Genomic DNA, 57,671 nt, shown 5'->3' on the forward strand with positions numbered 1-57,671 from the left:
GGCCGCATCGTGGCCAAGGGCTTGTTCAACGACCCGAGCAAGGTCGAGTACGTGGTGCAGTCTTCCGACGCACGTATTCCCAACCTGCTGACCGACAAGGTCGACATGAGCTGCCAGTTCATCACCGTCACCGCCAGCCGTGCGCAGCAGGTGGCCTTCACCCTGCCGTATTACCGCGAAGGCGTGGGCCTGCTGCTGCCGAACAACAGCAAGTACAAGGAAATCGAAGACCTGCAGGCGGCCGGCGATGGTGTCACCGTGGCCGTGTTGCAGAACGTGTATGCCGAAGAATTGGTCCACCAGGCGCTGCCCAAGGCCAAGGTTGACCAGTACGACAGCGTCGACCTGATGTACCAGGCCGTGAACTCCGGTCGCGCCGATGCCGCCGCCACCGATCAGTCGTCGGTCAAATACCTGATGGTGCAAAACCCCGGCCGCTACCGCAGCCCGGCCTATGCCTGGAGCCCGCAGACTTACGCGTGTGCGGTCAAGCGTGGCGACCAGGACTGGCTGAACTTCGTCAATACCGCGCTGCATGAAGCCATGACCGGCGTTGAATTTCCCGCCTACAAGGCGTCGTTCAAGCAATGGTTCGGCGTGGACCTGCCAGAGCCGGCGATTGGTTTTCCTGTGGAATTCAAGTGATCCAGAACAATCGGGGCGTGCTTGACGGCGCCCCACTCAGGTACTGCCGACCATGAACTATCAGTTGAACTTTGCCGCCGTATGGCGTGATTTCGACACCTTGCTGGCGGGGCTCGGCCTGGGCCTGCAGTTGGCCTTGCTGTCGATCGCCATCGGCTGCGTGATCGGCCTGCTGATGGCGTTTGCCATGCTGTCCAGGCACCGGGCGTTGCGTGTGTTCGCTTCGGTGTATGTGACGGTGGTGCGCAATACGCCGATCCTGGTGCTGATCCTGTTGATCTATTTTGCCTTGCCGTCGCTGGGGATCCGCCTGGATAAAATTCCCTCGTTCATCATCACCTTGTCGCTGTACGCCGGGGCTTATCTGACCGAAGTGTTCCGCGCCGGGCTGTTGAACATTCCCAAGGGCTTGCGCGAAGCCGGGTTGGCGATCGGCCTGGGGGAGTGGCGTATTCGCGCGTATATCACCGTGCCGGTGATGCTGCGCAACGTGCTGCCGGCGCTGTCGAACAACTTTATCTCGCTGTTCAAGGACACCTCGCTGGCCGCTGCGATTGCAGTGCCGGAGCTGACCTATTACGCCCGCAAGATCAACGTCGAAAGCTACCGGGTGATCGAAACCTGGCTGGTGACGACGGCGCTCTACGTGGCCGCCTGTTACCTCATTGCCATGCTGCTCCGTTACCTGGAGCAGCGTCTGGCGATCCGTCGTTAAGGAGGGTTTTCCATGTACGAATCCCCTAGCTGGCTGCATGAACTGTGGATCGCCCGGGAGACGCTGTGGGCCGGGTTCCAGACCAGTCTCTATTGCTCGGCGCTGGCGATTATCTTCGGCACCCTGATCGGTATCTTCGCCGGGCTGGTGCTGACCTACGGCAAGTTCTGGATGCGTGCGCCGTTTCGCCTGTATGTCGACCTGATTCGTGGCACGCCGGTATTCGTGCTGGTATTGGCGTGTTTCTACATGCTGCCGGCGCTCGGTTGGCAAATCAGCGCGTTCCAGGCCGGCGCGGTCGGGCTCACGCTGTTCTGTGGCTCCCATGTCGCGGAAATCGTGCGCGGTGCGCTGCAGGCCATCCCCCGTGGGCAACTGGAAGCGGGCAAGGCAATTGGCCTGACGTTCTACCAGTCCCTGGGCTACGTGCTGTTGCCCCAGGCGCTGCGGCAGATCCTGCCGACCTGGGTTAACTCCTCCACGGAAATCGTCAAGGCCTCGACCTTGCTCTCGGTGATCGGCGTGGCCGAGCTGCTGCTGAGCACCCAGCAAGTCATTGCGCGCACCTTCATGACCCTGGAGTTCTACCTGTTCGCAGGCTTCATGTTCTTTGTCATCAACTACGCCATCGAGTTATTCGGGCGCTACATTGAAAAGCGGGTGGCCTTGCCATGAATCAACCTCAAACAATCGAACCGTTGCTGAACATTCGTGGCCTGCGCAAGCAATACGGGGACGTTGAAGTGCTCAAGGGCGTCGACCTGAGCCTGCAGCGTGGCAACGTGGTGACCTTGATCGGTTCCAGTGGCTCGGGCAAGACCACCCTGTTGCGTTGCGTCAACCTGCTGGAAGAATTCCAGGGCGGGCAGATTACCCTGGATGGCGCGTCCATCGGCTACAGCGACGTGGCCGGCAAGCGCGTGCGTCACCCCGAGCGGGTGATCGCCCAGCACCGCGCCATGACCGGCATGGCGTTTCAGCAGTTCAACCTGTTCCCGCATCTGACCGCCTTGCAGAACGTGACCCTGGGTTTGTTGAAAGTTAAGAAAATGCCTAAGGACGAGGCCGTGTCGCTCGCGGAAAAATGGCTCGACCGTGTGGGACTTCTGGAACGTCGCAATCACTTCCCCGGCCAGTTGTCCGGTGGCCAGCAACAGCGCGTGGCGATTGCCCGGGCCATTGCCATGAACCCCAGCCTGATGCTGTTCGACGAAGTCACCTCGGCCCTCGACCCGGAGCTGGTGGGCGAAGTGCTCAGCGTAATCAAGGGATTGGCGGAGGAGGGCATGACCATGTTGCTGGTCACCCACGAAATGCGCTTTGCCTATGAGGTCTCGGACAAGATCGTCTTCATGAACCAGGGTCGCATCGAAGAGCAGGGCTCGTCGAAGGACATCTTCGAGCGACCGCAGTCACCGCGTCTGGCGGAATTTCTCAAGAGCATTCGTTTTTAATCAGGAGCTATTTTATGAGCATTACTCGTTACGGTACCGGCAGCACCGCCGGTGGCGGCCAGCCGCGTCCTTTCGCCCGTGCGGTGGAAGCCGATGGTTGGTTGTATGTGTCGGGCCAGGTGCCGGCGGTGGACGGTGAAATCATCAATGGCGGCATCATCGAACAAACCCGCCAGACGATGCGCAACGTAGTGGCGATTCTGGAAGAGGCCGGCTACGAATTGAAAGACGTGGTGCGCGTCGGCGTATGGCTGGAAGACCCACGGGATTTCTGGAGTTTCAACAAAGTCTTCGGCGAATACTTCACCCCGGAACACGCCCCGGCGCGCGCCTGTGTGCAGGCCAACATGATGGTGGACTGCAAGGTGGAGATCGATTGCGTGGCCTACAAGAAAAAAGGCTAAATTGCCCCACTCTTGAAGCCACAATGGATCAAATGTGGAAGGGGGCTTGCCCCCGATAGCGGTGTATCAGCAACAAATGTACCTACTGGCACACCGCCATCGGGGGCAAGCCCCCTCCCACAGGGGATCACTGTGCAGCACACACCTTGTCAGGACTTAACACTGCCATGACCGAAGACACCATCAAACGCCGCGCCAAGGGCCTGGACCGTGCGTTCGATATCCTCGATTTTCTCAAGGAAATCGGCCAGCCACTGCGCCCGAATGATATCGCCAGCGGCATCGGCAGCCCCAAGTCCACGGTCTACGAACTGGTCGCCTCGCTGCTCGAGCGGCGCATCCTGGAAACCGTGGGCAAGGACGGTCACGTCTACCTCGGACGCCAGTTGTACTTCCTAGGCCAGGCGCACCTGCGCCACTTCGACCTGACCCGCGAGGCCGACCACGCCTTGCAGGAGATCGTCAGCCAGACCCACGAAACCGCGCAGATGTGCCTGCTCAACGGGCGCAAGTACACGGTGGCGCTGATGCGCGAAGGCCAGCGGCATTTTCGTATTTCCTCGGATATCGGCGAAAACGCGCCGATCCCCTGGACCGCCTCCGGGCGCCTGCTGCTCGGGCATTTGAGCGACCAGCAGATCATCGACCTGATTGACCCCGACGATTTCATCCTGCCGGATGGCTTGCGCCTGCCCCTGGAGACCTTCCTGGCGCAGATCCGCCAGGCCACCCTCGACGGGTTCTTTTCCTTCGACAGCGTGGCCGACACCTTCACCCACTGCTTTGCCGCCCCGGTGCGCGACGCGCAGGGCGTCAGCATTGCGACGCTGTGCATCGTCGCCCCGCGGGCCGATGCGAGCAAAAACTATCACGACTATCGCCGGGTGCTGATCGACAGCGCCAACAACCTGGCCCGGCGCATCAACGAGTAGGAATTTCCCATGTCTGCCTTCAATGCCGTTGAAAAAGGCGCCGCCGCCGTTGGCGCTCACCTGGTCCGCGATGTCAGCCTGCCGGCCCTGGTGCTGCACCGCGAGGCCCTGGAACACAACATTCGCTGGATGCAGCAATTCGTCAGTGACAGCGGCGCGCAGTTGGCGCCACACGGCAAGACCAGCATGATGCCGGCGCTGTTTCAGCGTCAGCTCGCCCAGGGCGCCTGGGGCATTACCCTGGCCACTGCGGTGCAGACCCGCGCCGCCTACGCCGGCGGGGTGCGCCGTGTGCTGATGGCCAACCAACTGGTTGGCGCGCCGAACATGGCGCTGATCGCCGACCTGCTGGCCGACCCGGATTTCGATTTTCACTGCATGGTCGACCATCCGGACAACGTTGCCGACCTCGGCCTGTTCTTCGCCGCCCGTGGCCTGCGCCTGAACGTGATGATCGAATACGGCGTGGTCGGTGGCCGTTGCGGTTGCCGCAGCGAGCAGCAAGTTCGCGAGCTGGCAGAGGCGATCAAGGCCCAGCCGGCCCTGGCCCTTACCGGTATTGAAGGATATGAAGGTGTGATCCATGGCGATCAGGCGATCAGCGGCATTCGCGCGTTCGCGGCCAGCCTGGTGCGCCAGGCGGTAGACCTGCAAGACAACGGCTATTTCGACCTGCCCACGCCAATCGTGACGGCGTCGGGTTCGGCCTGGTATGACCTGATTGCCGAATCGTTCGAGGCGCAGAATGCCGCCGGCCGCTTCCTCAGCGTCCTGCGCCCCGGCAGCTACGTGGCCCACGACCATGGCATCTACAAAGACGCGCAATGCTGTGTGCTTGACCGTCGCAGCGACCTCAACGAAGGCCTGCGCCCGGCGCTGGAAGTCTGGGCCCATGTGCAATCGTTGCCGGAACCGGGCTTTGCGGTGATCGCCCTGGGCAAGCGCGACGTAGCCTACGATGCCGGTCTGCCGGTGCCGCTCAAGCGCTACAGGGCCGGAGTTTTACCGGCCGAGGGCGATGATGTGAGCGCGTGCCAGGTGACCGCCGTGATGGACCAACACGCGTTCATGACCGTGGCGCCGGGGGTTGAACTGCGCATTGGCGACATCATTTCGTTTGGTACTTCCCATCCATGCCTGACCTTCGATAAGTGGCAGGTGGGTTGCCTGGTGGATGAGCAACTGCGGGTGGTCGAGTCACTGCATACCTGCTTCTAGACCGAGTCGCGCCTATCGGGGGCAAGCCCCCTCCCACAGGGGAATGCATTCCAAATGTGGGAGGGGGCTTGCCCCGATGAGTCCATCAGCCCCACCGAGACAGCAGCCATGACCACTAAACCGCGCATCGCCCTGATCGGCGAATGCATGATCGAACTGCAACACCGCGCCGACGGCAGCCTGCACCAGAGCTTCGGCGGCGACACCCTGAACGCGGCGGTGTACCTGCGCCGCGAGCTGGGCGATCTTGGCACTGTCGATTACGTCACCGCCCTGGGCGATGACAGTTTCAGCGATGCCATGTGCCAACAGTGGGCTGATGAAGGCCTCGGACTGGGCATGGTCCAGCGCCTGGCCGGGCGTTTGCCGGGTTTGTATTGCATCCAGACCGACGCCAACGGCGAGCGCAAATTCCTCTACTGGCGCAACGAAGCGGCTGTGCGCGACTGTTTTACCACGCCGGCCGCCGAGCCGATCCTGGCAGCCCTGCCGGGCTATGACTGGGTGTATTTCAGCGGCATCACCCTGGCGGTGCTGGGGGAAATCGGGCGTGAGCGTTTACTCGAAAGTCTGATCGAAACCCGGCGTCGCGGCGGTAAGGTCGTATTCGACAACAACTACCGGCCGCGTCTGTGGGCGAACATCGAGGCGGCCCGCGCGGCGTATCACCGCGTGTTGGGCGAGGTGGATATCGCCTTGCTCACCGAGGACGACGAGCGCGCGTTGTTCGGTTATGCCGACAGCGAGCAGGTGTTTGCGGCCTACCCGATGATTGAGGAGGTGGTGCTCAAGCGCGGCGCGGATGACTGTTTGATCCGCTGCGCCGGCGAGCGCTTTGCTGTGCCGGCGTTGAAGGTGGAGAAGGTAGTGGACACCACGGCAGCGGGGGATTCGTTCAGTGCGGCGTATTTGGCCGGTCGGCTCAAGGGCGGTTCGCCGGAGCAGGCTGCTTTGGCCGGGCATCGGTTGGCGAGTCGTGTGATTCAGGTGCCGGGTGCTTTGATACCCAGGTGAATGGCCGCCTGCGGCGGATCGGGGGCAAGCTCCCTCCCACACTTTGATGTGTGAATACATTCAAATGTGGGAGGGGGCTTGCCCCCGATGGCGGTTGAAAGCCAACCCATCAATCCCGGTAAAACACCTGCACCAAGTGATAACCAAACTTGCTCTTGACCGGCCCATGCACCACCCGCAGCGGTTTCTTGAAGATCACCGCATCGATCGCCCCGACCATCTGCCCTGGCCGCACTTCACCCAGATCACCGCCGCGCTTGCCCGACGGGCAAGTGGAGTACTTCTTGGCCAGTACATCAAAGGCTTCGCCCTTGGCAATGCGCTGCTTGAGCTGTTCGGCTTCTTCGCTGGTTTTCACCAGGATATGACGGGCTTGGGCTTTCATCGATCTCTACCAGGTGTGCGACGGCGCGCGATTATGCCTGAACTCAGGCATCGACGCCGATCATGCTGCGGATTTTGGTCGCCAGCAGGTCAATGGAAAACGGCTTGGCCACCATGTCCATGCCGTGCTCCAGAAAGCCCTGGCGCTCGGCGGCTTTTTCGGCGTAGCCGGTCATGAACAGCACGCGCAGCCCCGGCCGGTGCTGGCGGGCGATTTCCGCCAGTTGCCGGCCGTTCATGCCCGGCAGGCCGACGTCGGTCACCAGCAGGTCGACGCGTAAATCCGATTCCAACAACGGCAGCGCCGTGCGCGCGTCCGCGGCCTGGTGCGCGGTGTAACCCAGTTCATCGAGCAGATTGACCACCAGCATGCGCACCGCCGGGTCGTCCTCGACCACCACCACCGCTTCGCCGGCCAGGGCCAGCGGCGCTTCGGCCAGGCTGGCGGGCAGGCTGCTTTCCAGCGCAGTGCCGTGCAGGCGCGGCAGGTACAGGCGCACGCAGGTGCCCTGGCCCGGTTCGCTCTGGATAGTCACGTGGCCCCCCGATTGCTGGGCAAAGCCGTAGATCATCGACAAGCCCAGGCCGGTGCCCTGTCCGATGGGTTTGGTGGTGAAAAACGGGTCGAAGGCTTTGGCGAGAATTTTCGGCGCCATGCCGCTGCCGTTGTCGCGCACGCCGAGCATCACGTAGTCGCCGGCCTTGACGGGCTCCAGGGTGGTGATATCGGTGCCGTCCAGATAGCTGTTGGCGGTTTCGATCAGCAGTTCACCGCCGTCGGGCATGGCGTCACGGGCATTGATTACCAGGTTGAGCAGCGCATTTTCCAGTTGGCTGGCGTCGGTGTTCACCGGCCAGATGTCTTTGCCAAGCTGCACGGTGAGCGTGATATGCGCGCCCTTGGTGCGGCGGAACAGATCTTCCAGGGACGCCACCAACTGGTTGGGATCGGTGGGGCGCTTGTCCAGCGACTGGCGCCGCGAGAACGCCAGCAGCCGGTGGGTTAGGGCGGCGGCGCGGTGGGCGGAGGCCACGGCGGCATCGGCAAAGCGGCCGATGTCTTCGCTGCGGCCGGCGGCAATGTAGCGTTGCATCAGGTCGAGGCTGCCGATGATGCCGGTGAGCATATTGTTGAAGTCGTGGGCGATACCGCCGGTGAGCTGGCCCACGGCTTCCATTTTCTGCGCGTGGCGCAGCGCGTCTTCAGCCCGCTCGCGCTCGAACATTTCGTTGTGCAGGCGCTGGTTGGCCTCGGCCAGCGCCTGGGTGCGCTGGGCCACGCGCTCTTCGAGGTTTTCGTTGAGGTGGCGCAGGGCTTCTTCAGTGAGTTTGCGTTCGGTCTCGTCGATCACAAAGATATAGAAACCGTTCACCGAGCCGTCAGTGCTGAAGCGCGGCAGGTACTTCATCAAGGCATGGCGCGGCCGCCCGTCGCGATGCGGCGTGACGGTCATGAAGCTGCACGCCTTGCCGTTGAGCGCGGCGGCGATCTTGTCTTCGCGGCCGGCGTACACCTCGTCGCCCAGCACTTCACGGATGGTCTTGCCGTACAGCTCCTGGGGCGTTTTGCCGTACCAGTCGAGGTAAGCGCTGTTGTTCAGGCGAAAGCGCTGCTCGTGGTCGACGTAGCCGATCAGGACCGGCATGGCGTTGATGATCAGTTGCAGTTCGGTCTGGCTTTGACGCAGCGCCTGCTCGGTGTGCTTGCGCTCGGTGAGGTCCAGCGCGGCACCGAGGAAGCGGGCGGGGCGGCCTTGCGGGTCCTTGTAGCAGCGGCCACGGGCAAACACCCAGCGTACCTGGCCGTCGGCTTGCAGCAGGCGGTATTCCTCGGCGTATTCGGTGCCGAAAGTGATGCAATGCTTGATGCTGCGCGTGACCGTGCCACGGTCTTCGGGATGCACGCCGAGCAGGTAGGCGCTGATGGGCAGCAGGCCGGCGTCATTGGGGTCGACGCCGTGCAGGTAAGCGAAATGTGCGTCGGCGATAAACCGGTCTTCGCCGATGTCCCAGTCCCAGGTGCCTACCGCGTCGGTCGCCGCCAGGGCCAGTTGCAGTCGTTGCTCGGTGTTGTGCTGGGCCTTTAGGCTGTCTTCGGAGCGCTGTTGCAGTTCGAGGGCCTTGCTGCGCCGCTCGTTGGTTTCGATGGCCGTGACCAGGATGCCGGCTACGCGGCCGCTTTCATCGCGCACCGGGCTGTAGGTCAGGTCAAGCCAGATCTCGGTGTCGCGCTGGTCGCGCTGCAGCACGAAACGCTGCTCGCTGAAGGTGCGCACCTGGCCGCTGAGCACCGCGTCGTAGACCGGCGCGGCGAAGCTTTGCAGCTCCGGCCAGGTCGCATGCACCGGCTGGCCCAGGGCGCCGGGGTGCTTGTTGCCAGCCAGGCGGGCGAAACCATCGTTATACAGCTGGGTGAGCTGCTCGCCCCAGAGCAGCAGCATCGGCATGGGCGAATGCACCACGATATCCACGGCGGTGCGCAGACTTTGCGGCCAATCATTGGCCTCACCGAGGGGGCTTTGCGCCCAGTCCAGCCGCTCGATCATTGCCGCGGCGTCGCTACCGGTGGATGTTCCATTCATGAAAAAGCCTTGCGTATCACGCTTTGAAAAATGACAACACCCATTATTTCAAGAGACAACGACGGGTGGCTACCTCAAAAAATAGCACGCATTGCCGGTTTTTCTGCAAAACGCCGTATCGGGGCTGAAACCTTTCATCTGTCACGCCAGCTCAGGGCGGTCGCGAAAGTGGTCGAGTGCCTCGGGATTGGCCAGCGCATCGGTGTTTTTCACCGGTTCCCCATGCACCACATTGCGCACTGCCAATTCGACGATCTTGCCGCTGATGGTGCGCGGGATATCGGCGACCGCGAGGATTTTCGCCGGTACGTGGCGCGGTGTGGTGTTGGTGCGGATCACCTGGCGGATCTGCTGCTCCAGCGCCTCATCCAACTGGACACCGTCAGCCAGGCGCACAAACAGCACCACGCGCACGTCGTCCTGCCAGCGCTGGCCGATGGCGAGGCTTTCCAGCACCTGCGGGACTTTTTCCACCTGGCGATAGATCTCGGCAGTGCCGATGCGCACGCCGCCAGGGTTGAGCACCGCATCGGAGCGGCCATGAATCAGCAGGCTGCCGTTGGGACGTTGCTCGGCGTAGTCGCCCTGGGCCCACACGCCGGGGAACTGGCTGAAATACGAGGCGCGCAACTTCTGCTGCTGCGGGTCGTTCCACAGCCCGATGGGCATGGCGGGAAAATGCCGGGTACACACCAATTCGCCTTTCTCGCCGACCAGTGGGCGGCCCTGCTCGTCCCACACTTCGATAGCCATCGCCAGGCTCTTGCACTGCATTTCGCCCCGGCGCACCGGCAACACCGGGTTACCAATCACGAAGCAGGAGACAATATCGGTGCCGCCGGACATCGACGACAGGCACAGCTCGGCCTTGATCTCGCGGTACACGTAGTCGTAGCTCTGGGGCGACAGCGGCGAGCCGGTGGAGATCAACCCTTTGAGGCTGCGCAAATCGTGGCTGAGGCGCGGTTGCAGCCCGGCCTTTTCCAGGGTGGCGAGAAACTTGGGGCTGGTGCCGAACACGCTGATGCGTTCGGCGTCGATCAGGTCGATCAAGCGTTGCGGGCCCGGATGAAACGGAGAACCGTCATACAGCACCGCCGTGGCTCCCAGGGCCAGCACCGACACCAGCCAGTTCCACATCATCCAGCCGCAGGTGGTGTAGTAGAACAGGCAGTCTTCACGGGACAGGTCGGCATGCAGGCCATGTTCCTTGAGATGGGTGAGCAGTACGCCGCCGGTGCCATGAATGATGCACTTGGGCACGCCGGTGGTGCCGCTGGAATAGAGGATATACAGCGGGTGATCGAACGGCACCGCGACGAACTCGGGCGTGCCGCCGGGTTGGTAGAAGTCGCTCCACAGTGCTACGCGTGCGGGCGTGCGGTAATCCGTGACCTGCGCCTGGGGGCGGGCATAGGGCACGATGATCAAGTGTTGCAGGGACGGCAGCCGTGCGAGGATTTCATTGAGCTTGGCGCTCTGGTCGAGGGTCTTGCCGGCGTAACGATAACCGGCGCAAGTGATCAGTACCTTGGGTTCGATCTGGCCAAAACGGTCGATCACGCCTTGGGTGCCGAAGTCCGGTGACGAGCACGACCAGATTGCCCCGAGGCTGGTGGTGGCAAGCATGCCGACCAGGGTTTGCCAGGTATTGGGCATGCACGCCGCCACACGGTCACCCACACCGACACCGGCCAAGCGCAGGCTGTTTTGCAGGCCGGCGACATGTTCGGCCAATTGCGCGTAGCTCAATTGTTCACGCTGGCCGTCTTCACTGATGGCAACCACCGCCGGGTGATCGTCGCGACGGCGCAGCAAGTGCTCGGCGAAGTTCAGGGTAGCACCGGGAAACCACTGGGCGCTGGGCATGTCGGCGCTCTCGATCAACGTGGCGCTGGGCGGGCTGCGAAATTGCACCTCGAAGAACGCCACGATCGCCCTCCAGAAGTCCGGGCGCTGGTCGATGCTCCACTGGTGCAGGGCGGGGTAGTCGCCCAACTGCAAGTGGTGGTGCGCATTGATGTAGCGGCGGAACTGGTCCATGCGCGTGTTGGCGATGCGTTCCGGGGAGGGTTGCCAGAGGATGTCGGACATTGCGGGGTCTCTCGTTCTTCCAAACAACAGAGTTCCAATGTGGGAGGGGGCTTGCCCCCGATGGCGGTGTTTCAGTTTGCACATTCATTGACTGACCCACCGCTATCGGGAGCAAGCCCCCTCCCACATTTTTGATCTCCAGTGTTTGGGGGTTACTGGGCCAACCAACCACCATCGATATTCCACGCCGCGCCACGCACCTGGCTACCGGCCTCACTGCACAAAAACAGCACCAGCTCACCCAGCTGCGGCGGCGTGACGAACTCCAGCGACGGTTGTTTCTCCGCCAGCAGATCATGCTGCGCCTGCTGCGGGCTCACCCCGTTGGCCGCGCGATCGTCGATCTGCTTCTGCACCAGCGGCGTCAGCACCCAACCCGGGCAAATCGCGTTGCACGTCACGTTGCTGGTTGCGGTTTCCAGGCCCACAACCTTGGTCAGGCCGATCACCCCATGCTTGGCCGCCACATAGGCCGCCTTGCCCACCGAGCCCACCTGGCCGTGCACCGAGGCGATATTGACGATGCGCCCCCAGCCTTTGGCCTTCATGCCCGGCAGGCTCAAGCGCGTGCTGTGGAACACCGATGACAGGTTGATGGCGATGATCGAGTCCCAGCGCTCCACCGGAAACTCTTCCACCGCCGCCACATGCTGGATGCCGGCGTTATTGACCAGTATGTCGACGCCGCCGAATTCACGCTCGGCATAGGCCAGCATTTCGGCGATCTGCGCCGGGTCGCTGACGTCTGCCGGGTGATGCCCGACCTTGCCGCCAAACGCCTGCACCTGGGCGATCACGCCGCTGGCATCGCCGAAGCCGTTGAGGATCAGGTTGGCGCCGGCCTTGGCCAGGCTCAGGGCGATGCCCAGGCCGATGCCGCTGGTGGAGCCGGTGACCAGGGCGGTCTTGCCGTTCAATGTCGTCATGAAAACCTCACACTATGCCGGTGGCGTAGAACGTACCGATCACCACGAACACCGCGAGGGTCTTGATGATCGTGATGCCGAAAATATCCTTGTAGGCTTCGCGGTGGGTCAGCCCGGTCACCGCCAGCAGCGTGATCACCGCGCCGTTGTGGGGCAGGGTGTCCATGCCGCCGCTGGCCATGGCCGCGACCCGATGCAGCACTTCAAGGGGGATATTGGCCGCATGGGCCGCTGAAATAAAGCTCTCGGACATGGCCGCCAGGGCGATGCTCATACCGCCGGATGCGGAGCCGGTGATCCCTGCCAGCAAGGTCACGGTAATCGCTTCGTTGACCAGCGGGTTGGGGATGCCCTTGAGCCAGTCCGCCAATACCAGGAACCCCGGCAGCGAGGCGATCACTGCACCGAACCCGTATTCGGAAGCGGTGTTCATCGCTGCCAGCAGCGCGCCGCTGACCGCACTTTTGCTGCCCTCGGCCAGCTTGCTTTTGATCGCCGAAAAACCGCACACCAATACCACGATAATCCCCACCAGCAACGCCGCCTGCACCGCCCAGATCGCGGTGAGCTTGGCGATTTCGGTGGTCACCGGGGCGCTCATGCCCGGCAGGCTGAGGCTGTGGGTCTTGCCGTACCACTGCGGGATCCAGTGGGTGAACAGCAGGTTCATCACCCCCACCAGAAGCAACGGCGACAGCGCGATCCAGGGGTTGGGCAGGGCCAGGTTCTCGGCGGTTTCCGGCTCGTTGCGCAGCTCGGTGCCGTAGCCTTCACCCGCGCGCTGGGCCTTGTTGCGCTGGCGCGACAGGTAGAGCATGCCGGCGCAGAACACGAAGATCGTACCGATCAGCCCCAACCACGGCGCCGCCCAGGCGGTGGTGTTGAAGAAGGTGCTGGGGATAATGTTCTGGATCTGCGGCGTGCCGGGCAGGGCGTCCATGGTGAACGAGAACGCACCGAGGGCGATGGTGGCCGGGATCAGGCGCTTGGGGATATTGCTCTGGCGGAACATCTCCGCGGCAAACGGGTACACCGCAAACACCACCACGAACAGTGACACGCCGCCGTAAGTGAGCAGGGCACAGACCAACACAATCACCAGCATCGCCTGGCGCGTGCCGAGCAAACGAATGGCGGCGGCGACGATGGAACGCGAGAACCCCGACAACTCGATCAGCTTGCCGAACACCGCACCGAGCAGGAACACCGGGAAATACAGCTTGATGAAACCGACCATTTTCTCCATGAACACCCCGGTGAAGGCCGGTGCGACAGCGGAAGGGTCAGTCAGCAGAACAGCGCCGAGGGCGGCGATCGGGGCAAACAGGATAACGCTATAGCCACGGTAGGCAGCCAGCATCAGCAGCGCCAGGGCTGCCAAGGCAATGATCACACTCATGGTGTGTCTCCAATTGTTATTTTTGTGGGTGAAACGCTGGAGAACGGCTATAGCGAGATGTGTGCCAGGTTTCTAACTTATTGAAATATAAAAATATTTAGCTGTTTCTTGGCGAGAGTTCCAGTCATTGTCTCAATTCAGAGACCGCCACCGATCAAATGTGGGAGGGGGCTTGCCCCCGATGGCGGTGGGTCAGCCAGCACAAACATTGACTGAACTATAGTTATCGGGGGCAAGCCCCCTCCCACATTAGACTGTCTTGAAAGTGAGAACGCTGTCTCTTTAGCGAGACTGAGTAAGGCCCAGAGCTAGCATTTTCTTGTACAGCGTCGACCGCCCCAGCCCCAATCGCTTGGCGGCCTCCACTACATTCCCTGCGCATGCTTGCAAGGCATCACCGATCAACTGCCGATCAAACCGCTCCCGCGCCGCCGCAAACGTCTCACCCTCGGCCGTGGCTACCGCACCACGCGCCACCGGCCTGAACGTGCCAATCGCCGCCCGAATCTCCCCGGCGTTCAACACCAGGTCATCACTCAACAACGCCGCCCGCTCAAGGACGTTGCGCAGCTCACGGATATTCCCCGGCCACGCATGCTGCGCTAACAGCGTCAGGGCTTCGCGGTCCAGTTCATGCTGGCTGCGCAGTTCTTCGAGGATCGCTTCGCTCAGCGCCGGAATATCTTCCAGCCGCTCACGCAGCGGCGGCACCTGGATCGGCAACACGTTCAGGCGGTAGTACAAGTCCGCACGGAACTCGCCACGCTTGATCGCCGCTTCCAGGTCCATGGATGTCGCCGCGATCACCCGCACATCGCTGTGCAGCATTTCGTTGGACCCCACCGGTTCGAATTCCTTTTCCTGCAGTACCCGCAATAACTTGCTTTGCAGCGGCAGCGGCATGTCGCCGATTTCATCGAGGAACAGCGTGCCACCCTGGGCGATCTGGAATTTGCCGGGACGGCCCTTGCGGTCGGCGCCGGTGAAGGCGCCCGGGGCGGTGCCGAAAAATTCAGCTTCGAGCAGGTCGTGGGGGATCGCCGCGCTGTTGATGCTGACGAACGCCTTGTGGGCTCGGGGCGAAGCACCATGGATGGCCTGGGCGAGCAATTCCTTGCCGGTGCCGGTTTCGCCGAGCAGTAGCACCGGCGATTCGGCGCTGGCACTGCGCCGCGCACGGCGCTTGACTTCAAGGCTGGCGGCGCTGGTGCCGATAAAGTGCGCGAAGTTGTATTTGCTTTGCCGCGAGCGCAACAGCGAACGCGTGGACGCCAGTTCCTGCTGCATGCTCAGGTAGCGCTCGATCAGCGGCGACAGGTTGCGCAGCTCATCGAACAGCGCAAAGCCAATCGCACCGATCACCGCGCCCGCATCGTCGTGGATCGGCAGGCGCATCACCACCAGCGGGCCCTTGGGCGTATCCTGGATATCCAGCAGAATCGGCCGGTCGTTGCGCACCACCTGGCGCAACAGGCTGTTGGAAATCACCTGCTCGCAGGGTTGGCCGATGGCCTGCTCGGCGCTCTTGAGGCCGAAACGCTTGGCGTAGCGCTCGTTCATCCAGACGATATTCGCATCACGGTCAACGATCACCGTGCCTTCGCTGGACTGCTCGATAATCTCGAACAGCGACTGAATGGCCAGGCCGCGAACGTGTTGGTAGTCCTTGAGGTTTTCGGTGGTGTTCATAGTCATAGCGCCGATTGATGGTCCAGCAGGTGAAGCGTGGCGAGGGAGCCCGCTCGCCACTATAAACGCGCTTCTACAAGGGGATGTGTGCGGCAGCCAACAGTTCCTTGGTGTAGGGATGCTGCGGCGCTTCGAACACGGCATGGCTGGGGCCGCGCTCTACCACTTTGCCGTCCTTGACCACGATCATATCGTGGGCCATTGCCCGCACCACCGCCAGGTCATGGCTGATGAACAGGTAGGTCAGGCCGTATTTCTCCTGCAGTTCGCGCAACAAGGCCACCACTTGTTTTTGCACCGTACGGTCCAGCGCCGAGGTCGGTTCATCCAGCAGCATCAACGCCGGCTTTAGCACCAGCGCCCGGGCGATAGCAATGCGCTGGCGCTGGCCACCGGAAAACTCATGGGGGTAACGGTGCCGGCTGGCAGGGTCCAGGCCGACGTCCTTGAGCACCTGGATCACCTGCGCTTCGCGCGCGTCGAGGCTGCACGGGGCGTGGACTTCCAGGCCCTCGCTGATGATCTGTTGCACCGACATGCGCGGGCTGAGGCTGCCATACGGGTCCTGGAACACCACCTGCATCTGCTTGCGCCATGGGCGCATCTGCCGGTGGTTGAGCGGGTCGAGGGCCTCGCCCTGGAAGCGGATGCTGCCGGTGGAATCGAGCAGGCGCAGGATCGCCTGGCCCAGGGTCGACTTGCCCGAGCCGGACTCCCCGACAATCCCCAGGGTCTTGCCGCGTTGCACACTGAGGCTGATACCGTCCACCGCCCGCAGGTAGCGCTTGGGTCGCAGCAGCCCGCCGCCGAGAGCAAACCGCACGCTCAGGTCGTTCACCTGCAATACGGTCTCGCGCTCTTCGCCGCACAACACTTCAGCCGAAGGCTCGGCGTCCAGCAGCAAGCGGCTGTAGGGGTGCTGTGGCGCGGCAAACAAGGCCTGGCAGTCGGCCTGCTCGACGATCTCGCCGGCGCGCATCACGCACACCCGCTGGGCAATGCTGCGCACCAGGTTGAGGTCATGGCTGATTAGCAGCAGTGACATGCCCAGGCGTTGCTGCAACGACTTGAGCAGCAGCAGGATCTTGCGCTGCACGGTCACGTCCAGCGCGGTGGTGGGTTCGTCGGCAATCAGCAGCTCCGGCTCGCAGGCCAGGGCCATGGCGATCATCACCCGCTGGCGCTGGCCTCCGGAGAGTTGATGGGGGTAGGCCTTGAGCCGCTCCTGGGGTTTCTGGATGCCGACCAGGTCGAGCAGCTCGAGGATACGCGCCTGCGCCGCCTTGCCGCCCAGGCCCTTGTGCAGCAGCAGGGTCTCGCCGATCTGCTTTTTGATCGTATGCAGCGGGTTCAGCGAGGTCATCGGCTCCTGGAAGATCATGGCAATACGGTTGCCGCGCAGCTTTTGCAGGGCCTTAGGCGACGCGCCCATCAGCTCCTGGCCGCGATACTTCACCGAGCCTGTGCTGAGCGTGCCGGCTTCGGGCAGCAGTTGCAGGATCGAATGAGCGGTCACCGACTTGCCCGAGCCCGACTCACCCACCAGCGCCAGGCACTCGCCGGGGCGCACGTCCAGGTTCACATTGCGCACCACGGTGTGGCCGCTGAACGCCACGCTGAGGTCACGGATTTCGATCAGGTTCATACGCAGTCACTCATGAGCGAGGGTCGAAGGCATCACGCAACGCCTCGCCGATAAACACCAGCAGCGACAGGATCAGCGCCAGGGTGAAAAACGCCGTCAGGCCCAGCCATGGGGCTTGCAGGTTCTGCTTGCCCTGGGCGATCAACTCGCCCAGCGACGCACTGCCGGCCGGCATGCCGAAGCCGAGGAAATCCAGGGCGCTCAAGGTCGAAATCGCCCCGGTCAGGATGAACGGTAAATAGCTCAAGGTGGCGGTCATGGCATTGGGCAGGATATGCCGGCCAATGATCTTGCCGTCGCCCAGGCCCAGGGCGCGCGCGGCCTTGACGTACTCCAGGTTGCGCCCGCGCAGGAACTCGGCGCGCACCACATCCACCAGCGCCAGCCAGGAAAACAGCGCCATGATGCCCAGCAACCACCAGAAATTCGGCTCGACAAAGCCTGACAGGATAATCAGCAGGTACAGCACCGGCAGGCCCGACCACACCTCCAGGATGCGTTGCCCCAGCAAGTCTACCCAGCCGCCGTAGTAACCCTGCAATGCCCCGGCGGCGATGCCGATGGCGGCGCTGATCGCGGTCAGCGCAAGGGCAAACAGGATCGACACCCGTGCGCCGAAGATCACCCGCGCCAGCACATCCCGCGATTGGTCATCGGTGCCCAGCCAATTCACCGTCGACGGCGGGCTGGGGGCAGGGCGGGCCAGCTCGTAGTTGGGTGTATCGTCGCTGAACGGGATCGGCGGGAACCACATCCAGCCGCCGTCCTGCTTTATCAGCTTCTGCACGTAGTCACTGCGGTAGTCGGCCTGGAACGGCAACTGCCCGCCGAACTGCTGTTCGGTGTAGCGCTTGAATACCGGGAAATACAGCTCGTGCTTGAAACTGAGCACCAGCGGCTTGTCGTTGGCGATCAACTCGCCACCCAGGGTCAGGATAAACAAACCAATAAATAGCCAAAGTGACCACCAACCGCGACGGTTCTTCTTGAAGCGCTCGAAACGCCGACGAGCCACGGGTGACAGATTGAGCATCAGGCGTTCCTCGCAGCGAAGTCGATACGCGGGTCCACCAGGGTGTAACAGAGGTCGCCGATGAGTTTTATCAAGAGGCCGAACAGGGTGAAGATAAACAACGAACCAAACACCACCGGGTAGTCCCGTGAGACAGCCGCCTCATAGCTCATGCGGCCCAGGCCGTCGAGGGAGAAGATCACTTCGATCAGCAGGGAACCGGCGAAGAATACGCTGATGAACGCTTGGGGAATCCCGGAAATCACCAGCAGCATCGCGTTGCGAAACACATGGCCGTACAGCACGCGGCGTTCGCTCAAGCCCTTGGCGCGCGCGGTGACCACGTACTGCCGGGTAATTTCGTTGAGGAACGAGTTTTTGGTGAGGATGGTCAAGGTGGCGAACCCGCCGATCACCAGTGCCGTGACCGGCAATACCAGGTGCCAGAAATAGTCGGCGATCTTGCCCACGGTGCTCAGTGTTTCGAAATTTTCCGACACCAACCCGCGCACTGGGAACCAGTTCAGCGACGTGCCGCCGGCAAACACCACGATCAGAAACATCGCAAACAGGAACGCCGGCATCGCATAGCCGATGACTATGGCGGTGCTGCTCCACACATCGAAGCTGCTGCCATGGCGCACCGCCTTGCGGATGCCCAAGGGAATCGACACCAGGTAAGTGATCAAGGTGGCCCACAGGCCGAGGGAAATGGTGACCGGCATCTTTTCCAGGATCAGGTCGATCACCGTCGAGCCGCGAAAGAAGCTGTTGCCGAAGTCCAGTTGGGCGTAGCTCTTGAGCATCAGCCACAGGCGTTCCGGTGCAGGCTTGTCGAAGCCGTATTGCTTTTCGATGTCCTTGATCAGCTTCGGGTCCAGGCCACGACTGGCCCGCGAGCCGCTGATACCTTCGCCTGCGCCGCCGCCCACACCACCGCCGCCGATGCCTTGCAAGTGGGCGATGGCTTGTTCCACCGGCCCTCCGGGCGCGGCCTGCACGATCACGAAATTCACCAGCAGGATGATCACCAGGGTCGGGATGATCAGCAGCAGGCGCCGCACGATATAGGCAAACATCAGCGCGCATCCCCGCGTTTTTTCAGCTCGGCTTGCATCTGCTCGTTGGTCAGTGGCGTCGGGCTGACTTCCCACCAGGTTTCCAGGGCTTCATCGTTTTTCGCCTCGATGGCTGGGCGGCCGAAGCGGTTCCACCACGCGGCGGAGGTGCCGGGCGGGTAATAGTTGGGAATCCACAGGTAGTTCCACTGCAGCACCCGGTCCAGTGCGTGCGCATAGGTGAGCATCTGTGCCTGGGTGTCGGCCTTGACCAGGCCCTTGATCAGGCGGTCGACGGCCGGGTCCTGGAGCGCCATGTAATTGTTGGCGCCCGGATCGAACGCGGCGGCGGAACCGAAGAAATTGTACAGCTCCATGCCCGGCGAGGTGGTGACCGGAAAACCGGTGACGATCATGTCGTAGTCCCGCGCCATCAAGCGGTTGACGTACTGGGAGGAGTCGATGCGGCGGATATTCAAGGTGATGCCGATCTGCGCCAAGTTGCGTTTGTACGGCAGCAGCAGACGTTCCAGGCCCGCCTGGGCGTTGAGGAAGGTGAACTCTAACGGCTCGCCCTCGGCGTTGACCAGCTTATCGCCTTCAGGCTTCCAGCCCGCTTCTTCCAGCAGGGCCAGGGCCTGCAACTGTTTGTCACGGATCATGCCGCTGCCATCGGTAACGGGCGCCTTGAATACCTGGGTGAACACCTCATCGGGAATCTGCCCGCGCAACGGTTCCAGGATCGCCAGTTCTTCCTGGGTCGGTAACTGGGTGGCGGCGAGCGGGCTGTTGGAGAAATAGCTCTGCTGGCGGATATACAGGTTGCGCATCATCTGCCGGTTGGCCCATTCGAAATCCCACAGCATGGCCAGGGCCTGGCGCACGCGGCGGTCCTTGAACATCGGGTTTTGCACATTGAAGACATAGCCCTGGGCCGGTTGCGGCATCTCCTTGGCCAAATGCGCGCGTTGCAGGCGGCCATCGTCAAGGGCCGGGCCGTTATAACCGGTGGAGTAGCCGGTGGCGGAAAACTCCCGATTGAAGTCGTAGGCACCGCCGCGCAGCACCTGGCGCGCCACTTCGGTGTCGCCGAAATACTCAAGGCTCAGGTGATCGAAGTTGTACAGGCCACGGCTGACCGGCAAGTCCTTGCCCCACCAATCGGGGTCGCGAGTAAAAGTGATGGTGTTGCCGGAGTCGATCTTGCTGACCTTGTACGGGCCACTGCCCAGTGGGGCTTCATAGCCGCCGCCGTTGGCGAAGTCGCGGCTCTTCCACCAATGTTCGGGGAACACCGGCAGGGTGGCGAGATCCAGGGGCAGGGTGCGGTTTTCATTGCTGGAAAAGTCGAAACGCACCTGGCGCTCGTTTTCGACTTCGACATGCTTGACGTCGGCGAACAGCGTGCGAAAACGCAGGCTGCCTTGGGTCATCAACAAGTCGAAGCTGTAGCGCACGTCTTCGGCGGTGATCGGTTTGCCGTCGGCAAATCGCGCCTTGGGATTGAGGTAGAACCGCAGCGACAGGCCGTCGTCGGCGCGTTCCATCTTCTGAGCGACCAGGCCGTAGACCGTGTAGGGCTCGTCCAGGGAGCGCTGGGCCAGAGGCGCATAAACCCAGCCATCGACCTGGGAGACACCGATGCCTTTATCGACATACGGCAATACGTGGTCAAAGCGCCCGATTTCCAGGGCGGAGCGGCGCAGGCTGCCGCCTTTGGGGGCATTGGGGTTGGCATAGTCGAAATGGCTGAAGCCGTCCGGGTACTTGGCCGGCTCGCCATACACCGTGAGGGACGCTTGTGGCGCCGCGATCACGGCGTTGCTGGTCAGGAACACGACCAGGGTGATGCTGAACAGTCTGGGAAAAGCCAATCGCATTATCAGCCTTGAGCGCGGATGAACAAAAATAGAGAGCTGTACGTTAACGGCTTAAGCGTCGTCAGTCATCACATGCACAACGGCCCGCCAAATGGCGGGCCGTTGTCTACAACATCAGCACAGACTGAATCAGTCCTGGCGGCTGGTGACTTCCAGCAGGTGATAACCGAACTGGGTTTTCACCGGGCCTTGTACGGTATTGACTGGGGCGCTGAACACCACGCTGTCGAATTCCTTGACCATCTGGCCGGGACCGAACGAACCCAGGTCGCCGCCTTGACGGCTGGACGGGCAGCTGGAGTTGGCTTTGGCGACTTCTGCGAAATCAGCGCCGCCTTCGATCTGGGACTTGAGTTCGTTGCACTTGTCTTCAGTGGAAACGAGGATGTGGCGGGCGGTGGCTTTGGCCATGGGAAATAACTCCTTGAGTAAAAAAACGGTGAGCCTACCGGATTCAGGCGGTTATTTCCTGGCAAAGTTCCGTCTACTTGCCTGAGCGGGCCGGAAGCAGCCTGGCCCGCGGGGTTCAGGCCAAAACGATGTAGTCGTTCTGTTGGATGATGGCGGCGTGCGGGCCTTGTACAAGATGCACATAACGGCCGTCCACCAGGTCGATGGGCAGGCAGTCGTCGATATCCATTACCGCGTCGGTGTGGGCCTGGGACCAGTGGCGCAACAGGTGCTGCTTGCCCTTGCTCATCGCTTCGCGCTTGTCGCGCGCCACCAGCAACAGGTAGTGATGCGCCTCGCCGAAGCGGTTGGCCTCATAGCCGCCGAGGTTGATGAAATACAAGCGAGGCGCATCGCCATGCGGCGCCAATTGGCTGAACTCGACCTTCCAGCCGTCGACACCATCGACCGCCATCCACGAATCGATGTGCACGCCCTTGGGGCTGCCAAACCAGGCGTCGCGCAATTGCGGGTAGGTGGCCTGTAGCGTGTCCGCCACGGCAAACGCGACATCGTGTACTTCGATCCGGGCCCTGGGGTGCTTGCCCCCGAGCATCACAACAAACAGCATTGCGGGTGATTCCTGGCGATTGATCAGAGGCCAACCATACTGCGATTGAACCCTTTTGTCCGGTCAATGCCACACTGTTAATCCGCGAACTCATCAGGAGGTTGTCATGCGTACTATCGATCTGGCCGGTGTTCCCGTCCCTGTCATCGGCCAGGGAACCTGGCGCATGGGCGAAGACCCAAACCAGCGCCGTGCCGAAGTGGCCGCCTTGCAGCTGGGTATCGACGAACGCCTGACCCTGATCGATACCGCTGAAATGTACGGCGAAGGCGGTGCGGAGGAGGTGGTCGGCGAGGCCATCAAGGGCCGCCGCGACCGGGTATTTTTGGTAAGCAAGGTCTATCCGCACAACGCCAGCAGCCAAGGCGTGCCCCGCGCCTGCGAAGCCAGTCTTCAGCGCCTGGGCACCGACTACATCGATCTGTACCTGCTGCATTGGCGCGGCCAGTACCCCCTTGCAGAAACTGTCGAAGCGTTCGAGCGTCTGCGCGAAGCTGGCAAAATCGGCCGTTGGGGTGTTTCCAACTTTGATGTGGCAGACCTGCAGGAACTGGCGTCCCCCGCGTGTGCGACCAACCAGGTGCTCTACAACATTGAAGAACGTGGTATTGAGTTCGACCTGCTGCCATGGTGGCAACAGCACCATCTGCCCTTGATGGCTTACTGCCCGATTGCCCAGGGCGGCAAGCTGTTGGCGAGCCCGACGCTCAAGCAGATTGCCCATCGTCATGAGGCCACCCCCGCGCAAGTCTCTCTAGCCTGGGTTTTGCGTCAAGAAGGTGTGATCGCCATCCCCAAGGCAGTAACGCCCGAGCACATACGGCAAAATGCCGCTGCTGCGAAGCTGGTGTTGGACGAACATGACCTGGACGCGATCGACCGCGTTTTTGGCGCCCCCAAGCGCAAGCACCCGCTGGCGATGGTGTAGCGCGAGCAGGAACGGCACCTTCCCTGGGCCGTTCCCGCCACCGCCGCGGTTAGCCGGCTACCGGACTGCGCCAGTCGTCCGAGCCTGAAGTGCCGGCTACTTCATGGGTCCAGACGATCTTGCGATAGGTGAAATACACGTCCTCCAGATGGGTGAAGTGGGCGTTGTCCGGGTCCTGGCAGTTGGGCATGCGCGACTGGATGTCCACGATCGTCGCGCCTTCCAGTTCAATGGTGAAGTAGTGCTCCTGGGTGCCTGCCGAAGAGGTGCGAAACCATTCCAACCGGCATGACACTTCTTCCCCCGAGGTCAGTGCGCTGAATAGCAGGGGCGAGGATTTGTCGAAGACCTTGCTGATCATCAGCGGTTTATGCACGCGCTGGCCGGTAGGCTGGCCCGATTGCGGGTCGCGGGGAATGATCACCTGATGGGCAAATGCCTGCACCAGAATCTGATCCTCGTGGCCTTCCTGATAAATGTTGCCTACCGAGTCCTGGGTAAATGTACCTGCGGTGATCAAACCTTGTTTGACACCGGTGACTGAGAGGTACGCGGGTGTTGGCATGACGGGTTTCCTTGTCTGATTGAGTAGGTGCTCCCGAGCGATGAAGTTGTCGGCCGGGTGAAATGCCTTTAACAAAAAGCGTGCCTGAAAGTGCGTGGGTCAATGAAATCAAGGTGTAGAAAGTTAGAGCGTTTCATAGGGGGCTGATTTTGCGGGTTTTTAGTATTTTAAGTTGCACATAAGTGCGCAGTTAGTTGCTCATGGTGAGAAGTGAGTAATCAGGCGCAGTTGGCGGTGATCGCGGGCTATTTAACTTGATTAAGTGCGCAAATTACTGCGCAGGCCTTGATTTTAGAGGGCTCGTAGGAAATTCCTTAAGTGTAGTGCTATGGCTTGCTGGCTGTTTTTTTGATGGCTAAGGTTCGTTCACTTCGTTGTGTGTTGAACGAGGGTTAAGCGCAGCTCTGCTACGCATTTCCCAGCATCAAGTTTGCCTATTCAGCCTTCATAGTTGTGTGCAGCCCAAAAATGGTTCATTCAGAAAAGACGTGCGCTTATTACCAGGAACTTGCACGGAAACCTTGTTCGCCAGGGGATTTCGCCGGCAATGACGTGCGCTTTTCGAGTGAGTTTGAAACCGTGGAAGCCGAGGTTGCCAAGGCGCAGTCCATACATGGCGCGAGCCTGCCGGACTGGCAGCAGGTCTGCGAGTCCAGTGAGCGCCTGTTGCGTGAGCAGTCCAAGGACCTGCGCCTCGCTGTGTGGCTCACCTGGGGACTGCATCAGCGTGATTCATTCCCGGGGTTGCTGGCCGGCCTCGGTTTGCTGGTTTATCTCTGTGAGCATCACTGGGCGGCGGTCTATCCCACCAAGCTGCGCACCCGCGTTGCCGCATTGGGTTGGCTGGTGACGCGCCTGGCCCCGCTCTTCTCGCAGAACCTGTCGCTTGTCGACCGATTGCCCTTGTTCCAGGCGCTGCAGGCACACCTCGTGCGCCTTGATGAGCTATTGAACGAACGCCTTGGCAGTGACGCCCCGTTGTTGTTGCCGATCCGGCGACAACTGGCGGAACGTCTGGCGCGTGCCGCGCAAGACGGCGCGCAGCCAGCGGGCGCTGCGGGCGTGATCACCCAGGTCAAGCAGGCGCTCACGCAGTCGCTCAAGCCTGAGCTGCTGATCAACAATGAAAAAGATGCCCACAAAGTGCTGCGCGCCTTACAGGAACAGGCCCGTACATTGTGTGCCTGGTGGTTGCGCCAGAATGCCACCGACCTGCGGGCCTTGCGTTTGGGACGCACCTTGGCGTGGCTGAGCCTGGTCAATTATCCCGATGCCAACAGTGAGGGGGTGACGGCGTTGCGCCCGCTGGCTCCCGACAAGCTTAAACGTTACCAGGATCGTCTCAGCCAAGGCCATCACGCCGAGCTGTTGCTTGAGCTCGAGGTCAGCCTGGCGGGCGCATTGTTCTGGTTCGATGGGCTACGCATGCTCTGGGAATGCCTTGAAGCCTTGCACGCGAACTTGGCCATGACCGAGCTGGAAACGAGCTTCGCGCTGTTATTGCAACGTTTGCCGAACCTGCCCGAATTGCGCTTCGACGACGGCACGCCGTTTGCGGGCGCGGCGACCTGTGAGTGGATCACGCTTCATGTTGTTCGCCACCTGCACAAAGCCGAGCCTTTCAATGCCGTTGCCGATGGCGGCAGCGAACCCTGGGAAGCCGCCTTGCAGACGGTCATGCCCAGCTTGCGCAAGGACGGGCTCAAGGCTGCCGTCGGCGTGCTCAAGCAGGGTTTGCACAGCGCTGGCAGTGAGCGCGCGCGCTTTCATTGGCGGCTGGCACTGGCCAGGTTGTGCATGCGCGCGGGCAAGCCTGACCTGGGCAGAATCCAGCTGGAACAGCTGGACCTCGAACTACAGCGCGCGGGCCTGGACCGCTGGGAGCCGGAACTGGCCCTGCACGTCGGCCGGCTCCTGTACCGCTGCTATGACCTGTTGCCGCAAAACCACGCCGTGCGCGAAAGCAAAGACGCCACGCATCGCCGGTTGTGCCAGTTCGATCTGGAAGCAGTACTCGAATAAAAATCATCAAAAAGGAGAAGCACCATGGCCAAAGACGGTTCGGTAGCACCCAAGGAACGTATCAATATCACCTTCAAACCCGCGCTTGGTGGTGCACAGGAGGACGTCGAGCTGCCGTTGAAACTGTTGGTGCTGGGAGATTTTTCCCAGCGCGACGACCCGCGCAAGCTTGAGGATCGCAAGCCTATCGGGATCGACAAGAACAGCCTCGACGAGGTGTTGGCCAAACAGGCCCTGAATTTGACATTGAGCGTGCCCAATCGCCTTCAGGATGACGCAGAGGTTGAAGAACTGGCGGTCCAGGTGCGGATCAACTCGATGAAGGACTTCAACCCCGCCAGCCTGGTCGAGCAAATACCGCAGTTGCAAAAGCTGATGGTGCTGCGCGAGGCATTGGTGGCACTCAAGGGCCCGCTGGGCAACACCCCGAGCTTTCGTAAAGCCATTGAGCAGGCCCTGGCCGATGACGACTCCCGTGCTCGGGTGCTGGCCGAGCTGGGGCTGAGCAGCCCTGATGCCGAACCTCTTCAGTAAAAGGACACTGATACCATGACGACTACCCAGTACAACTCGCTGCCTCTGCCCAAAGCCGCCGACGAGTGCAGCATTCTCGACAACATCATTGCCCAGACGTTGCTGAGCGCCGATGACGAGGCATACAGCATCGCCAAGCGGGGGGTGTCGGCGTTTATCGAAGAACTGGTAAAGCCTCACAACCGCGAAGAACCGGTCAAGAAGCGTCTGGTCGACCGGATGATTGCCGAGATCGATGCCAAGCTCAGCCAGCAAGTGGACGAGATTCTGCACCACTCGGACTTCCAGGCACTGGAGGCAGCCTGGCGAGGGCTGCAACTGCTGGTAGAGCGCACCAATTTTCGCGAGAACATCAAGATAGAGCTGCTGAATGTCTCTCGGCAGGACCTGCTGGACGACTTCGAGGATTCCCCGGAAGTGACCCAGTCGGGGCTTTACAAGCATATCTACAGTGCTGAATACGGCCAGTTTGGCGGCCAGCCGGTAGGGGCGATCATCGCTAACTACTTCCTGTCCCCCAGCGCGCCTGATGTGAAACTCATGCAGTACGTTTCCAGTGTCGCCGGTATGGCTCACGCGCCGTTCATCGCGGCCGCCGGGCCAGGCTTCTTTGGTCTGGAAAGCTTTACCGGCCTACCTGACCTCAAGGATCTCAAGGATCATTTCGAAGGCCCGCAGTTTGCCAAGTGGCAGAGCTTTCGCCAGAGCGAAGATGCCCGCTACATCGGCCTTACCGTACCGCGTTTTTTATTGCGCACGCCGTACGATCCCCTTGAGTGCCCGGTCAAAACCTTTGCCTACCAGGAAAATGTGGTCAACAGCCACGAGCACTACCTGTGGGGCAATACGGCCTACGCCTTCGCCACTCGCCTGACCGACAGTTTCGCGCGCTTTCGCTGGTGCCCGAACATCATCGGCCCCCAGAGTGGCGGGGCGGTCGAGGACTTGCCGCTGCATCATTTCCAGAGCATGGGTGAGATTGAAACCAAGATCCCTACCGAGGTACTGGTTTCAGACCGGCGCGAATACGAGCTGGCGCAAGAAGGGTTCATCGCCCTGACCATGCGCAAGGGCAGTGACAACGCTGCCTTCTTTTCCGCCAGTTCCGTGCAGAAACCCAAGACGTTCGGCATCAGCGAAGAGGGCAAGGCAGCGGAGCTGAACTACCGGCTCGGTACCCAGTTGCCTTACATGATGGTGATCAATCGCCTTGCCCACTACCTCAAGGTCCTGCAGCGCGAACAACTGGGCTCGTGGAAGGAACGGACCGACCTGGAGTTGGAACTCAACAAGTGGATTCGCCAATACGTGGCGGATCAGGAAAACCCCAGTGCCGAGGTGCGCGGGCGCCGTCCGCTGCGCGCAGCGCGCATCGTCGTCAGCGATGTCGAGGGTGAGCCGGGCTGGTACCGCGTCAGTTTGAGCGTACGGCCGCATTTCAAGTACATGGGGGCGGACTTCACCTTGTCTCTCGTCGGCAAGCTCGACAAAGAATGAGCCGAGGCCAGGGGATGCGCCACCAAAACAGCCTTTTCGAGCGCCTCGAGCCCGATGCGTGCGCCAGCGTGTGCCGCATGACGTCCGTCGCCGCGCATTTGACGAAAATGCTCAGCACCCGCGCCGGCAGCGTCCAGACGCTGCTGGATTACGGCTTGCCTGATCTCAATGATATGCGGCTCAGCCTGCATGAATCCCTGACCCAGTCACGCCTGCTGATCGAGCGCTTCATCCAGGCTTACGAACCACGGCTGGTGAATGTTCGCGTCAGGGTGCTCCCGCGCGTCCATGAAACGTTGGCACTGGCATTTGCCATCGAGGCCGGGCTGCTCATCGACGGTGGCACACAAGCCGTCGTGTTCCATGCGCGCCTGGCGGATGCCGGGCAGGTAGAGGTCTGCGCAGATGGCCTTTAACCGCTATTTTCAAAGCGAACTCAGTGCCCTGCGACAACTCGGGCGGCGCTTTTCCGAGCGCAATCCGGCCCTGGCACCGTTTCTCGCCGAGACCGGTCAAGACCCGGATGTGGAGCGTTTGCTGGAGGGTTTTGCATTCCTGACCGCACGCCTGCGCCAGAAGCTCGATGACGAGCTGCCTGAGTTGACGCATTCCCTGATGCAGCTGTTATGGCCCAATTACATGCGCCCAATGCCTGCTTTCAGCATCCTGCAATTTGACCCGTTGAACTGCGCCGGCCCCAGCGTTCGCGTGGCACGGGACACCGCAGTGGAAAGCGTGCCCATCCAGGGCGAGCGTTGCCGTTTCAGAACCTGCTATGCCACCGATGTGATGCCGCTGCAACTTCGTAGCCTGGATTACGCCTGCCAGGGCGAAGCAACCTGGTTGGACCTGCGCCTGACCCTGAGTGCAGAGGGGAATTTCAGTGCGCTGACATTCGAATCGTTACGACTGCACCTGGCCGGAGACCACTATGTGAGCCAAGGCCTGTACCTCAGCTTGTTGCGACATCTGGATGGCATCCATCTGCAGCTATTGGATCAAAACGATTTGCCGGTCAACGGGATCGATGGTCAACCTGCGACGCTATGGCTCAGCGCCAGCCAGGTTCAGCCGGTGGGTTTTGCAGAGGAACACGCATTAATTCCTTACCCGCAAAACACCTTCCGTGGTTATCGCCACTTGCAGGAATATTTCACGTTTCCCGAGAAATACTTGTTTGTCGATGTTCAAGGGTTGGGTGCGCTGCATCGATTCCCCCAAGAGGTGCTCAAGCAGGCACATGGCATGGTGTTGCGCTTCGAGCTGTGCACCCTGGGGCATGCGCTCCAGCGCCCCACCCTGGACAACGTCAAGCTGTACTGCACGCCTATCGTCAACCTGTTCAGTCACGACGCGATACCCATTCGGCTGGATGGAAAACAGGATGAATACCTGCTGTTGCCGGGGGAATATTCTCCGGAAAACGCCGGGGTGTTTTCGGTTGACCGTGTTACCGGATGGCGTCCTGGCGGCTTGGGCTATCAAACCTACGTGCCCTTTGAGTCGTTCGAGCATGACCATGATGGCGAAACTTCGCGGGCGCTGCCCAGCTTCAGCATCCGTCAACGGCCGTCGGTCCAGCATGACGGGCTGGCTACCTGGATAGGCTTTGGCGATCGCTGCGAGCAGGGCCCGGAAACACTGTCGATCGAGCTGACCTGTACCAATGCCGGTCTGCCGCGACAGCTAAGGGCAGGTGAGATCAACCAGCCCGGCGAGCACACCCCTGAGTCATTGACGTTCCGTAACATCACTGCGCCAACCGCGAGTTTTGCGCCGCCACTGGACCAGGATTATCTCTGGAAGCTCATCAGCAACATGTCGCTCAACTATGTGTCGCTGACCGATATCAACGCATTGAAAGTGATTCTCGCGACCTACGATCTGCCGCGCTATCACGATCGACAGGCGCTGAAAATCAGCCAGAAAAAGTTGGGCGCGCTGCGCTCTATCCAGCACGAAGCGGTTGACCGGTTGCACCGGGGCCTGCCGATTCGCGGATTGCGGGTGGACCTGACGGTGGATCCCCTGGGGTTTGCAGGCCAGGGCGATCTATTTGTGTTCGCTTCGGTCCTCAATCAGTTCTTTGCGCTTTACGCCAGCCTCAATTCGTATCACGAGTTGCGAGTGATCAGCACACAAGGAGACGTGTATCTATGGCCGTTCCGGATGGGGCAGCAACCCCTGCTTTGACTCAGCTTTGCCATGCCATCCGCGAATACACGCTATTCCAGGCGGTGGTGCAGGTGGTCGCACGTTTACGTGAAGCTCATCCCCTGCTGGATGAGGATGCGCTGTATGACCAGCTGGAATTCCAGGCCAATCCAGGCCTGGGGTTTGCAGGACACGATATCGACCGTGTGGAGTTTTTCCTGGACCACGGGCACTTGCGGGCGCGTCTGCGCATCAACGTGCTGGGGTTGTTTGGCGCGGGCTCACCATTGCCCGCGTTTTATGCCGAGCAGGCGTTTGTGGAGCGCGCAGGTGGTAACCCCACGCGGGACTTCCTCGATATGTTCCACCACCGACTGCACCGTCTGATGTTACCGATCTGGCGCAAATACCGTTACCGGGCCTGCTTTCAAAAGGGCGCCAGTGATGGGTTTTCCCAGCAAATGTTTGCGCTGATTGGCCTCGGCAGTCACGCGATACGGAGCGCCTCGCTTCTTGATTGCAAGCGCTTGCTGCCTTACCTCGGGCTTCTGAGCCTGCGCGCGCACTCGGCTGCGTTGATGGAGACCGTCCTGCGGTATTACTTCAAGCATGCCCAGGTGTTCATCGAGCAATGGGTCGAACGCACGGTGGACGTCGCGCATTCGCAGCGCAATGACTTGGGCCACGCCAACTGCACGCTTGGCCACGACCTGGTATTGGGGCGTCGCATCGCTGATCGCAGCGGCAAGTTCAGAGTGCACATCAAGGCCCTGGGTTGGCAGCGTTTTCACGACTTTCTGCCCACGGGAACGGCCTATGCCCCCGCGTGCTCGCTGGTACGTTTAACCGCGCGAGACGCGTTGCAATTTGACCTGCGCCTGGTACTGGCACCCGGCGAAATCAGGGCGTTGCATATCGGCGAAAACAATGTGTGCCGCCTGGGTTGGACCAGTTGGCTGGAACATGAGCGAGCGGACGGTGCGATCACGCTCGCCGGCCATTTTCATTAAGGATTGATGAGCATGATTAATGTGGACCTGCAACAACTGATCCTTGCATTGACGGCCCAGACCCGCCGGGACCTGACGCGCGCGGCCGAGCGCTGCATGGCGCGTGGTGGTCATGAAGTGTTGGTGGAGGATCTGCTTCTGGCCTTGCTCGAGCATCCCGCCGGGTTGATGGCCAAGGCACTGGCAGATGCCGACGTTTCCCTGGGCGAACTGCAAGCAGCCTTGCAGCCCAGGAGTGAGCAGAGCGCTACACGCAACCCGGTGTTCGCCCAGGCCTTGGTGCTGTGGTTACAACAAGCCGTGATGGTTGCACACGTAGAGTTGGGCCAACGTTGCGTCGATCACGGTGCCCTGTTGCTGGCACTTTTACAGCACCCGCTGGAGCATGCGGGCAGCTGGTATCACGCGGTGCTCAGCCGTCTAAATACCGGCAGGGTGCGTGATTTTCTGCAGGGCCAGCCCTGCGAAAGTCAGCCGATTGTCACGGAGTCGCTGTTGCAGCGCTTTACCCAGGACCTCACCCAGCATGCCCGTGAGGGTCGGATAGACCCAGTGCTGTGCCGCGAGCGCGAAATACGGCAATTGATCGACATCCTGGTGCGGCGGCGCAAGAACAACCCGATTCTCGTGGGGGAGGCCGGGGTGGGGAAAACGGCGATCGTCGAAGGGCTTGCGTTGCAGATCGCGGCTTTGCAGGTGCCCGAGGCCCTTAAAAGCGTTCGCGTGCTGACCCTCGATATGGGCTTGCTGCAAGCGGGTGCTGGCCTCAAAGGCGAGTTCGAGCGACGTCTCAAAGGTGTGATCGATGAAGTGAACGCATCGCCTGAGCCGGTCATCCTGTTTATCGACGAAGCCCATACCTTGGTGGGCGCTGGCGCCCAGCCGGGAGGCCTGGACGCGGCCAACCTGCTCAAACCGGCCCTGGCGCGCGGCGCGCTGCGTACGATCGCTGCTACCACCTGGTCGGAATACAAGCAGTACATCGAAAAGGACCCGGCATTGGCGCGACGGTTCCAGCCGGTACTGGTCGAGGAGCCGAGTGTCGAGCAGGCAGTGTCGATTCTGCGGGGACTGGTGCCTGTCTATGAAGCGAGCCATGGCGTGTATGTCCGTGATGATGCGGTGGTAGCAGCGGCCCACATGAGCGCACGCTATCTGGTGGGCCGACAGTTGCCGGACAAGGCGGTGGACGTGCTGGACACCGCCTGTGCCAGCGTCCGCACGCGTCAGGCAATGCCGCCTGAGGCCCTGCAGGCGTTACGCGCCGAACTGATCGAGGGCCAGCGGCAGGCGCGGGCGCTGAGTCGAGACTTTGATAGCGGATTGCCTGTGGATGCGCAGGCCCTTCAGGCGCTGAAGTTGCGCCTGGAAACCCTTGAGCACGAGCGCCAGGTACTGGAGCAACAGTGGCTTGAGCGCGATGGGCCGTTGGTGAAACCTGAGGTCTGCCCGCACGGCGTAGCGCATGTCATCAGCGCGTGGACCGGTATTCCCGTCGAGCAGCTGGCCCTTGAACCGAACACAAAAGTGCTTGGGTTTGCCGCGGCCTTGCGCTCGCGCGTGCTTGGGCAGGACCACGCGGTGCAGGCCCTTGATCGTGCCTTGCGCGCCGTTGCCGCCGGGCTCAACAAGGTCGATGCCCCTGTCGGGGTGTTTCTGCTGGTGGGGCCAAGCGGTGTAGGCAAGACAGAAACAGCCCTGGCCCTGGCGGATCTTCTGTACGGCGGTGAACGGTTTGTCACCACCATCAATATGTCGGAGTACCAAGAGAAGCACGCGCTTTCCCGATTGATCGGTGCGCCACCGGGTTATGTCGGTTATGGCGAGGGCGGGGTTTTGACCGAAGCCGTACGCCAGCGTCCCTATTCAGTCGTGCTGCTCGACGAGGTGGAGAAGGCCGACCCTGAGGTATTGAACCTGTTTTACCAGGTCTTTGACAAAGGGCGCGCGAATGATGGCGAAGGGCGGGAAATCGACTTTCGCAACACCGTGCTGCTGATGACATCCAACCTCGCCAGCGACGCTATCAACGCGCTTTGCGCAGGCGGTCAACGACCTGAACCCCAGGTGCTGCAAGACGCCATTTACCCGGTGCTGCGTGCCCACTTCAAGCCCGCATTGCTCGCCCGTATGCGCGTCATACCGTATTACCCGATTGACGAGCAGGTGCTGCACGACGTGGCAGAGCTCAAGCTTGCGGGCCTTGGCCAACGGCTGCACTCGCGCAAACTGGCATTCACCTACACGCCAGAATTGGTCGCGCACATGACCGAGCGTTGCGCGGACGGTGACAGCGGTGCGCGGTACATCGACCATTGGATCGAGCGCCATTTGTTGCCGCAGATGGTGGACGGTCTGCTCGGCGCCATGGCCATGGAGACCCCGGTTTCCTCGGTGCATGCGCGATTGGATGGCAACGGCCTGCCGCTCTGCGAGTTCAGCCAATGACCGACCTTGATCAATTGCCTGACCCGCTTGCCCACGCCAACGCCTTGATCGGCTGCTTCACACGTATAGGCCTGGACAGTGACGGCGCTTCATTGCCCGGCGCGTGCGTTTCAGCGGTGGCGCAACTGAGTCACTGTGAGCTCACCCAGTTGTACCGGCTTGACGAAGCGACCGGCCGGCTTGAGCTGGCCGCCCAACATCTGAGCGCGACGCCCTCGGTGGCGGTGGCGACTTCAAGTATCGATCCGCGACAGGTGCCTTTACTGCGCGACACACTGGATCAAGGCGCCGCGGTCAGTGTGGATGATGTGCAAAACAGCCCTTACGACCTGGGTTTCTTGCCGGTGCTCGCATCACCTTGGCGCGCCTTGTTGAGTGTGCCGCTGTTCAACCGCCTCAATACGCTCACAGGCGTGCTGCTGTGCGTGACCCAACGCCCGGCAGCGTTGCAAGGCTACGCGTCCTCGCTGGGCCAGTTCGCCAGCTTCGCCTTGCACCAACTGGCCCTGCTGCGCAGCCTGCGGTGGGTGCCGGCTGTTGCGCCGCAAGGGCGCCCAGTGTCGCTGACAGGCACGTATGGCCTGATTGGCCATAGCACAGCGATGGCGCAAACCTGCCAATTGATCAGCAAGGTGCTGCATACCCCTTATACCGTCCTGCTACGGGGAGAAACCGGCACCGGCAAAGAGGTGGTGGCTCGGGCCATCCACTTGGCAGGGCCGCGTGCAGCCAAGGCTTTCGTGGTGCAGAACTGCGCTGCGTTCCCGGAAGGCTTGTTGGAGAGCGAGCTGTTCGGCTACCGCAAAGGCGCATTTACCGGTGCCGAGCGCAACTATGCAGGGCTGTTCGACGCCGCCCATGGCGGCACGTTGCTGCTGGATGAAATCGGCGATATGCCACTGACCCTGCAAGCCAAGTTGTTGCGGGTATTGCAGGAAGGTGAGGTTCGCCCATTGGGCGCCAGTGCTGCGCACAAGGTTGATGTGCGCATCATCGCGGCGACCCACCGTGACCTCGCAGCCATGGTCGCCGAAGGCAGTTTTCGCGAGGATCTTTATTACCGGCTTGCCCAGTTCCCCATCCAGTTACCGGCCTTGCGTGAGCGAGACGGGGATGTGCTGCAGCTGGCACGGCATTTCGCCGACAAGGCGTGCGCAAGCCTGGGAAGGACACCTGTGGAATGGTCGAATATCGCCCTTGATCAACTGTCGAGTCATGCCTTTCCTGGCAACGTGCGTGAACTCAAGTGCCTGGTGGAGCGAGCCGTTCTGCTGTGTGACGACAACGTGATCCTGCCGGCGCACCTGTCGCTTCCCCAGGCGTCGGCCGCGACCGCCGTTGATGATGTCACGCTGCGCCAGCGTCTGGAGCGGGTAGAGCGCGTGTTCCTGCTCGATTGCCTGCACAAGAATCGTGGCAACCGGACCCGTACGGCGCGTGAGCTCGGCGTCGCACGGCGCACGCTGCTTTACCGGCTTGCACGCTTGAACATTCCTTGCGGCGAAGCCAGCGGGGAGCGTTGAACGGTGCATCCGAGGATTGCCGAGATCATTGCCGCCGTCATCGATATGAAGTCGGCGGGCCTTTTCACCGAGGAGAAACCTGATGCCTGATCGTCCGTGGCACGTCGTCGTGCTTGTGTTGTGTCTGCTTGGCGGTTGTAACGCCAATTACGTATTCGATGATGCCCAATACCGTCCTTTGGGTGAGCCCCAGGCGGTGACCCGTGGCCGATAAGAAAGAGGGAGCTTGACCATGCGGCTTGTGTTTGAGGTAAGTGAGGCCGCAGGCGCAGACCCTGTGTCCACGGTGCGCAAAGTGTTTGACGGCGTGGGCGGTGTGATTGGGCGTGGCTCTGGCTGTGACTGGGTCATCCATGATCCCAGCCGGCTGCTCTCCAGTCACCACGGTTTGGTGGGTTACCGCGAAGGTCGTTACTTTCTGACGGATATCAGCAGCAACGGTATCGGCATGGCAGGCAGTTGCGAACGGTTGCACAAAGGGCAGGCGCGATTGATCGAAGATGGCGACGTGTTCGAACTGGGTGCGCTGTCGATACGTGCGCGGTTGATGGAGCCGACTCCACTTTTGCGTGAGCAGCCCATCACCACGGGAGTGCCGATTCCCGACGATGCTTTCCTGGCCCTGGACCCGTTGCGGGCACTGGACCTTGAGCATCAGCGACATAGCACCTCGGATGAACTGGCAGCTTTGAATGCGGGCGTTGGCGAGCCCGGAGAGTGGGCGGACCGGCACGCCGCCGACCGTGAGCATGTGGCAATGCCGTGCCGGGTGGAGCCCGTCAAGCAGCTTCCCGTAGCGGACTCTGTCGCGACGGCACCGCCGCCGGATGACGTCTTCTGGACGGAGTTTGCTGCGGCGCTGGGGCTTGACCTGGGCCGCCTTGACCACGTTGCCCGAAAGGCGCTGGCGATCAAGGTGGCGCGCCTTTGTCGGCTGGAGGTTGAACGGCTGCAACACAGCCGGGCCTTTGAAGAACAGGTTCGCCTGATCTCAACCCTGCACAGCGATTATCCAGGATGATGTCCATGTATCGAGTCACCCTCACGCCCCTGTTGCTCACGCTCGGCCTGTTGGCTGGCTGCAGCGCCGTATCGCCTTTTTCGACATTGACCAAACTGGACCTGGTACTGACCGCCAGTGAGCAGGTCAACCCGGACCTTCATGGCCGACCCTCGCCGGTCGTGCTGCAACTGATTGAACTGCGCCATGGCGTAGCTTTCGAGAATGCCGATTTCTTCAGCCTGTATGACCACGCCGAGCAGGTATTGCCAAAGGACTGGGTGAGCAGCGAGGAAATAGAGCTGCGCCCAGGGGACCGACTGGCGCTCAAGCTGAGTGTCGGGCCAAAAAGTCATTTTGTGGGCGTGCTGGCGGCGTACCGAGACTTGCCGCACGTTCAATGGCGGCTGCTCGTTCCGCTCACCGCGCAGCAATTGAACCGTGCCGAGCTGGTACTGGACCACGACGGAATCCGGCTTGCCGACCCGCGCTCCGGCAAGGAGGTGCAGTGATATGCACGCGCATAAAGTCATTTGGCAGGAAGGCATGCTGTTGCGGCCGCAGCACTTGCAGCACAACGACCGCCATTACCAGCAACAGCTCAACCAGACGCGTTTGCTGGGTCCTGACGCCTGGGGCTTCCTCACGCTGGAACTCGATGTGCAGTACCTCAACCTGGGCAAACTGGTGGTCACTCAAGCCAGCGGTGTATTGCCGGACGGTAGCCTGTTCGACCACGGCACCGCGATGGAGCCTCTGGTATTACAGGTACCCGCCAACCCAGGGGAACAGGCTGTTTACCTGGCGCTGCTGCTGGCAACCGGCAATCAGATTGAAGCCCGCCAACCGGAGCAGGGCGATGTCCTGGCGCGCTACCTCGCTTGTGAGGTGGAGGTAGGTGATTCGAACGCCGGTGCCGACGCTCGCTGTCGGATTCACTGCGCGCGACCTGATTTGCGTCTCCTGCTGGGTGAGCAGCACAGGGAACAGGGCTTCGTCAGACTCAAGGTCGCCCAGGTGCTGGAGTCTACCGATGCGGGGGGCGTGCGCCTGGATGCGGAGTTCGTCCCGACGTTCATTTTTATGCAGGATCGCGGGTATGTATCGTCTTGTCTCAAGGAGGTGATCGGCCTGCTGGCGTCGCGGGGGGATGCCATCGCGGCGCGGATCCGGGGCGAGAGCAGCGCCGCCGGCACGCAGGTGGGCGATTTCCTCATGCTGCAAGTGATCAATCGTACCGAGTTGGAGCTGCGCCACTGCTTGAGCCAGGCCCAGGTTCGCCCTGAAGCGGTGTTCCGCGCACTGGTGGCGCTGCTCGGTGAGTTGTCGACGTTCGCCAGCGATAGCAGGCGCCCGGCGCTGGATGTGCATTACCGGCACGCTGACCAGGGGGCAAGTTTCCGGGGGCTGATGGAGGCTGTGCGTACGGTGCTGTCGGTCGTGCTGGAACAGCACTCCATCGAGTTGCCATTGCAACAACGTCAGTACGGCGTATTGGTTTGCCCGGTCAGCGACCTGAAATTGCTGGGTACGGCGACGTTCATCCTGGCGGCTACGGCGCAGTGTGATTCGGAGGCCTTGCGCCAACGCCTGCCGGCGCATTTGAAAGTCGGCGCGGTTGAGCGCATACGCGAATTGGTCAATCTGCACCTGGCGGGTATCAAGGTCAAACCACTGCCCGTGGCGCCGCGCCAGATCCCGTTCCACGCCGCCAAGACCTATTTCATGCTGGACATGAATGCCCGCGATATCGCGCAGCTGGAGCAGTCGGGTGGCTTCGCGTTCCATGTCGGGGGCGAGTTCGCCGGGCTTGAGCTGACCTTCTGGGCCATCAGGAATTGAATGCTATGGACAGTGAATACTCGCAGGACGAAAAAACCGTCCTGCTCGATCGCGACGGCCACGGGCCCGCGCAAGGGCCGCTCACGGAGTTCCCGGCGCCGCCGCGCTATGAACAATTGCAGGACCGGATGATCTACGCGAGCCAAGCACTGGGTGCGCACAGCTTCACCACAGCGCTCAATCCCCTCGTGGTCGCCGCCTGGGAGCTATTGTCGCAAGTGGTCCAGCTCAAGGGCTGCTCCGGTCGGGAAAACCTCATCACGATCAACGACCGATTGTCATCCGCGGTGACTCAATTCGAAACCCGTGCCTTGCAGGGGGGCGTTGAAAACACCCAAGTCATGTCTGCGCGCTACGTGTTGTGCAGCGTGATCGACGAAGCAGTCGTCACCACGTCGTGGGGCGCTCGAAGTGACTGGTCGAAGGTGAGCCTGTTGAGTCGCTTTCATCACGAGACGTTTGGCGGCGAGAAAGTATTCCAGTTGCTGGAACGCCTGGCGCGCGACCCGGTAAAACACTTGGCGATGCTGGAGCTGGTGTACCTGTGCCTGTCCCTGGGGTTCGAAGGTAAATACCGGGTGATGGAGCGGGGGGTAGTGCAACTCGAAGCCGTTCGCGATGGCCTGTATCGACAGATCAGGCAGGTGCGAGGCAATCCACCGTCGGCGTCGGTGTTGCCGGAAGGGCAGGGGCGCACGCGACGCAGGCACGTACGCGTCATTCCGGTTGGCGGGTGTGTGGCCTTCACGCTGTGCGGTTTGCTCGCGATGTACACGGGATTCGCCTGGGTGTTGGAGCGAGAAAGGGCAAGTGCGCTGCAAAGCCTTCAATTGTCGGCGTCGGATCTTACCCGCACGCCCTAGTAAACGCAGGGAGCAACGAATGAACGCATTCTTCAAGGGCGTGGGCGCCGTGCTGGCCAAGGTTTGGGTGTGGAGCCTGATGCTGGTGCTTTGCTGCGCTGCATTTGTGTGGTACGCCGGACCGCTGTTGGCCGTGGACGACCACCGGTTCTGGCAAAGCGCCACTGCCCGCCTGTTGACCCTCAGCGTATTGTTTCTACTGTGGGGATTGGCGATGGTCCTGGCTGGCGGGCGCCGTGCTGCAGGACTCGAAAGGCCGGCTCCGCCAACCGCTCATCCGCCATTGAGAGCGGTGGAGGACGAGCAGAAGCACGTCCGTGGACGTTTCAAGGAAGCCCTTCATCGGTTGAAAACGTCTGCGCGCTATGGCGAGCGCAACGCACGTTGGCGCCATGATTTGCCCTGGTACCTGGTGATCGGTGAGCCGCGCAGTGGCCAGACCCAACTGTTGGCGGCAGCGGGTTTGCAGTCACCGTTCGATCAGGTTGACACGCGGCCGACGGGCGGCAGCGGGCAGTGTGACTGGTACTTCGCCGATGAAGGGGTGCTTATCGACACGCCAGGGCGCTATCTGATTCAACCAGACCGTTCGGTGGATGCCGCCGGCTGGACCACGCTGTTGGCCAGCCTGAGGTGGCGGCATCGAGTGCGCCCGCTCAACGGCGTGGTGGTGACGCTGTCGGTAGACAGGCTCCTGAGCGGTAATGAGCATGACCTGGAGCAACTGGCGCGCCATGTCCATTCGCGCGTGCAGGAAATTCAGCAGGTGCTGCAGGTGGACGTACCCCTCTATCTGGTGGTGACCCAGGCCGATCGACTGGCGGGGTTCATCGAGTACTTCGACTCATCGTCAGGGGACGATGTCGGAGCGGTGCTGGGCCAACCTCTGGAGGCTGACAAGGCGGGCAATGACATCACCCAGGTTCGCCGAGCGTTCGAGCAATTACTGCAACGTTTGCACGGCGAACTGATTGAGCGATTGCATCAGGAGCGCGATGTCGAGCGCCGCGGGCGAATGCTTGATTTTCCCCAGCAGACCGCGCAAATAGGCGAGCGTTTGTGCCTGTTTATCGAGTGGGCGTTTTGCGCCCATCGCTACCAGCGCATCAGCGGCTTGCGCGGGTTCTACCTGACCTGTGCCAGCGACAGCCGCAGCCATTTCGTGCAGGGCCTGTTCAGTCGGGTGATCTTTGCCGGAGCGGACCTGGCCGCCTTGCAGACCCGGGAGCGCCAGCGCATCTGGCGGCGCAATGGGTTGCTGGGGATGGCGGCTGCGCTGGTCCTGGCGGGTGCCGGGGGGCTGTGGATGCACAGTTACGCGGCCAACCAACAACGTTTGGCTCATATCGCTGCACTTAGCGCCCCCGTCGTGCAGGGTAGCGATGAAACCTTGACACTCCTGGCGCTGCTGGACGCTCGCTGGGCGGCGACCCAGGTGTTTCCCACACCAGGCGACACTCCGCTGATCGAGCGAGCCGGCCTGTATCAGGGCGAGGTCAGCCGACCGTGGGTGGCGCGCGCCTATGAGCAGGCGTTGCAGCAGCGACTGCTGGGCCGCACCGTTGCCCTGCTCGAAGAGCAGGTACGCGCCAGCCTCGGCGATCGCGAGCGCCTGCTCGACAACTTGCGTGCGTACCTGATGCTCAATCTGCGCGAACGCCGGGATACCGCGTGGTTGGCGCAGCATATGGCCAGCCATTGGTCGCTGCGGTTTCCCGGTGATATGCCGGTACAGAAGCGCCTGAATGAACATTGGGCGCGACTGCTTGAGCAGCCATTTTCCGCCCGCCTCAACGACGAGTTGGTGGCTCAGGCGCGGGCCGCGCTGCGGGGCGAGTCATTGGCCGACGTGGTGTACCGGGTGCTGCGCGAACAATCGCGCGACCTGGAGCCGTTGCGTCTGGCCGAGGGCAAGGTCTTTGCCGCCATCGATCCACCGGTTCCTGGCTTCTACACCAAAAGGTATGTGCAGTACTTCGAAGCGCAAGGCCCCAGGCTGGTAAACGCCATCGCCCAGGATAACTGGGTACTGGGCGAAGGCACTGACTTGAGCAACCAGGATCTGCAGCGCTTGATGATCGAACTGCAACAGCGCTACTTCAGTGAGTATGCCCAGGCCTGGAGCGACGCCCTCGGTCGCGTCAGGCTGCTGCACACCGACGGCCTGCGCGAGGATGCCGAACGGCTCGCGGGGCTGACGTCGGCCCAATCGCCAGTCCTTCTGCTATTGCAGCAGCTTCGTGAAAATACCCGTTTACTGCCGGGCCTGGAGCTGCCAGCAACGATGGCCCAGCCGTCAGGCGCGTTGGGCGTGATCGCCAAGGCTGCGGTGGCGCAGGGGCAGGCTGCCTTGGGCGACTCGGCACGCCGGGCTTTGCAGCGGCGTTTTGAACCCTTGCATCAGTTGCTGGATGAGCAGCAGAACCCCAGCGCGGAGCTGGCCCAGGGGTTGCGCCTGCTGGACCAATTGCACCTGCAATTAGCGACGCTGAGCCGTGAGGGTTCGCCGGAGCAGGCGGCCTTTTTGCGGGCAAAGCGGCGGATGGACGGCCAGCAGGACGTGCTGGGCGACCTGCGTGCAGCGTCCAGCCGTTTGCCGCTTCCGCTTGCCGGTTGGTTTGAAGGGATTGGCGATCAGACGTGGCGCCATTTATTGGACCAGGCCTATGCCCATGTCAATCAGCGCTACCAGAGCGAGGTGCAGGGGCTTTACGCCAGGGCGATTCGCCAACGGTACCCGTTCAATGCCCACGCGACGAGTGATGTGGCCCTTGACGATTTTCGTGAGTTCTTTAAACCCCAAGGCGTGTGGGCGCGTTTTTACGAGGGGTACCTGCGCTCGTTTGTCACTGCGGATGGCACGCGCTACCGGTTGCGTGGGCTGGACGGACAGGGTTTGCCGATCTCGCGTTCGCTGCTGGATCAACTGACGAAAGCCCAGGTTATCCGACGCAGCTTTTTCACCGAAGATCAGGGAGAGTTGGCGGTGGGCTTTACCTTGGCGCCCTACAGCCTGGATCAGTCGGTCAACCGAGCGATCCTGCGATTGGGTGAAAAGCAGTTGGAATACCGGCACGGCCCGATCATACCCATGACGTTCCGGTGGCCCATCGAAGCAGATAACGGACGCGCCAGCCTCGTACTGGAGAGGGGGGGCGAATTGCGCCCCCTGGGTATCGAGAAGAGCGCCGGCGCCTGGTCGTTGTTCCGGTTTTTCGACTTGCTGCAACGCGAGCCTGCGAGTGACCGCAACGCGCAGATCGTCAAGGCTGACCTGGCCGGATTGCGCGCCAACTACCTGCTGACCAGCCAACGGACACCCAGCCCATTTGAGATGGACACGTGGCGCACCTTCCGTCTGCCGGAGCAACTGTGAACCAGATGCGGCCCACATGGCGCAGCGCCGGGCGTACACAGCGCGGGCAGTCACGGCCGCGCAATGAGGATGCCCTGCTCGATTGCGCGCAAGGAGGCTGTTGGGCGGTGGCGGACGGCATGGGCGGGCACCGGCAGGGCGATCTCGCGAGCGAGTGGGTGATCAGCAGCCTGGCTTCGTTGTCGGCGCAGGGCAGCCTTGACCAGCGGGTCGATGCGGTTCGACAACGGCTGCAAGGTGTCAACCGGCGGCTGGCGGATGCGCGGCGCACCGGCAGTGCGACGATGGGGAGTACGGTGGTCACACTGTTGCTGGATAACGGGCGTGCGGCCTGTGTGTGGGCGGGGGACAGCCGCTGTTATTTGTGGCGTGAACAACGCCTGTACCAGCTGTCGAAAGATCATTCGCTGTTGCAGCGCCTCATGGACGAGGGGCAGTTGAGTGCGACGCAAGCTCGGGCCCACCCTGACGCCAGAGCCTTGACCCGGGCCATTGGCGCGCACGCGTCATTGCGGCTTGCGGTGCTGGAGCTCAGGACCCGCCCTGGCGATGTGTTTTTATTGTGCAGCGATGGTCTCTACCAGGCACTCAGCCATGTCCAGCTGGGCCTGGCGTTGAGTGCAGGCGGGCCGCAGCAGGTCGTGGAAAGATTGTTCGCCAGCGCGTTGCGCGCCCCGGCACGCGATGATTTGACCGCCGTCGTGGTGCACTCATGAGTGCGGCATCAACTCCCCCGGTTTTGCTCGTTGGCCGCTACCACCTTGAGCAGGTCGTGGGCCGGGGCGGGATGGGCGTGGTGTACCGTGCGCGCGATCTGTTACATGAGCAATTTGGCGAGCCTTGTTCCGTTGTGGCGCTCAAGCTGCTGGACGAGTCTTTATCTGCATGCCCGGACGCCCATGTATTGCTGTTCAGCGAGTTTGCCCTGGCGCGCCGCCTGCGACATGAGCGCGTGGTGAGGGTGTATTCGTTTGAGGTGGATACATCCAGCCAGATCGCCTTTTTTACCATGGAGCTGCTGCATGGCCTGACGCTGGACCGACTGCTTGTGGAATGCCCTGATGGATTGCCGTGGGCAGAGCTGCAACCGATTGCCCTGCAACTGCTGGACGCGTTGGTTTATGCCCATCAACACAACGTGCTGCATGGCGATATCAAACCGGCCAATGTCATGGTGGGCGAAGCGGGCGTGCGTTTATTCGATTTCGGCCTTGGGCAGTCATTTGCGCAGACCCCGGCGGACTTGGCGGCGGTGAATCGCAGCCGGTTGAATGCCTGGACCCGGGCCTATGCGGCGCCTGAATTACTGGCGGGTGGCGCGTTGACGCCCGCTGCGGACCTCTATGGCGTGGCGTGCATCCTGTATGAGCTGGCCCAGGGCAAGCGCCTCGGGGAACGTCAACCGGGCGCCGGGCTGCCTCGGCCCAGGCAGTTGCCCCGACGTTGCTGGCCGGCACTGCACACCGCCTTGGCGCTAGACCCGCAATGCCGGGCCCTGACGGTCGCCGAGTTGCGGCAGGTCATGGGGTGCAGGCGGCTTCGCTGGTTCGGCTAGCCAGAACGTCAGCCAGCCAGGTCATGCAGTTGGCAGTAGTCGGCCCAACTCATGCCGGCCATCTGTGCGACTTCCTTGTGCACCTCGAGGCGCTGAGTTTCGAAGGCTTCGCTGGACTCGGCAGTCAGCTTGAGGGTCAGCTCCCAGGCGAACAGGCCCTGGCGCTCGGCCTGCGCCTCGAACGCTTCATACAGACGCTCGGTACGATACTGCGCCACGGTTTCTCCCCTGGCCTGGGCAGCCAGTGGGTTGAGGTTGTTCAATTCAGCGGCCACATCCGGGTGTTCGTGCAGGAACCGGTCCAGTGCGCGTTGATAGTTATCGCCAGGTGCTGACAACGCCAAGCCCCTCAGCGAGAGAGAGGAGAGTCGACGTCGGGCGCGTGCCCGTCGACGTGACGCCGAGCGCGCTTGCGCGACCTGCGCTGGAGCCAGCGTTGCAACGGTGCCAGTAAAAAGAACATCAGGTAGGCGACAAGCACCAACGTCAAATCTATCCAGGTCTCCGCGACGGGCCCGGTATACAGTTCGATGACGTTCTTGATGATAAATAACAGCGCCACGCTGCACAGCCACAACAGGATGGTGACAAATAGGGGGCGCATGGTGCTGGACCGCTTATGGTGCATGGTAAGGCTCTCTCTCCTTTGTGCCTGCTTCTGGCCAGGCAATATTCCCTGAGTGGGCACCCGGTGTTAACCAGGTTGTAACATCCTTTAACAAACGGAAACGCGGCGGATAATACCGACTCAGACAGGTTTAGGGGATGACTCAGGTCAGAAAGTTCGATTTTTTATCTAGGAATTTTCACAGCCCCCAGGTTTTTTTTGCTGAAAAGCCCGGTGAGATGGCAAAAAGCTTTCGCGCCGAGCATCAGGGCGTGTAGCGTTGACGGGTATTCCGGCGCTGATCTCCAGACCCCGCGAATACGGGCAGAGGGCGGCTCATGGCGCAAACGCTGTTCAAACTTTTCCTTACCCAGCGCCTGGCGGCCCTGGCCAGTATCGAGTCGTTGCGTGCGATTCGGGAGGGATTGTTGTGGATCCTGCCGTGCCTGTTGGTGTCTGCCATTTTCCTGATCCTGTCCGAATGCGCCAAGGTGCTGGGCTTCAGCCCACCAACAGTGAGCTTTCTTTCGGGCCTGCATGACCGGATCAGCTCGGTGATTCCACTGCTGGTCGCCGCTTCCATTGGCTATATGCTGGCCATTCAGCACCGCTTGCCACAACTGCCAATAGCCTTTTTGTGCCTTGCCAACGTAGTGGTGGCCACGTTTCTTTTGCGCGAATACCCTCGGGCTTCGGCCACCTTCCTGCTGTTCATTGCCATCGCGTCGCCGCTGATCAATGTGCCGGCCATCGCCTGGTTGCACCGTTTGCGTTGGACTCGCCTGGTGAATGAAGACCTGATCGGACACAACCTCAAGGGCACGATCAACATGGTGCTGCCCGGTGCGATCACTGCGCTGGCATTGGTGGTGGTGTTGTCGTTGCTGCTGCAGATCCCCTATGTGGCGCAACTGCAGGGACCGCAGGTGCTCAATGCGTTACAGGCGCCTTACGGCAGCGGTTTGTTTGTGACCTTGATGAACTCGCTGTTGTGGTTTTTCGGGATTCATGGCGTGTACGCCATGCAGCCGCTGTTCGACGTGCTGGATCAAGCTGTGGTGCTCAACGGCGCAGCGCTGGCGGCGGGTGAGCCGGTCCAATACCTGCTTAACAGCGGCCTGTTGGGCAGCTTCGCATTTATCGGTGGGTCGGGCGGCGCGTTGTGCCTGCTCCTGGCAATCCTGCTGTTTTCCAGGAGCCAGTCCATGCGGTTGCTGGCGATGGCCAGTTTGCCGCTGTCGTTATTCAATGTCAGCGAAGTGCTGTTGTTCGGTTTGCCGATCATCCTCAACCCGCGGTTGTTCATACCCTTTCTGTTGGTGCCGGCGGTCAATGCGACGGTGGCGCTGGCGGTGGTGCAACTGGGTTGGGTAGCACCGGCCGTGGCCAGCGTGCCGTTTACCGCACCGGTGTTTCTCAATGCTTACCTCAGTACCCATGGCGACGTCGCGGCCGTGGTATTGCAGGTTGTACTGATGGGCCTGGGGACGCTGGTATATGCGCCGTATGTACGGGCGATCCATCGCCAGGCAAGTGACGGCGGCACGGTATACCTCAAATCCCTGGACATGACATTTCGCGGCCTGGAGGAGAAGGGGCGGTTGCTGGAGTTCGACCCGGTACTCGCGTCGCACCGCGCCCTGGCCCGGCAGGCCATTGAGTTGAACCGGATCCAGCAGATCAGCGACTACGAGTTCTATCTTGAGTTTCAGCCCCAAGTCTCCACCCGTACCGGCCTGTGTACCGGCTGCGAAGCCTTGATGCGCGCCCGGGACAGCGAGGGCACGGTGCATTCACCCTGGGAGTTCCTGCAATGGTTGGCACAGGCCCGGTTGATGCCGGATGTGGACGTGTGGGTGGCGTCCCAGGCCGTACGCCAGTATCAACAGTGGAAGAAGGCCGGTTTTGAATTGCCCATGACCATCAATGTCTCCAGCGTCACCCTCAAGGACGCGGCTTATGGTAATCGCCTGGTGGAAATTCTCGCCCAGGCCCAGGGCTGGGTGTCGGTGGAAATCACCGAAGATGCGCTGGTCAGCGATATCCAGGCGACCCGTCAGACCATCCAGAAACTGCAGGCATTGGGGGCAAAGGTATATATCGATGACTTTGGCACCGGGTTTTCGGCGTTGAGTTACCTGCATCAGTTTCCGGTGGACTTCATCAAGATCGATCGCAGCTTCGTGGTTGCACAGCACGATCCCAAGGGCGCTCAGGTGCTGACCGGCATGCTGCGTTTCTGTGAGGCGCTTAACCTGGGCGTGGTGGTGGAAGGGGTTGAGACCGCCGAGCAATTGGCGTTTCTGAATACGGGGGCTGAGTTGTTCATTCAGGGCTGGTATTTCAGCAGGGCATTGCCGGGACATGAAGTGCCGCAGTTTGTGCGCCAGCGGGCGGGGTTGGCGTGATCTGGCAGTCATGGGCTTAGGTATCTACACAACTTTGTAGCAGCCTACGGTAACCACGATGCGAAGCGAGTCGCTCTTGATCTTGCTTTTGATCTAGGCGCCCCGTTAAACCACGCTGGCCGGAATTCGACAGTGATTTGGGGGGTAAACCGGCAGGGATGCCGGTTTAGCCGCCCCGCGCCATGGATGGCGCGTGGCGGCGGCCCCCCAAATCGCTGTCGGATTACGGGCACACCGAGCCTAAGCGAGGTGCCGAGTGGTGGGGCAAGAGCGTTTTGCTTACTTTTGCGCTTTTCAAAAGTGAGACGCCGTAAGGGCGGAACCCATAGCAGCCGTTACCGCAGCAACGGATATGTACTCGCTCGGATCCAACATCCTGGTCGGCTGTCAGGCCGCCATCGGGGGCAAGCCCCCTCCCACATTTAGGTCGCGGGGTATCAGTTAGAGAGACTTCGGCTCCTGAGCCGTCACAGGTTCAGGGCCGTGCCAAAGTTGTGTAGATACCTATGGCCATCGGGAGCAAGCCCCCTCCCACATTTGGAACGCGGGGCATCAGTTAGAGAGGCTTCGGCTCCTGGGCCATCACAAGTTCAAAGCCGTGCCAAAGTTGTGTAGATACCCATGCAGTCATGGGGCCGACCGCTCTGGCAGTCGGCCCCGTTCAAATGCAGCACGCCGGCGTGCTAGACCGCCTCGTAGCCCCGATTGGTCCGCTCGATCTCCTCGACCAGTGCGTCAATTCCCTCCAACCGTGCCCGATTGTCATGGTCCCAAGGATGAAAACCCGGTTTGAAATAGTGCAGCCACGGCCGCAGCATGCGCGCAAAGATGCCCTTGGGGGCATACAGAAACTTGAGCATGCGCCAGAACCCCCGCAGATGCCCACCCGACTTGCGGTCGGCAATCAACAGGCGCACATGGAAATCGAGCACCACCAGCCAGAACAGCAGCGTGGTAAACAGCATGGTGCCGGTGCGCAGCAAGTAGCGCTTGGGCCCAGGCGTGATCACCCGGTTCCACACATCGAAAGCCACCGCTTTATGTTCGGTTTCCTCAAGGGCGTGCCAGTACCACATCTGCTGGTAGCCCTTGAGTGAGTCGCCGAAACGCGACGGGTCGCTCAGCAGGATTTCCGCGAGCATCGCGGTGTAGTGCTCAAGGGCGATGGTCACCGCGAGGTTAAAGGACGGCGGCAGGTGTTTCTTTTGCAGGTCGAGGAAGAATTTCAAGCGGCGATCGAGGCTGTGCGCCGGCAGGCCTGCCGCTTGCAGCAGGTCGTTGTAGGCCACGTGTTCCCGGCTGTGCATGGCTTCCTGGCCGATGAAACCCTGGATCTCTTTCTTGAGGTCCGGATCGTCGATGCGGGAACGGTAGTGGCGCACGCTGTCCATGAAAAACAGCTCGCCCTGGGGAAACAGCAGCGACAGGGCATTGAAAAAGTGCGTGATGAACGGGCCTTCTTCATGCCAGTTGGTGATGCGCCCGGCAGGCAGGGCGAAGCGGATATCACGGCGAATCGGCAACATGGGGTGTGCTCCTGTTCAGAGACGGGGCTCGTCGTTGGTTTCAAACACGGGCGTGCGTGGTTTGGGCGCCATACGCCTGCTGGCAAACACCACCAGCGCTTGATAGGCCGCCGGCAGGCAACGGGCGAGCAGGTCGAGCAAATACGCGTCGCGGCCGATCAGCACGCGGCGTTTGTTTTTGCGCACGCCTTGCAGGATCACCTTGGCGGCCTGGTCGGCGTCGGTGATAAACAGCTTTTCGAAATCGGCGCGTGCCTGTTGTTCGCTATGGATAAGGAAACCGGTCATGTTCGCGTCAATCCGGCTGCTGCGGCAGATGTCGGTGCGAATTCCGCCAGGATGCACGCAGGTGGCGGAGACGCCGCAGCGTTGCAGGTCCAGCTCCTGGCGTAGCGCTTCGGTAAAGCCGCGCACCGCGAACTTGCTGGCGTTGTAGCCACTCATGCCGGGCTGGGCGAACAGGCCGAACACGCTGGAGGTGTTGACGATATGCCCGTCGCCGCTGGCCTTCAGGTAAGGCAGGAACGCCTTGGTGCCATGCACCACGCCCCAGAAATTGATGCCGACGATCCACTCCAGGTCGGCATAGTCCACGCCTTCCACGGTGCTCGACAGCGCCACTCCGGCATTATTGAAGACCAGGTTGACCTGGCCATGCTCGGCCGCACAACGCGCCGCCCACTCCAGCATGGCTTGACGGTCCGAGACATCCAGTACCTGAGTGGTGACGGTCACCGGCGACAGGGTCGAGGTCCTGACCAGGTCCCGTGTGCGCTCCAGCCCCTGGCTGTTCTTGTCGGCCAAGGCCAGGTGGCAACCCTCCCGTGCCAGGGCCAGTGCCAGTGCGCGACCCATGCCGGAGGCCGCTCCCGTGATTGCCGCCACGCGGCCGGTGAATGACTTCATGACAGACTGCCTTCTGTGGCGCAATGAGGGGTGGGTGCGGGGCGCGGCACAGGCACAACGGGCGCCCGGCTGACCACATAGTCCTTGAGCGCAAAATGCCGGGTGACTTGCTTGAAGCGCCACGTCGAGCCGGGCCACAGCGTGGTGTTCTTGCCGGTACGCGGGTCGAGGTACCAGCTTTGGCAACCGCCGGTATTCCAGATGGTGCGCTTGAGCTTGCCTTGCAATTGCTCGTTGTAGGCCTGCTCCACGGCGGGTTTGACCTCCACCATGGCGATGCGTTGGCGCTGCATCTGTTGCAACGCATCAAGGATGTAAGCGACCTGGGCTTCGATCATCAGAATCATCGAGTTGTGCCCCAAGCCGGTGTTGGGCCCGACGATCAGGAACAGGTTGGGATAGCCCGGCACCGTGGTGCCTTTATAGGCATGGGCGCCGTCGTGCCAGGTGTCCATCAGGTCGACGCCGTTGCGTCCGATGATGCAGCCACGGGGCAGGGGATCGGCAGCCTGGAACCCGGTGCCGAAGATCAGGCAATCGGCGGGGTGCTTGATGCCGTCAGCGGTGATCACGCCATCGGCTTCGACCCGCAGCACCTGGTCGCTCACCACCTCGACATTACTGCGTGACAACGCCGGGTAGTAGTCGTTGGAGATCAGCACACGCTTGCAGCCGATGGTGTAGTCCGGCGTCAGAATCTTGCGCAGGGAAGGGCGGGCCACTTGTTTGCGCAAATGACGCAGGGCGATTTTCTGCACCATCTTCATCAAGCGCGGGTGCAGGGCAAAGCCCACCACACGGCCTTCCAATGCCCAATAAAAGGCGCTACGCACCAGCCTTTGGGTCACTGGCAGATGCTTGAACAGCCAGCGTTCGACATGTGAGATCGGCCGGTCGGGTTTGGGCATGATCCAGGGCGGCGTGCGCTGGAACAGGTCCAGATGCGCCACTTGCGGCGCAATCTGCGGCACGAACTGAATAGCACTGGCGCCGGTGCCGATCACTGCCACGCGCTTGCCCTTCAAACTGTAGTCATGGTCCCACTGCTGCGAGTGGAAACGCTTGCCTTTGAAACTGTCGAGCCCAGGAATATCCGGCAATGTAGGACGCGACAGGCCACCCATGCCCGACACCAGCACTCGCGCACTGACTTGGCGGCCATCGCTGAACGTCAGTTGCCAGCGTTGCTGCTGATCATCGAACACCGCCCGTTGAAGGCCCATGCCGAAACGCAGGTACGGCGCCAGCCCGAAACGCCGCGCGCATTGCTCCAGGTAAGCGCGAATCTCCGCTTGCGGGGCAAATTGGCGCGTCCAGTCGGGGTTGGGCGCAAAGGAAAAGGAGTAGACATGGGACTGCACGTCACAGGCACAGCCAGGGTAGTGGTTGTCACGCCACGTACCGCCGAGTGTGTCGGCCTGCTCAGCGACGAAGAAATCGCTGAGCCCGGCTTGCTTGAGTTTGATCGCCATGCACAGGCCGGCGAAGCCCGAGCCGATGATGGCGATGTCGATTGCGTCGCTGTGGGCATTCATAAGCGGTCCTTGGTGGGCATCGGATGTGCTCCTGTTTTTCTTTTGTGTTTTAGATAGAACACCATTGCAAAGGAAAACTGAATTAATTATTTTAAAAAAGATTTTAAATAATCTACCTGAAAATTTCGCCTACGCTAGGACCTTGTTCGATCTATGCGACTTGTCCGACAGACGCGCATGGAGGCTGGGTCCAAGGTGTGGACGAAGGTTGAGGCCTTGATCAATCCCGATCAGGTCGCCAGCAGCAGGGAAGCAGAGGACCGAGCTATGGCTGTCGAGTGGGTTGTCGCTGCAGGTGTAGTGATAGGCGCGAGCGCTGTGTTGTGGGCTTTCAGCGCCTGGATGACACGGCGTATTGAAACCGCCGTTTCGATCAACGGGCGCGTCGTCGAGGTGGATGGCGAGCGCTTTCATTATGTAGACGAAGGCCAAGGCCCAGCGCTGGTGATGATCCACGGGCTGATGGGCAGCAGTCGCAACCTGACTTACGCGTTATCCGGTCAGTTACGTGGGCAGTTCCGCGTCATCAGCGTCGATCGCCCAGGGTCGGGCTACTCCAGTCGGCACAACCACACGGCGGCAGACCTGCCGGCCCAGGCGCGCCAAATGGCCGCTTTTATCAAAACCCTCGAGCTGGATCAGCCGCTGGTGCTTGGGCATTCCCTGGGCGGTGCGGTCGCCCTGGCATTGGCCCTTGACCATCCGCATGCGGTATCCGGCTTGATCCTGGTGGCGCCCTTGACCCATCCCCAGCGCATGCTGCCATTGGTGTTCCTGTCCTTGGCGGTGCGCCCCGCCTGGCTGCGACGCTGGGTGTCGCGCACCTTGACCCTGCCCATTGGCCTGTTGACCAAGGGCGCGGTGGTCAAGGGCGTATTCGCCCCCGATGCCGCCCCGCCAGACTTCGCTACGCGCGGCGGCGGTTTGCTGGGGATGCGTCCCGAGAACTTCTACGCGGCGTCCACTGAGATCAACCGAGTCAACGATCACTTGCCGGACATGGTCAAGCGCTACCCGCAATTGACGTTGCCAATCGGCCTCATCTACGGCGCCCGGGACAACGTGCTCGACTTCCAGAAACACGGTCAGGGCCTGGCCAGCAAGGTGCCCGGGCTGAAGCTGCAGGTGGTGGAAGACCGAGGGCACATGTTGCCGATTACCGCCACAGAGCGAGTGGTGGCGTTGGTCGAGCAGACCGCCAAACGGGCTGGGCTTGCACGAAGCGCCGCCGTATTGCAGCCCTCGTTTGCCTTGGCGGGCAAATAACCATGTCATGCGATCTGCGGTTCCAGCGCGTCGACGCCCGCCCTAGACACTTGGCCGGCGCTCTGAAAAAGAGACTGCCCGGTCACACAAAAAGGCCCGGATAAACTGGTTGACGACCTAACGATTCCGCGCTATTTATTTAAAAAATTATTTCAATTTCTAATTTGAAACATTTTTTGAAATGCCTAAGAGCGAATAAAATAATGAAAAAAACGCCTTTTATCGCATGGTTGATGTCTTGGAGCGGCCAGCGCTCCGCCCTCCTGTTTGCTGCCTCCGCCTGCGCTCGGAGGTGGGCATGAACCCGTCCCTGGCGATGCCAGGCGTCTGGGCCGACGGCAAGCGTTACCTGTGGTGGCTCGGCATCATGCCCCTGGCGACTCCACTGCTCTCGGGGGCCCTGGCTATCGGCACCGGTATTCAGCAACTGTGGTGGATCGGTGTGCTGGTCATCTTCGGCTTGATCCCATTGATCGACGGCCTGTTGGGTGAAGACCTCAGCAACCCGCCGGAATCTGCCGTCAGCCATCTCGAATCCCAGCGCTACTACCGTTGGATCGTCTATACCGGCGTGCTGTTTGTGATCGCCTCGGTCGTGATCACCGGTTGGCTCGCCGCCGGCGGCATTGACTGGATTATCGGCGGCGGGCTGCTGCGGGCCACCGCGACGCTCGATCCGTCGAGCGGGCTGGCACATGCCGCAGCGTTCATTAGCGCCCGCACCGAGTTGCACGGCCCCGTCAGTGGTTTCACTTATCTGGGCATGGCGATGTCCACCGGGGCCGCTACCGGTATCGCGATCAACACCGCCCATGAGCTGGGGCATAAACCCAAGCCATTGGAAGTGTTCCTGGCCAAGGTCACGCTGGCGCCGACGTTCTACGGGCACTTCTACACCGAACACAATCGTGGCCACCACGTACGCGTCGCCACACCGGAAGATCCGGCCAGTTCGCGCCTGGGTGAAAGCTTCTGGGCCTTCCTGCCGCGCTCGGTATGGTTCAGCGCTCGCTCGGCCTGGAACCTGGAGCGCGAACGCCTGCGCAAACTTGGCCTGCCGGCCTGGCACTGGAAGAACGCGGTGCTCAGCGCCTGGATGTACAGCGTGCTGCTCTGGGGCGCGATGATTGCCTGGCTGGGCGCGGCAGTGATCCCGTTCCTGCTCATCCAGGGCATCTACGGTTTCTCGTTGCTGGAAGTGGTGAATTACGTCGAGCATTACGGCCTCAAGCGCCAGAAATTGCCCAACGGTCGTTATGAGCGCTGTTCGCCGCGGCACTCCTGGAACAGTAATCGAATTGTCACCAATATCTTCCTGTTTCAATTACAACGGCATTCCGATCATCATGCCAACCCCACGCGGAGTTATCAGTCGTTGCGCCACTTTGATGAGTCGCCGCAACTTCCCTATGGTTACGCGAGTATGATTGTCTGGGCCTATGTACCGTACTTGTGGCGGCGCCGGATGGATCATCGTGTATTGAATCATTATGCCGGTGATATCAACTTGGCTAATCTCCAGCCTTCACAGCGCTTGAAGTATCTGGAGAAGTACAGCGGCGAAGCCAAGCCGTTTTAATTTGAAATAAAAAACGCGTTTTTCGAGTGTATTTCGATAAGGATTTCTACGTCGATTGTTTGTTAGCTTAGTTACAAGATGGTTGTTTACCCGAACGAAAATAATTTCAAGAGAAGGGCGTAAACATGCAAGTAACTCAGGTCACTATAAAGTTCACCGTTAAAGTCGTACTGGCCGCGCTGGGCCTGATCGCGTGGCATCACGCACAGGCCGCCCGTATCGAACCTGCCGGTAGCGCGTTTACAGCCCAGGGCCCAATCAGCTTCTCCAAAGGCGCGTTGATCAGTGCCGACTGCACCATCAAGGTGGCCGGCAAAGTGACGGCCGATGGGACATCCGTCAATATCGACAAAGTGGCGTTCGATGGCGGGCTCAAGTGCAGCCGGGTCGAAGCTATTAATTTGCCATGGGTCTTGATTGCAAAGGATACAAAAAGCGGCTCGATGTCGAAGATCAGCGTCGACGTGCATGCATTCGGTCTGGGCGGCAAGTGCGGTCCTTCTACCGCAGTCGGTACGTGGGATAACGCCACCGGCAAGTTGGAGGCTGTCAATGTACCTATTGGTGATGATTGCACCATTAAAACGGTGTCAATCAAGATGCCGCCTGATTTCAAAGTAGTTGAATAAGGTTGTCGGATTTAACTGAATTTGGCTGGAATATGAAGCTCTGCAGTTTTACAGGTGGCTTCGTGTTCATGGTCATTACCCCAGGCGAATAACTCGCCATTACATGTGAGGCAAAATAATGAAAAGCTTGAAAACCCTCGTTTGTGCAACTTCGTTTGCAATGTGCTTCGGCGCCGCGTCGATGGCCAGTGCGGCTTCCGTCTCTCCGGACGGTCCGTTCTCGACTAACGCAGGCACCATCGTGGTGAAGTCGCCTTCGTCTTTTGGCGCGGCAGTGACATGCGGTATCACTTTTACCGGCAACGTTAGCGGTGGCGTGGCCTCGATCAACGGCGCAACGCTGACCGGCGGCGGTCTGTGCGCTTTGCCAACGCTGACTAACCTGCCTTGGGTATTGACTGCCTCGACGGGCACCACCGGTACCGTGACCAATGTCGGCTACAAGATCAGCTCGATCCCAGCCACCAACTGCGGACCAACCCCTATCGCAGTCAACTGGGCTGCAGGGACCAAAACCCTTTCGGCCGCCAATCAGTCGCTGAGCGGAAACTGCACTGTGGTTTCGCTGAACGTTGTGGCCCCGACGCTCACGGTAAACCCGTAAGCGCGTGACTCCGTAAAGGGCTGATCACCCGTTGAAATGCCGGCGCCCCCCGCGAGGCGCCGGTCAACGGTAAATCGCCTTCGCTTATCACCCATCCCTGATTGTCATACACCGTTCCAGTACAGGCGCTTTTGAACAACGCTCCATGGCTACACGACCCACCGGCAGGGGCCGGGCGCACATAATAATAGGGAGTACCGCATGAATAATAAGAAACAACACGCTTACACGTTACTGGGACTGGCCCTGCTGGGAGGCCTGATCACTACGGGGCATGTGCAGGCGGGCGGGTTTTCCACGCCCACTTATGGCGCCCCCGGTTGGGGCCGCGCATTTGGTGGCGGTTCTCTGTTCAAGAATGACCCGAGTGCGGCGTACAACAACCCAGCGGCCATGGCGTTCATCGATTCAACCATCGTGCAGCAGACCGTCGATTACGCCCGGATCAAGATCAAATATTCCGGCCAGGCGTATGACCATAACGGCAACCCGGTGACCAACACGCCAGTGCTGGATGACCAAGGCAACCTGGGCGATCCGACCCTCAATACCAATAATGGCGGCCAGGGCGGTTTCACCGCATGGCTGCCCACTGGTTTTATGGTCATGCCCATCGGCGACCGCTTCGCTTTTGGCCTGAGCCAGGTCGTACCCCAAGGTATGAAAAGTACGTGGAACGAAAACTCAAAGCTGCGGGATTTCGCGGTCGACACCAAAATCGAGACCATCGGCCTGACAGGCTCCCTGTCGTTCAAGGTCAATGATGAATTTTCGGTCGGTGGTGGTGCCATCGTTCAGCGCAGCCAGGGCAACGTCAGCCAGAACGTCGATCTGTTGGCTGCCGCAGATGTTTCTCCCGGGCTTGGCGGCACTGGCTTTCCGACCGGTGTCGGGCATTCCCTGATACGCGTGAAAGTCGACAACATCTCGGTGGGCTGGTTTGGTGGGGTGGTGTGGAAACCGACGCAGCAAGACACGCTGGGCTTGAATTACCACGCCAAGATCAAAAACAAGATGACCGGCAAGTACGATGTTTATACAGACGCCATCGGCCGTAATGCGATGACCAACCCGATTGGTCCGAACGGAGAGACGCTGGTTGAAATGGCCTATCCTGGCCTCAATCTGTTCCCGGATGGCGCGCATGCCAGTACTCAATTGGATATCCCGGCGACTGCTGCGATTGACTGGGTCCATCAGTTCAATGACCGCTGGACGCTCGGTGTGAGTGCGCAGTGGACTGAGTGGTCCTCATTTCAGGACCTCACACTCAAGTCGCAGGGCTCGACCATTGTTGCCATTCCCTACAACTACAAAAACGCGTGGATGACCTCAATCGGCGGCGATTACAAAGCCACCGACGAGCTCACCCTGCGTGCAGGTGTGGCGTATGACCAGACGCCTACCCGTAACTCCACCCGCGATCCGCGGATCCCTGATGGCGATCGTTATTTCCTGGCGTTTGGTGCCGGGTACGACATCAAGGCAGTGCCAGGCCTGTCAGTGGATGGCGCGTACTCGCACCAGTTCGTCGAAAAGGTCAACCTGAAAACCAAGAACGTTGATCGCCTCGGCGCTGCTCAACTGGACGGGAAGGCTGAGTCGTCAGGTGACGTCGTGAGCTTGTCGGCGACCTATAAGTTCTAGTCACGTACCTGACCGTGTTGAAGCCGGGTATTCAGCGCATCTTGAGACCCGGCGCACACTGACACGCTTACAGAACAATCCGCAGAACCTAATCGGAGCCACATGACTGATGCAATTAGGCTGCCTCGTTCAGCCCTGAATATTTTCGCCAGACCATTAAATATAAATTTCAAAACAAAATTTGAATTTATTTTCCCGAGTTTGTAGTGTGGCTCTACGCCCCGCTCAATCCGAGCGGTCCGCACGGGTGCCACGCCCTGAATCAAGTAGAGGTATCCCATGGTTATCTGGTTATTGGTGGGTTTCGTTACGGCGATTGCCCTGGCGTATCGACAAGCCGCTGCCACCCTGTGGCTGGGCGCCGGCCTGGTATGGCTGGCGGCTGGCTATCTGTTCAACGCAGTGGCCGCATTCGGCGCTACCGTCGCAGCGGTGCTGGTGGTGTTGCCGGCCTTGTTGCTGGCGATCAAACCCCTGCGCCGCGTGCTGTTGACCCGCAAGGCCCTGGGGCTGTTTCGTACGATCATGCCGGCGATGTCCGACACCGAACGTGCGGCCATCGAATCGGGAACCGTGTGGTGGGACGCCGAGCTGTTCAGCGGCAAGCCCAACTGGCAGCGCCTGCTGCAAGCCGCGCCGGCCAGCCTGAGTGCCGAGGAGCAGGCGTTCCTCGACAACGAAGTCGAAACCCTGTGCGACATCGCCAACGATTGGGAAACCACTCAGGTGTGGCAAGACATGTCCCCCGAGGGCTGGCAGTACACCAAGGATGCCGGCTTTCTCGGCATGATCATTCCCAAGCAGTACGGCGGCAAAGGCTTCTCCCACTACGCGCACTCACAAGTGGTGATGAAGCTGTCGACCCGCTGTTCGGCCGCGGCCATTTCGGTGATGGTGCCCAACTCCCTGGGGCCCGCCGAACTGCTGCTGCATTACGGCACCGACGCCCAGCGCAACTATTACCTGCCGCGTCTGGCGCGGGGTGAGGATATTCCGTGCTTTGCGCTGACCAGCCCATATGCAGGCTCCGATGCCGGGGCCATTCCCGACGTGGGGATTGTGTGCAAGGGCATGCACGAAGGCGAGGAGGTGCTGGGGTTCAGCGTGACCTGGGACAAGCGTTACATCACCCTCGGCCCGATTGCCACGGTGCTGGGCCTGGCGTTCCGTGCCGAGGACCCGGACGGTTTGCTCGGTGCCGCAGGTGCCTTGGGCATCACCTGCGCGCTGATTCCCACCTCCCATCCAGGCGTGAACAGCGGCCGTCGCCACTGGCCGCTGAATGCGGTATTCCAGAACGGTCCGACCACCGGCAAGGATGTGTTCATTCCGCTGGAATGGGTGATCGGCGGTCGCGAACAAGTCGGCAACGGCTGGCGCATGCTGATGGAATGCCTGGCGGCGGGCAGGGCGATTTCACTGCCGTCGGCCAACGTCGGCCTGGGCAAAGTGGCGGTCCGTGGCACCACCGCCTACGCTGCGATGCGTAAGCAGTTCGGCCTGCCCATCGGCAAGTTCGAAGGGGTGCAGGCACCGTTGGCCCGCATGGCCGGGCACTTGTATGCCTGTGATGCG

50 protein-coding genes (2 of these 50 running past the window's edge) are annotated in these 57,671 nt (G+C 61.1%); 32 read left to right on the forward strand and 18 right to left on the reverse strand.

Features of this window, described 5'->3' with window-relative positions:
* The 8 genes from C4J89_RS12265 to C4J89_RS12300 all read left to right on the forward strand — a co-directional run.
* Positions 1 to 645: the 3' portion of a transporter substrate-binding domain-containing protein gene (locus C4J89_RS12265; protein ID WP_124362608.1), read on the forward strand. It extends 204 nt beyond the left edge of the window; only the last 645 of its 849 coding nucleotides appear in the window; the start codon falls outside the window, past its left edge; it ends in the stop codon at positions 643 to 645.
* A gap of 52 nt (positions 646 to 697) precedes the next feature.
* Positions 698 to 1,360, forward strand: coding sequence for an amino acid ABC transporter permease (locus tag C4J89_RS12270; RefSeq protein WP_124362609.1), 663 nt, complete (start codon positions 698 to 700; stop codon positions 1,358 to 1,360).
* A 12-nt stretch (positions 1,361 to 1,372) separates the two neighbouring features.
* The gene (locus tag C4J89_RS12275; RefSeq protein ID WP_124414549.1) at positions 1,373 to 2,035 is read left to right on the forward strand and encodes an amino acid ABC transporter permease; all 663 of its coding nucleotides are present in this window, start codon (positions 1,373 to 1,375) and stop codon (positions 2,033 to 2,035) included.
* Positions 2,032 to 2,814: an amino acid ABC transporter ATP-binding protein gene (locus C4J89_RS12280; RefSeq protein ID WP_124362611.1), complete on the forward strand. Its 783-nt coding sequence runs from the start codon at positions 2,032 to 2,034 to the stop codon at positions 2,812 to 2,814. The genes C4J89_RS12275 and C4J89_RS12280 overlap by 4 nt, the downstream gene beginning before the upstream one ends.
* Positions 2,815 to 2,828: 14 nt before the next feature.
* Positions 2,829 to 3,218, forward strand: a complete 390-nt coding sequence (locus C4J89_RS12285; protein WP_032896881.1) for a RidA family protein — start codon at positions 2,829 to 2,831, stop codon at positions 3,216 to 3,218.
* Positions 3,219 to 3,385: 167 nt separating this feature from the next.
* The gene (locus tag C4J89_RS12290; RefSeq protein WP_124414550.1) at positions 3,386 to 4,150 is read left to right on the forward strand and encodes an IclR family transcriptional regulator; all 765 of its coding nucleotides are present in this window, start codon (positions 3,386 to 3,388) and stop codon (positions 4,148 to 4,150) included.
* A gap of 9 nt (positions 4,151 to 4,159) precedes the next feature.
* Complete coding sequence (locus C4J89_RS12295) at positions 4,160 to 5,368, forward strand: amino acid deaminase (RefSeq protein WP_124414551.1); 1,209 nt, start codon at positions 4,160 to 4,162, stop codon at positions 5,366 to 5,368.
* A gap of 108 nt (positions 5,369 to 5,476) precedes the next feature.
* Positions 5,477 to 6,382 (forward strand): sugar kinase, encoded by a 906-nt coding sequence (locus C4J89_RS12300; protein WP_124414552.1) that lies wholly within the window; start codon positions 5,477 to 5,479, stop codon positions 6,380 to 6,382.
* Positions 6,383 to 6,491: 109 nt separating this feature from the next.
* On the opposite strand, the gene C4J89_RS12305 is transcribed toward C4J89_RS12300, so the two are convergent.
* From C4J89_RS12305 to C4J89_RS12360, 12 genes are all read right to left on the reverse strand, one after another.
* Positions 6,492 to 6,767, reverse strand: coding sequence for a peptidylprolyl isomerase (locus tag C4J89_RS12305; protein WP_124362615.1), 276 nt, complete (start codon positions 6,765 to 6,767; stop codon positions 6,492 to 6,494).
* A gap of 43 nt (positions 6,768 to 6,810) precedes the next feature.
* Entirely contained in the window at positions 6,811 to 9,348 is a 2,538-nt protein-coding gene (locus tag C4J89_RS12310) for a PAS domain-containing sensor histidine kinase (protein WP_124414553.1), read from the reverse strand.
* A 141-nt stretch (positions 9,349 to 9,489) separates the two neighbouring features.
* Entirely contained in the window at positions 9,490 to 11,442 is a 1,953-nt protein-coding gene (locus C4J89_RS12315; RefSeq protein WP_124414554.1) for an acetoacetate--CoA ligase, read from the reverse strand.
* Positions 11,443 to 11,594: 152 nt separating this feature from the next.
* Positions 11,595 to 12,368 carry a 3-hydroxybutyrate dehydrogenase gene (locus tag C4J89_RS12320; protein ID WP_124414555.1) on the reverse strand — a complete coding sequence of 258 codons (774 nt, stop codon included), beginning with the start codon at positions 12,366 to 12,368 and terminating at the stop codon, positions 11,595 to 11,597.
* 7 nt (positions 12,369 to 12,375) lie between these two features.
* A complete protein-coding gene (locus C4J89_RS12325) occupies positions 12,376 to 13,767 on the reverse strand; it encodes a GntP family permease (RefSeq protein ID WP_124414556.1) in 1,392 nt (463 codons plus the stop codon).
* Positions 13,768 to 14,049: 282 nt separating this feature from the next.
* The gene (locus tag C4J89_RS12330; RefSeq protein WP_124414557.1) at positions 14,050 to 15,456 is read right to left on the reverse strand and encodes a sigma-54-dependent Fis family transcriptional regulator; all 1,407 of its coding nucleotides are present in this window, start codon (positions 15,454 to 15,456) and stop codon (positions 14,050 to 14,052) included.
* A 73-nt stretch (positions 15,457 to 15,529) separates the two neighbouring features.
* Positions 15,530 to 17,101: an ABC transporter ATP-binding protein gene (locus C4J89_RS12335; protein WP_124414558.1), complete on the reverse strand. Its 1,572-nt coding sequence runs from the start codon at positions 17,099 to 17,101 to the stop codon at positions 15,530 to 15,532.
* A gap of 10 nt (positions 17,102 to 17,111) precedes the next feature.
* Positions 17,112 to 18,134, reverse strand: a complete 1,023-nt coding sequence (locus C4J89_RS12340) for an ABC transporter permease (protein ID WP_164484536.1) — start codon at positions 18,132 to 18,134, stop codon at positions 17,112 to 17,114.
* Complete coding sequence (locus tag C4J89_RS12345) at positions 18,134 to 19,192, reverse strand: microcin C ABC transporter permease YejB (protein WP_124362623.1); 1,059 nt, start codon at positions 19,190 to 19,192, stop codon at positions 18,134 to 18,136. Before C4J89_RS12345 ends, C4J89_RS12340 begins: the two co-directional genes overlap by 1 nt.
* Positions 19,192 to 21,051 (reverse strand): extracellular solute-binding protein, encoded by a 1,860-nt coding sequence (locus C4J89_RS12350; protein WP_124414559.1) that lies wholly within the window; start codon positions 21,049 to 21,051, stop codon positions 19,192 to 19,194. Before C4J89_RS12350 ends, C4J89_RS12345 begins: the two co-directional genes overlap by 1 nt.
* A 129-nt stretch (positions 21,052 to 21,180) precedes the next feature.
* Complete coding sequence (locus C4J89_RS12355; protein WP_124362625.1) at positions 21,181 to 21,462, reverse strand: peptidylprolyl isomerase; 282 nt, start codon at positions 21,460 to 21,462, stop codon at positions 21,181 to 21,183.
* A 115-nt stretch (positions 21,463 to 21,577) separates the two neighbouring features.
* On the reverse strand, positions 21,578 to 22,072 hold the full coding sequence (locus C4J89_RS12360; RefSeq protein ID WP_124414560.1) for a DUF1543 domain-containing protein: 495 nt from the start codon (positions 22,070 to 22,072) through the stop codon (positions 21,578 to 21,580).
* A gap of 106 nt (positions 22,073 to 22,178) precedes the next feature.
* On the opposite strand from C4J89_RS12360, the gene C4J89_RS12365 reads away from it, so the two are divergent.
* Positions 22,179 to 23,000 (forward strand): aldo/keto reductase, encoded by an 822-nt coding sequence (locus C4J89_RS12365; RefSeq protein ID WP_124414561.1) that lies wholly within the window; start codon positions 22,179 to 22,181, stop codon positions 22,998 to 23,000.
* A gap of 49 nt (positions 23,001 to 23,049) precedes the next feature.
* Here the strand turns inward: C4J89_RS12365 and C4J89_RS12370 are convergent, their stop codons facing one another.
* A complete protein-coding gene (locus tag C4J89_RS12370) occupies positions 23,050 to 23,565 on the reverse strand; it encodes an Hcp family type VI secretion system effector (protein ID WP_124362628.1) in 516 nt (171 codons plus the stop codon).
* 468 nt (positions 23,566 to 24,033) lie between these two features.
* On the opposite strand from C4J89_RS12370, the gene tssA reads away from it, so the two are divergent.
* The 16 genes from tssA (at position 24,034) to C4J89_RS12450 (ending at position 43,389) form a co-directional block, all read left to right on the forward strand.
* The gene (gene tssA, locus C4J89_RS12375; RefSeq protein WP_124414562.1) at positions 24,034 to 25,587 is read left to right on the forward strand and encodes a type VI secretion system protein TssA; all 1,554 of its coding nucleotides are present in this window, start codon (positions 24,034 to 24,036) and stop codon (positions 25,585 to 25,587) included.
* Positions 25,588 to 25,611: 24 nt separating this feature from the next.
* The gene (tssB, locus tag C4J89_RS12380) at positions 25,612 to 26,121 is read left to right on the forward strand and encodes a type VI secretion system contractile sheath small subunit (RefSeq protein ID WP_124414563.1); all 510 of its coding nucleotides are present in this window, start codon (positions 25,612 to 25,614) and stop codon (positions 26,119 to 26,121) included.
* Between the two features lie 15 nt (positions 26,122 to 26,136).
* Entirely contained in the window at positions 26,137 to 27,618 is a 1,482-nt protein-coding gene (gene tssC, locus C4J89_RS12385) for a type VI secretion system contractile sheath large subunit (RefSeq protein WP_124414564.1), read from the forward strand.
* 14 nt (positions 27,619 to 27,632) lie between these two features.
* Positions 27,633 to 28,034 carry a type VI secretion system baseplate subunit TssE gene (gene tssE / locus C4J89_RS12390; protein WP_124414565.1) on the forward strand — a complete coding sequence of 134 codons (402 nt, stop codon included), beginning with the start codon at positions 27,633 to 27,635 and terminating at the stop codon, positions 28,032 to 28,034.
* Positions 28,024 to 29,811 carry a type VI secretion system baseplate subunit TssF gene (gene tssF, locus C4J89_RS12395; protein WP_124414566.1) on the forward strand — a complete coding sequence of 596 codons (1,788 nt, stop codon included), beginning with the start codon at positions 28,024 to 28,026 and terminating at the stop codon, positions 29,809 to 29,811. The genes tssE and tssF overlap by 11 nt, the downstream gene beginning before the upstream one ends.
* The gene (gene tssG, locus C4J89_RS12400) at positions 29,775 to 30,782 is read left to right on the forward strand and encodes a type VI secretion system baseplate subunit TssG (protein WP_124414567.1); all 1,008 of its coding nucleotides are present in this window, start codon (positions 29,775 to 29,777) and stop codon (positions 30,780 to 30,782) included. The genes tssF and tssG overlap by 37 nt, the downstream gene beginning before the upstream one ends.
* A 12-nt stretch (positions 30,783 to 30,794) precedes the next feature.
* Positions 30,795 to 33,230, forward strand: a complete 2,436-nt coding sequence (locus C4J89_RS12405; protein ID WP_124414568.1) for an AAA family ATPase — start codon at positions 30,795 to 30,797, stop codon at positions 33,228 to 33,230.
* Positions 33,227 to 34,753 (forward strand): sigma-54-dependent Fis family transcriptional regulator, encoded by a 1,527-nt coding sequence (locus C4J89_RS12410; RefSeq protein WP_124362635.1) that lies wholly within the window; start codon positions 33,227 to 33,229, stop codon positions 34,751 to 34,753. The genes C4J89_RS12405 and C4J89_RS12410 overlap by 4 nt, the downstream gene beginning before the upstream one ends.
* A gap of 82 nt (positions 34,754 to 34,835) precedes the next feature.
* On the forward strand, positions 34,836 to 34,967 hold the full coding sequence (locus C4J89_RS12415) for a type VI secretion protein (RefSeq protein ID WP_124362636.1): 132 nt from the start codon (positions 34,836 to 34,838) through the stop codon (positions 34,965 to 34,967).
* An 18-nt stretch (positions 34,968 to 34,985) separates the two neighbouring features.
* The gene (gene tagH / locus C4J89_RS12420) at positions 34,986 to 35,774 is read left to right on the forward strand and encodes a type VI secretion system-associated FHA domain protein TagH (RefSeq protein ID WP_124414569.1); all 789 of its coding nucleotides are present in this window, start codon (positions 34,986 to 34,988) and stop codon (positions 35,772 to 35,774) included.
* A 5-nt stretch (positions 35,775 to 35,779) separates the two neighbouring features.
* On the forward strand, positions 35,780 to 36,265 hold the full coding sequence (gene tssJ / locus C4J89_RS12425; RefSeq protein ID WP_124370543.1) for a type VI secretion system lipoprotein TssJ: 486 nt from the start codon (positions 35,780 to 35,782) through the stop codon (positions 36,263 to 36,265).
* A gap of 1 nt (position 36,266) precedes the next feature.
* Positions 36,267 to 37,595: a type VI secretion system baseplate subunit TssK gene (tssK, locus tag C4J89_RS12430; protein ID WP_124414570.1), complete on the forward strand. Its 1,329-nt coding sequence runs from the start codon at positions 36,267 to 36,269 to the stop codon at positions 37,593 to 37,595.
* Positions 37,596 to 37,600: 5 nt separating this feature from the next.
* Positions 37,601 to 38,458 (forward strand): type IVB secretion system protein IcmH/DotU, encoded by an 858-nt coding sequence (gene icmH, locus C4J89_RS12435; protein WP_124362640.1) that lies wholly within the window; start codon positions 37,601 to 37,603, stop codon positions 38,456 to 38,458.
* A 19-nt stretch (positions 38,459 to 38,477) separates the two neighbouring features.
* The gene (gene tssM / locus C4J89_RS12440) at positions 38,478 to 41,834 is read left to right on the forward strand and encodes a type VI secretion system membrane subunit TssM (protein WP_124362641.1); all 3,357 of its coding nucleotides are present in this window, start codon (positions 38,478 to 38,480) and stop codon (positions 41,832 to 41,834) included.
* A gap of 5 nt (positions 41,835 to 41,839) precedes the next feature.
* Complete coding sequence (locus C4J89_RS12445; protein ID WP_124416017.1) at positions 41,840 to 42,550, forward strand: PP2C family serine/threonine-protein phosphatase; 711 nt, start codon at positions 41,840 to 41,842, stop codon at positions 42,548 to 42,550.
* A complete protein-coding gene (locus C4J89_RS12450) occupies positions 42,547 to 43,389 on the forward strand; it encodes a serine/threonine-protein kinase (RefSeq protein ID WP_124414571.1) in 843 nt (280 codons plus the stop codon). The genes C4J89_RS12445 and C4J89_RS12450 overlap by 4 nt, the downstream gene beginning before the upstream one ends.
* A gap of 8 nt (positions 43,390 to 43,397) precedes the next feature.
* On the opposite strand, the gene C4J89_RS12455 is transcribed toward C4J89_RS12450, so the two are convergent.
* The gene (locus C4J89_RS12455) at positions 43,398 to 43,727 is read right to left on the reverse strand and encodes a DUF6388 family protein (protein WP_124362644.1); all 330 of its coding nucleotides are present in this window, start codon (positions 43,725 to 43,727) and stop codon (positions 43,398 to 43,400) included.
* 11 nt (positions 43,728 to 43,738) lie between these two features.
* The gene (locus tag C4J89_RS12460) at positions 43,739 to 44,017 is read right to left on the reverse strand and encodes a hypothetical protein (RefSeq protein WP_124362645.1); all 279 of its coding nucleotides are present in this window, start codon (positions 44,015 to 44,017) and stop codon (positions 43,739 to 43,741) included.
* 317 nt (positions 44,018 to 44,334) lie between these two features.
* Between C4J89_RS12460 and C4J89_RS12465 the strand changes: the two genes are divergently transcribed.
* Positions 44,335 to 46,404, forward strand: a complete 2,070-nt coding sequence (locus C4J89_RS12465) for an EAL domain-containing protein (protein ID WP_124414572.1) — start codon at positions 44,335 to 44,337, stop codon at positions 46,402 to 46,404.
* A gap of 683 nt (positions 46,405 to 47,087) precedes the next feature.
* On the opposite strand, the gene C4J89_RS12470 is transcribed toward C4J89_RS12465, so the two are convergent.
* The 3 genes from C4J89_RS12470 to C4J89_RS12480 are packed head-to-tail and all read right to left on the reverse strand — an operon-like array spanning position 47,088 to position 50,371.
* Positions 47,088 to 47,930, reverse strand: coding sequence for a metal-dependent hydrolase (locus C4J89_RS12470; protein WP_124414573.1), 843 nt, complete (start codon positions 47,928 to 47,930; stop codon positions 47,088 to 47,090).
* A gap of 15 nt (positions 47,931 to 47,945) precedes the next feature.
* A complete protein-coding gene (locus tag C4J89_RS12475) occupies positions 47,946 to 48,836 on the reverse strand; it encodes an SDR family oxidoreductase (protein ID WP_124362648.1) in 891 nt (296 codons plus the stop codon).
* A complete protein-coding gene (locus C4J89_RS12480) occupies positions 48,833 to 50,371 on the reverse strand; it encodes an NAD(P)/FAD-dependent oxidoreductase (protein ID WP_124414574.1) in 1,539 nt (512 codons plus the stop codon). Before C4J89_RS12480 ends, C4J89_RS12475 begins: the two co-directional genes overlap by 4 nt.
* Before the next feature lie 267 nt (positions 50,372 to 50,638).
* On the opposite strand from C4J89_RS12480, the gene C4J89_RS12485 reads away from it, so the two are divergent.
* The 6 genes from C4J89_RS12485 to C4J89_RS12510 all read left to right on the forward strand — a co-directional run.
* On the forward strand, positions 50,639 to 51,637 hold the full coding sequence (locus C4J89_RS12485; protein WP_124414575.1) for an alpha/beta fold hydrolase: 999 nt from the start codon (positions 50,639 to 50,641) through the stop codon (positions 51,635 to 51,637).
* A gap of 298 nt (positions 51,638 to 51,935) precedes the next feature.
* Positions 51,936 to 53,216 (forward strand): alkane 1-monooxygenase, encoded by a 1,281-nt coding sequence (locus C4J89_RS12490; protein WP_124414576.1) that lies wholly within the window; start codon positions 51,936 to 51,938, stop codon positions 53,214 to 53,216.
* 125 nt (positions 53,217 to 53,341) lie between these two features.
* Positions 53,342 to 53,845: an alkane oxidation protein activator PraA gene (praA, locus tag C4J89_RS12495; RefSeq protein WP_124414577.1), complete on the forward strand. Its 504-nt coding sequence runs from the start codon at positions 53,342 to 53,344 to the stop codon at positions 53,843 to 53,845.
* 118 nt (positions 53,846 to 53,963) lie between these two features.
* Positions 53,964 to 54,449, forward strand: coding sequence for an alkane oxidation protein activator PraB (gene praB, locus C4J89_RS12500; RefSeq protein ID WP_124362653.1), 486 nt, complete (start codon positions 53,964 to 53,966; stop codon positions 54,447 to 54,449).
* A gap of 201 nt (positions 54,450 to 54,650) precedes the next feature.
* Positions 54,651 to 56,096: an outer membrane protein transport protein gene (locus tag C4J89_RS12505; protein WP_124414578.1), complete on the forward strand. Its 1,446-nt coding sequence runs from the start codon at positions 54,651 to 54,653 to the stop codon at positions 56,094 to 56,096.
* Positions 56,097 to 56,375: 279 nt separating this feature from the next.
* Positions 56,376 to 57,671, forward strand: partial view of an acyl-CoA dehydrogenase gene (locus C4J89_RS12510; protein WP_124414579.1) — the 5' portion only. 1,227 nt of this gene lie beyond the right edge of the window; 1,296 of the gene's 2,523 nt are visible here — the first part of the coding sequence; it begins with the start codon at positions 56,376 to 56,378; its stop codon lies off the right edge, out of view.

The organism is Pseudomonas sp. R4-35-07 (assembly GCF_003852235.1).
GTDB lineage: Bacteria > Pseudomonadota > Gammaproteobacteria > Pseudomonadales > Pseudomonadaceae > Aquipseudomonas.

Coding starts and splice junctions, on each gene's coding strand:
- C4J89_RS12270 (WP_124362609.1), top strand. CDS start 698: ATGAACTATCAGTTGAACTTTGCCGCCGTATGGCGTGATTTCGACACC.
- C4J89_RS12275 (WP_124414549.1), top strand. CDS start 1,373: ATGTACGAATCCCCTAGCTGGCTGCATGAACTGTGGATCGCCCGGGAG.
- C4J89_RS12280 (WP_124362611.1), top strand. CDS start 2,032: ATGAATCAACCTCAAACAATCGAACCGTTGCTGAACATTCGTGGCCTG.
- C4J89_RS12285 (WP_032896881.1), top strand. CDS start 2,829: ATGAGCATTACTCGTTACGGTACCGGCAGCACCGCCGGTGGCGGCCAG.
- C4J89_RS12290 (WP_124414550.1), top strand. CDS start 3,386: ATGACCGAAGACACCATCAAACGCCGCGCCAAGGGCCTGGACCGTGCG.
- C4J89_RS12295 (WP_124414551.1), top strand. CDS start 4,160: ATGTCTGCCTTCAATGCCGTTGAAAAAGGCGCCGCCGCCGTTGGCGCT.
- C4J89_RS12300 (WP_124414552.1), top strand. CDS start 5,477: ATGACCACTAAACCGCGCATCGCCCTGATCGGCGAATGCATGATCGAA.
- C4J89_RS12305 (WP_124362615.1), bottom strand. CDS start 6,767: ATGAAAGCCCAAGCCCGTCATATCCTGGTGAAAACCAGCGAAGAAGCC.
- C4J89_RS12310 (WP_124414553.1), bottom strand. CDS start 9,348: ATGAATGGAACATCCACCGGTAGCGACGCCGCGGCAATGATCGAGCGG.
- C4J89_RS12315 (WP_124414554.1), bottom strand. CDS start 11,442: ATGTCCGACATCCTCTGGCAACCCTCCCCGGAACGCATCGCCAACACG.
- C4J89_RS12320 (WP_124414555.1), bottom strand. CDS start 12,368: ATGACGACATTGAACGGCAAGACCGCCCTGGTCACCGGCTCCACCAGC.
- C4J89_RS12325 (WP_124414556.1), bottom strand. CDS start 13,767: ATGAGTGTGATCATTGCCTTGGCAGCCCTGGCGCTGCTGATGCTGGCT.
- C4J89_RS12330 (WP_124414557.1), bottom strand. CDS start 15,456: ATGAACACCACCGAAAACCTCAAGGACTACCAACACGTTCGCGGCCTG.
- C4J89_RS12335 (WP_124414558.1), bottom strand. CDS start 17,101: ATGAACCTGATCGAAATCCGTGACCTCAGCGTGGCGTTCAGCGGCCAC.
- C4J89_RS12340 (WP_164484536.1), bottom strand. CDS start 18,134: ATGCTCAATCTGTCACCCGTGGCTCGTCGGCGTTTCGAGCGCTTCAAG.
- C4J89_RS12345 (WP_124362623.1), bottom strand. CDS start 19,192: ATGTTTGCCTATATCGTGCGGCGCCTGCTGCTGATCATCCCGACCCTG.
- C4J89_RS12350 (WP_124414559.1), bottom strand. CDS start 21,051: ATGCGATTGGCTTTTCCCAGACTGTTCAGCATCACCCTGGTCGTGTTC.
- C4J89_RS12355 (WP_124362625.1), bottom strand. CDS start 21,462: ATGGCCAAAGCCACCGCCCGCCACATCCTCGTTTCCACTGAAGACAAG.
- C4J89_RS12360 (WP_124414560.1), bottom strand. CDS start 22,072: ATGCTGTTTGTTGTGATGCTCGGGGGCAAGCACCCCAGGGCCCGGATC.
- C4J89_RS12365 (WP_124414561.1), top strand. CDS start 22,179: ATGCGTACTATCGATCTGGCCGGTGTTCCCGTCCCTGTCATCGGCCAG.
- C4J89_RS12370 (WP_124362628.1), bottom strand. CDS start 23,565: ATGCCAACACCCGCGTACCTCTCAGTCACCGGTGTCAAACAAGGTTTG.
- tssA (WP_124414562.1), top strand. CDS start 24,034: ATGGTTCATTCAGAAAAGACGTGCGCTTATTACCAGGAACTTGCACGG.
- tssB (WP_124414563.1), top strand. CDS start 25,612: ATGGCCAAAGACGGTTCGGTAGCACCCAAGGAACGTATCAATATCACC.
- tssC (WP_124414564.1), top strand. CDS start 26,137: ATGACGACTACCCAGTACAACTCGCTGCCTCTGCCCAAAGCCGCCGAC.
- tssE (WP_124414565.1), top strand. CDS start 27,633: ATGCGCCACCAAAACAGCCTTTTCGAGCGCCTCGAGCCCGATGCGTGC.
- tssF (WP_124414566.1), top strand. CDS start 28,024: ATGGCCTTTAACCGCTATTTTCAAAGCGAACTCAGTGCCCTGCGACAA.
- tssG (WP_124414567.1), top strand. CDS start 29,775: ATGGCCGTTCCGGATGGGGCAGCAACCCCTGCTTTGACTCAGCTTTGC.
- C4J89_RS12405 (WP_124414568.1), top strand. CDS start 30,795: ATGATTAATGTGGACCTGCAACAACTGATCCTTGCATTGACGGCCCAG.
- C4J89_RS12410 (WP_124362635.1), top strand. CDS start 33,227: ATGACCGACCTTGATCAATTGCCTGACCCGCTTGCCCACGCCAACGCC.
- C4J89_RS12415 (WP_124362636.1), top strand. CDS start 34,836: ATGCCTGATCGTCCGTGGCACGTCGTCGTGCTTGTGTTGTGTCTGCTT.
- tagH (WP_124414569.1), top strand. CDS start 34,986: ATGCGGCTTGTGTTTGAGGTAAGTGAGGCCGCAGGCGCAGACCCTGTG.
- tssJ (WP_124370543.1), top strand. CDS start 35,780: ATGTATCGAGTCACCCTCACGCCCCTGTTGCTCACGCTCGGCCTGTTG.
- tssK (WP_124414570.1), top strand. CDS start 36,267: ATGCACGCGCATAAAGTCATTTGGCAGGAAGGCATGCTGTTGCGGCCG.
- icmH (WP_124362640.1), top strand. CDS start 37,601: ATGGACAGTGAATACTCGCAGGACGAAAAAACCGTCCTGCTCGATCGC.
- tssM (WP_124362641.1), top strand. CDS start 38,478: ATGAACGCATTCTTCAAGGGCGTGGGCGCCGTGCTGGCCAAGGTTTGG.
- C4J89_RS12445 (WP_124416017.1), top strand. CDS start 41,840: ATGCGGCCCACATGGCGCAGCGCCGGGCGTACACAGCGCGGGCAGTCA.
- C4J89_RS12450 (WP_124414571.1), top strand. CDS start 42,547: ATGAGTGCGGCATCAACTCCCCCGGTTTTGCTCGTTGGCCGCTACCAC.
- C4J89_RS12460 (WP_124362645.1), bottom strand. CDS start 44,017: ATGCACCATAAGCGGTCCAGCACCATGCGCCCCCTATTTGTCACCATC.
- C4J89_RS12465 (WP_124414572.1), top strand. CDS start 44,335: ATGGCGCAAACGCTGTTCAAACTTTTCCTTACCCAGCGCCTGGCGGCC.
- C4J89_RS12470 (WP_124414573.1), bottom strand. CDS start 47,930: ATGTTGCCGATTCGCCGTGATATCCGCTTCGCCCTGCCTGCCGGGCGC.
- C4J89_RS12475 (WP_124362648.1), bottom strand. CDS start 48,836: ATGAAGTCATTCACCGGCCGCGTGGCGGCAATCACGGGAGCGGCCTCC.
- C4J89_RS12480 (WP_124414574.1), bottom strand. CDS start 50,371: ATGAATGCCCACAGCGACGCAATCGACATCGCCATCATCGGCTCGGGC.
- C4J89_RS12485 (WP_124414575.1), top strand. CDS start 50,639: ATGGCTGTCGAGTGGGTTGTCGCTGCAGGTGTAGTGATAGGCGCGAGC.
- C4J89_RS12490 (WP_124414576.1), top strand. CDS start 51,936: ATGAACCCGTCCCTGGCGATGCCAGGCGTCTGGGCCGACGGCAAGCGT.
- praA (WP_124414577.1), top strand. CDS start 53,342: ATGCAAGTAACTCAGGTCACTATAAAGTTCACCGTTAAAGTCGTACTG.
- praB (WP_124362653.1), top strand. CDS start 53,964: ATGAAAAGCTTGAAAACCCTCGTTTGTGCAACTTCGTTTGCAATGTGC.
- C4J89_RS12505 (WP_124414578.1), top strand. CDS start 54,651: ATGAATAATAAGAAACAACACGCTTACACGTTACTGGGACTGGCCCTG.